The 50,832-nt window shown below is 42.7% G+C and carries 44 protein-coding genes, 1 tRNA gene, 3 pseudogenes and 1 riboswitch; of the genes and pseudogenes, 27 read left to right on the top strand and 21 right to left on the bottom strand.

The window, feature by feature from the left end; all coding sequences use genetic code 11:
* Positions 1–90 precede the first annotated feature (90 nt).
* From HWQ38_RS12610 to HWQ38_RS12595, 4 genes and pseudogenes are all read left to right on the top strand, one after another.
* Positions 91–1,245, top strand: coding sequence for a transposase family protein (locus HWQ38_RS12610; RefSeq protein ID WP_366933279.1), 1,155 nt, complete (start codon positions 91–93; stop codon positions 1,243–1,245).
* 2 nt (positions 1,246–1,247) lie between these two features.
* Positions 1,248–2,399 carry an ATP-binding protein gene (locus HWQ38_RS12605; RefSeq protein ID WP_292793824.1) on the top strand — a complete coding sequence of 384 codons (1,152 nt, stop codon included), beginning with the start codon at positions 1,248–1,250 and terminating at the stop codon, positions 2,397–2,399.
* 140 nt (positions 2,400–2,539) lie between these two features.
* Positions 2,540–3,217 (top strand): annotated as a pseudogene (locus HWQ38_RS12600) (TniQ family protein); the annotation flags it as partial.
* 5 nt (positions 3,218–3,222) lie between these two features.
* The gene (locus HWQ38_RS12595; RefSeq protein ID WP_292793822.1) at positions 3,223–3,780 is read left to right on the top strand and encodes a hypothetical protein; all 558 of its coding nucleotides are present in this window, start codon (positions 3,223–3,225) and stop codon (positions 3,778–3,780) included.
* 163 nt (positions 3,781–3,943) lie between these two features.
* Here HWQ38_RS12595 and HWQ38_RS12590 read toward each other — a convergent pair.
* Positions 3,944–4,017 (bottom strand) — tRNA-Val (locus tag HWQ38_RS12590).
* 284 nt (positions 4,018–4,301) lie between these two features.
* On the opposite strand from HWQ38_RS12590, the gene HWQ38_RS12585 reads away from it, so the two are divergent.
* The 6 genes from HWQ38_RS12585 to HWQ38_RS12560 all read left to right on the top strand — a co-directional run bounded on the left by HWQ38_RS12585 (position 4,302) and on the right by HWQ38_RS12560 (position 9,875).
* Complete coding sequence (locus HWQ38_RS12585; RefSeq protein WP_292793820.1) at positions 4,302–4,721, top strand: DUF1636 family protein; 420 nt, start codon at positions 4,302–4,304, stop codon at positions 4,719–4,721.
* The gene (locus HWQ38_RS12580) at positions 4,718–5,458 is read left to right on the top strand and encodes a cobalt-precorrin-6A reductase (RefSeq protein ID WP_292793818.1); all 741 of its coding nucleotides are present in this window, start codon (positions 4,718–4,720) and stop codon (positions 5,456–5,458) included. The genes HWQ38_RS12585 and HWQ38_RS12580 overlap by 4 nt, the downstream gene beginning before the upstream one ends.
* A gap of 198 nt (positions 5,459–5,656) precedes the next feature.
* A complete protein-coding gene (locus HWQ38_RS12575) occupies positions 5,657–6,262 on the top strand; it encodes a PEP-CTERM sorting domain-containing protein (protein ID WP_292793816.1) in 606 nt (201 codons plus the stop codon).
* A gap of 48 nt (positions 6,263–6,310) precedes the next feature.
* Positions 6,311–7,291, top strand: coding sequence for a 2-dehydropantoate 2-reductase (locus HWQ38_RS12570; protein WP_292793814.1), 981 nt, complete (start codon positions 6,311–6,313; stop codon positions 7,289–7,291).
* Positions 7,292–7,636: 345 nt separating this feature from the next.
* Complete coding sequence (locus tag HWQ38_RS12565; protein ID WP_292793812.1) at positions 7,637–9,148, top strand: ABC transporter permease subunit; 1,512 nt, start codon at positions 7,637–7,639, stop codon at positions 9,146–9,148.
* Positions 9,141–9,875, top strand: a complete 735-nt coding sequence (locus HWQ38_RS12560) for an amino acid ABC transporter ATP-binding protein (protein WP_292793809.1) — start codon at positions 9,141–9,143, stop codon at positions 9,873–9,875. Before HWQ38_RS12565 ends, HWQ38_RS12560 begins: the two co-directional genes overlap by 8 nt.
* Before the next feature lie 4 nt (positions 9,876–9,879).
* Here HWQ38_RS12560 and HWQ38_RS12555 read toward each other — a convergent pair whose 3' ends face one another.
* The 6 genes and pseudogenes from HWQ38_RS12555 to HWQ38_RS12530 all read right to left on the bottom strand — a co-directional run bounded on the left by HWQ38_RS12555 (position 9,880) and on the right by HWQ38_RS12530 (position 15,338).
* A complete protein-coding gene (locus tag HWQ38_RS12555) occupies positions 9,880–10,083 on the bottom strand; it encodes a hypothetical protein (RefSeq protein WP_292793807.1) in 204 nt (67 codons plus the stop codon).
* 130 nt (positions 10,084–10,213) lie between these two features.
* On the bottom strand, positions 10,214–10,909 hold the full coding sequence (locus tag HWQ38_RS12550; protein ID WP_292793805.1) for a pentapeptide repeat-containing protein: 696 nt from the start codon (positions 10,907–10,909) through the stop codon (positions 10,214–10,216).
* Positions 10,910–11,180: 271 nt separating this feature from the next.
* Positions 11,181–11,363 carry a hypothetical protein gene (locus HWQ38_RS12545; protein WP_292793803.1) on the bottom strand — a complete coding sequence of 61 codons (183 nt, stop codon included), beginning with the start codon at positions 11,361–11,363 and terminating at the stop codon, positions 11,181–11,183.
* 223 nt (positions 11,364–11,586) lie between these two features.
* Positions 11,587–12,008 (bottom strand): annotated as a pseudogene (locus tag HWQ38_RS12540) (TSUP family transporter).
* Between the two features lie 24 nt (positions 12,009–12,032).
* Complete coding sequence (locus tag HWQ38_RS12535) at positions 12,033–12,998, bottom strand: acetamidase/formamidase family protein (RefSeq protein WP_292793801.1); 966 nt, start codon at positions 12,996–12,998, stop codon at positions 12,033–12,035.
* A 111-nt stretch (positions 12,999–13,109) separates the two neighbouring features.
* On the bottom strand, positions 13,110–15,338 hold the full coding sequence (locus HWQ38_RS12530) for an EAL domain-containing protein (protein ID WP_292793799.1): 2,229 nt from the start codon (positions 15,336–15,338) through the stop codon (positions 13,110–13,112).
* 942 nt (positions 15,339–16,280) lie between these two features.
* Between HWQ38_RS12530 and HWQ38_RS12525 the strand changes: the two genes are divergently transcribed.
* From HWQ38_RS12525 to HWQ38_RS12510, 4 genes are all read left to right on the top strand, one after another.
* A complete protein-coding gene (locus tag HWQ38_RS12525; RefSeq protein ID WP_292793797.1) occupies positions 16,281–16,595 on the top strand; it encodes a hypothetical protein in 315 nt (104 codons plus the stop codon).
* A gap of 295 nt (positions 16,596–16,890) precedes the next feature.
* Positions 16,891–17,097 carry a hypothetical protein gene (locus HWQ38_RS12520; protein ID WP_292793795.1) on the top strand — a complete coding sequence of 69 codons (207 nt, stop codon included), beginning with the start codon at positions 16,891–16,893 and terminating at the stop codon, positions 17,095–17,097.
* A gap of 76 nt (positions 17,098–17,173) precedes the next feature.
* A complete protein-coding gene (locus tag HWQ38_RS12515; RefSeq protein WP_292793793.1) occupies positions 17,174–18,310 on the top strand; it encodes an AIR synthase related protein in 1,137 nt (378 codons plus the stop codon).
* Positions 18,311–18,893: 583 nt separating this feature from the next.
* Positions 18,894–19,580: a PHP domain-containing protein gene (locus HWQ38_RS12510; RefSeq protein WP_292793791.1), complete on the top strand. Its 687-nt coding sequence runs from the start codon at positions 18,894–18,896 to the stop codon at positions 19,578–19,580.
* Between the two features lie 48 nt (positions 19,581–19,628).
* Here the strand turns inward: HWQ38_RS12510 and arsH are convergent, their stop codons facing one another.
* The 7 genes from arsH to HWQ38_RS12475 all read right to left on the bottom strand — a co-directional run bounded on the left by arsH (position 19,629) and on the right by HWQ38_RS12475 (position 24,275).
* The gene (gene arsH / locus HWQ38_RS12505) at positions 19,629–20,264 is read right to left on the bottom strand and encodes an arsenical resistance protein ArsH (protein ID WP_292793789.1); all 636 of its coding nucleotides are present in this window, start codon (positions 20,262–20,264) and stop codon (positions 19,629–19,631) included.
* Between the two features lie 85 nt (positions 20,265–20,349).
* Positions 20,350–20,610 (bottom strand): hypothetical protein, encoded by a 261-nt coding sequence (locus HWQ38_RS12500; RefSeq protein ID WP_292793787.1) that lies wholly within the window; start codon positions 20,608–20,610, stop codon positions 20,350–20,352.
* Between the two features lie 35 nt (positions 20,611–20,645).
* Complete coding sequence (locus HWQ38_RS12495; RefSeq protein ID WP_292793785.1) at positions 20,646–21,104, bottom strand: dual specificity protein phosphatase family protein; 459 nt, start codon at positions 21,102–21,104, stop codon at positions 20,646–20,648.
* A gap of 55 nt (positions 21,105–21,159) precedes the next feature.
* Complete coding sequence (gene arsC / locus HWQ38_RS12490; protein WP_292793783.1) at positions 21,160–21,573, bottom strand: arsenate reductase, glutathione/glutaredoxin type; 414 nt, start codon at positions 21,571–21,573, stop codon at positions 21,160–21,162.
* Between the two features lie 31 nt (positions 21,574–21,604).
* Positions 21,605–22,669 carry an ACR3 family arsenite efflux transporter gene (arsB, locus tag HWQ38_RS12485; protein WP_292793781.1) on the bottom strand — a complete coding sequence of 355 codons (1,065 nt, stop codon included), beginning with the start codon at positions 22,667–22,669 and terminating at the stop codon, positions 21,605–21,607.
* A 75-nt stretch (positions 22,670–22,744) separates the two neighbouring features.
* On the bottom strand, positions 22,745–23,830 hold the full coding sequence (locus tag HWQ38_RS12480) for a PstS family phosphate ABC transporter substrate-binding protein (protein WP_292793779.1): 1,086 nt from the start codon (positions 23,828–23,830) through the stop codon (positions 22,745–22,747).
* A 118-nt stretch (positions 23,831–23,948) separates the two neighbouring features.
* Positions 23,949–24,275 carry a metalloregulator ArsR/SmtB family transcription factor gene (locus tag HWQ38_RS12475; protein WP_292793777.1) on the bottom strand — a complete coding sequence of 109 codons (327 nt, stop codon included), beginning with the start codon at positions 24,273–24,275 and terminating at the stop codon, positions 23,949–23,951.
* A 24-nt stretch (positions 24,276–24,299) separates the two neighbouring features.
* Between HWQ38_RS12475 and HWQ38_RS12470 the strand changes: the two genes are divergently transcribed.
* The 3 genes from HWQ38_RS12470 (at position 24,300) to HWQ38_RS12460 (ending at position 26,846) form a co-directional block, all read left to right on the top strand.
* Entirely contained in the window at positions 24,300–24,623 is a 324-nt protein-coding gene (locus tag HWQ38_RS12470) for a hypothetical protein (protein WP_292793775.1), read from the top strand.
* Positions 24,624–24,943: 320 nt separating this feature from the next.
* Positions 24,944–25,834: an alpha/beta hydrolase gene (locus tag HWQ38_RS12465; RefSeq protein ID WP_292793773.1), complete on the top strand. Its 891-nt coding sequence runs from the start codon at positions 24,944–24,946 to the stop codon at positions 25,832–25,834.
* 154 nt (positions 25,835–25,988) lie between these two features.
* The gene (locus tag HWQ38_RS12460) at positions 25,989–26,846 is read left to right on the top strand and encodes a glucose 1-dehydrogenase (protein WP_292793771.1); all 858 of its coding nucleotides are present in this window, start codon (positions 25,989–25,991) and stop codon (positions 26,844–26,846) included.
* 315 nt (positions 26,847–27,161) lie between these two features.
* On the opposite strand, the gene HWQ38_RS12455 is transcribed toward HWQ38_RS12460, so the two are convergent.
* From HWQ38_RS12455 to HWQ38_RS12435, 5 genes are all read right to left on the bottom strand, one after another.
* Positions 27,162–27,872 (bottom strand): precorrin-2 C(20)-methyltransferase, encoded by a 711-nt coding sequence (locus HWQ38_RS12455; protein WP_292793768.1) that lies wholly within the window; start codon positions 27,870–27,872, stop codon positions 27,162–27,164.
* Positions 27,869–28,495, bottom strand: a complete 627-nt coding sequence (locus HWQ38_RS12450; RefSeq protein WP_292793766.1) for a precorrin-8X methylmutase — start codon at positions 28,493–28,495, stop codon at positions 27,869–27,871. The genes HWQ38_RS12455 and HWQ38_RS12450 overlap by 4 nt, the downstream gene beginning before the upstream one ends.
* 258 nt (positions 28,496–28,753) lie before the next feature.
* Entirely contained in the window at positions 28,754–30,247 is a 1,494-nt protein-coding gene (gene cobG / locus HWQ38_RS12445) for a precorrin-3B synthase (protein ID WP_292793764.1), read from the bottom strand.
* A 34-nt stretch (positions 30,248–30,281) separates the two neighbouring features.
* Positions 30,282–30,411, bottom strand: a riboswitch (cobalamin riboswitch).
* A 98-nt stretch (positions 30,412–30,509) separates the two neighbouring features.
* On the bottom strand, positions 30,510–30,926 hold the full coding sequence (locus tag HWQ38_RS12440; protein WP_292793762.1) for a hypothetical protein: 417 nt from the start codon (positions 30,924–30,926) through the stop codon (positions 30,510–30,512).
* Positions 30,927–30,978: 52 nt separating this feature from the next.
* Complete coding sequence (locus HWQ38_RS12435; protein WP_292793760.1) at positions 30,979–31,863, bottom strand: FAD-binding domain-containing protein; 885 nt, start codon at positions 31,861–31,863, stop codon at positions 30,979–30,981.
* A gap of 163 nt (positions 31,864–32,026) precedes the next feature.
* Between HWQ38_RS12435 and HWQ38_RS12430 the strand changes: the two genes are divergently transcribed.
* The 5 genes and pseudogenes from HWQ38_RS12430 (at position 32,027) to HWQ38_RS12410 (ending at position 36,741) form a co-directional block, all read left to right on the top strand.
* Positions 32,027–33,877, top strand: a complete 1,851-nt coding sequence (locus HWQ38_RS12430; RefSeq protein ID WP_292793758.1) for a serine/threonine-protein kinase — start codon at positions 32,027–32,029, stop codon at positions 33,875–33,877.
* A 187-nt stretch (positions 33,878–34,064) separates the two neighbouring features.
* Entirely contained in the window at positions 34,065–34,544 is a 480-nt protein-coding gene (gene bcp, locus HWQ38_RS12425; protein WP_292793756.1) for a thioredoxin-dependent thiol peroxidase, read from the top strand.
* A 28-nt stretch (positions 34,545–34,572) separates the two neighbouring features.
* A pseudogene (locus tag HWQ38_RS12420) lies at positions 34,573–34,794 on the top strand (restriction endonuclease subunit R); the annotation flags it as partial.
* An 82-nt stretch (positions 34,795–34,876) separates the two neighbouring features.
* Positions 34,877–35,503: a type I restriction enzyme HsdR N-terminal domain-containing protein gene (locus HWQ38_RS12415; RefSeq protein WP_292793753.1), complete on the top strand. Its 627-nt coding sequence runs from the start codon at positions 34,877–34,879 to the stop codon at positions 35,501–35,503.
* Positions 35,504–35,508: 5 nt separating this feature from the next.
* The gene (locus HWQ38_RS12410) at positions 35,509–36,741 is read left to right on the top strand and encodes an aminotransferase class V-fold PLP-dependent enzyme (protein WP_292793751.1); all 1,233 of its coding nucleotides are present in this window, start codon (positions 35,509–35,511) and stop codon (positions 36,739–36,741) included.
* Here the strand turns inward: HWQ38_RS12410 and HWQ38_RS12405 are convergent.
* A complete protein-coding gene (locus tag HWQ38_RS12405) occupies positions 36,689–37,645 on the bottom strand; it encodes an aldo/keto reductase (protein ID WP_292793749.1) in 957 nt (318 codons plus the stop codon). The two genes, HWQ38_RS12410 and HWQ38_RS12405, sit on opposite strands and share 53 nt — an antisense overlap.
* A gap of 226 nt (positions 37,646–37,871) precedes the next feature.
* Here HWQ38_RS12405 and HWQ38_RS12400 point away from each other — a divergent pair, with 226 nt between their 5' ends.
* The 4 genes from HWQ38_RS12400 to HWQ38_RS12385 all read left to right on the top strand — a co-directional run bounded on the left by HWQ38_RS12400 (position 37,872) and on the right by HWQ38_RS12385 (position 43,336).
* Complete coding sequence (locus HWQ38_RS12400) at positions 37,872–38,633, top strand: SDR family oxidoreductase (protein WP_292793747.1); 762 nt, start codon at positions 37,872–37,874, stop codon at positions 38,631–38,633.
* Between the two features lie 220 nt (positions 38,634–38,853).
* A complete protein-coding gene (locus HWQ38_RS12395) occupies positions 38,854–39,054 on the top strand; it encodes a hypothetical protein (RefSeq protein WP_292793745.1) in 201 nt (66 codons plus the stop codon).
* A 79-nt stretch (positions 39,055–39,133) separates the two neighbouring features.
* Positions 39,134–39,727 (top strand): filamentous hemagglutinin N-terminal domain-containing protein, encoded by a 594-nt coding sequence (locus tag HWQ38_RS12390; RefSeq protein ID WP_292793743.1) that lies wholly within the window; start codon positions 39,134–39,136, stop codon positions 39,725–39,727.
* A 12-nt stretch (positions 39,728–39,739) separates the two neighbouring features.
* Positions 39,740–43,336, top strand: coding sequence for an S-layer family protein (locus HWQ38_RS12385; protein WP_292793741.1), 3,597 nt, complete (start codon positions 39,740–39,742; stop codon positions 43,334–43,336).
* A gap of 184 nt (positions 43,337–43,520) precedes the next feature.
* Here HWQ38_RS12385 and HWQ38_RS12380 read toward each other — a convergent pair whose 3' ends face one another.
* Positions 43,521–44,564: a Type 1 glutamine amidotransferase-like domain-containing protein gene (locus HWQ38_RS12380; RefSeq protein ID WP_292793739.1), complete on the bottom strand. Its 1,044-nt coding sequence runs from the start codon at positions 44,562–44,564 to the stop codon at positions 43,521–43,523.
* An 870-nt stretch (positions 44,565–45,434) separates the two neighbouring features.
* On the opposite strand from HWQ38_RS12380, the gene HWQ38_RS12375 reads away from it, so the two are divergent.
* Positions 45,435–50,420, top strand: a complete 4,986-nt coding sequence (locus tag HWQ38_RS12375) for an AAA family ATPase (RefSeq protein ID WP_292793736.1) — start codon at positions 45,435–45,437, stop codon at positions 50,418–50,420.
* Positions 50,421–50,832 lie beyond the last annotated feature (412 nt).

Here is a 50,832-nt window from a genome sequence, read left to right as displayed (position 1 = left end):
TTACTTTCAATCGGCTCTGCATTTATATTATGCAGCTTAAATGCCGATTAGCTTACAACTACCCCAAGACACGGCGATCGCCCCTGTGAAATTGGGCATATAGATCATACTGAGTTAGATGTAGAGCTAGTTTGCTCTGATACAGGTCGCAATCTTGGCAGACCTTGGGCAACATTTCTCGTAGATGCTTATTCACGGCGATTACTGGCAGTTTACCTAACGTTTGACTCACCCTCATATCGTTCTTGCTTAATGGTGCTAAGAATTTGTGTCAAGCGTCACGGTAGGCTTCCCCAAATTGTAGTGGTAGATAACGGTGCAGAGTTTCACAGCGTTTATTTTGAAACACTACTAGCTACTTTTGAATGTACAAAAAAGCAAAGACCCCCAGCCAAAGCTCGTTTTGGTTCGGTTTGCGAACGCCTATTTGGAACTTCCAATACTCAATTTGTCCATAACTTACTCGGTAATACACAAATAACTCGTAACGTCCGCCAAGTCACCAAGTCAGTTAACCCTAAAAATCTAGCTGTATGGACACTTGGTTTACTTTATGAATATCTTTGTGCTTGGGCTTACGAAGTTTACGATACAGACGAACATCCGGCACTTTTCCAGAGTCCGAGGGATGCGTTTGCTGCGGGTATGGCGATTGGAGGCAGTCGGGTTCACCGCATGATTCCTTACGATGAAAACTTTCAGATTCTTACCCTACCTACAACCTCAGAGGGAAAAGCAAAAGTTCAAGTTGGACGTGGTGTAAAAATTAACTCAATCTACTACTGGTCTAATAGTTTCCGCGATCCCCAAATTGAAAATACCTCTGTTCAGATAAGATATGACCCGTTTAATATTGGTATCGCTTACGCTTTTGTTCGAGGACAGTGGGTACAGTGTATCTCTCAATATTATGCAGAACTCCAAGGTCGTTCAGAAAAAGAACTGAAGTTAGCTAGTATCGAATTACGCAAACGCTCCTCAAATCATGCACAACAATCTAAAGTTTCGGCTAAGAATTTAGCAGAATTTTTAGCATCGGTAGAAGCTCAAGAAGCTCTATTAGAACAGCGTTCTTATGATGCAGAAGTTAAGGAAGTCTTTAGAGTAATTGAGGGTGGAAAAGCGACAACAAGCCGTAACGAACAACCAAAACTTATTCAAGTTACTTTTGCCAATACCGATTCTCAAGCGGATGAATATGAAGCGATTGTCCCAGAAACACTTGTAGTGTATGAGGAGTTTTAACTATGACAAAATCTACTGGATTTCCTCTTGAACTCCTCACACGGCCTGGTACAGAAAGGCTTGCTTACTTTGAAAATTACACCGTAGCGCATCCTCGACTTAAAGAAGTCTATGAAATTCTCATGCGAACGATTGCCGAACCCGCAGGAGCTTCATTTATCTTTGTTTACGGTGCTAGTGGTGTTGGTAAAACAACTTTGCGACTCCGCGTTGAGCAGAAATTAACAGAACTAGCATTACCTAAACTGGAAAGCGATCGCAGTCGTGTTCCTGTTGTTGGTGTTGAAGCTGTAGCCCCAGAATCGAGAAACTTCAACTGGAAAGATTACTACACACGCGCCTTAATTGCCTTAGAGGAACCCTTAATCGATCACAAGTTTGATTACGGCGTGCGTGGCATCTCTCGCGATAATTTCGGAAAAATTAATGTTGAGTCGAAAGTAGTTGCACCGGCTCTACGCAGAGCTTTAGAAAATGCTCTCATCCACCGTCATCCAGACGTATTTTTTGTAGATGAAGCACAACATTTTGGCAAGATGGCAAGCGGGTATAAGCTACAAGATCAATTAGACTGCCTCAAATCTGTGGCAAATATGACAGGTATCTTGCATTGTCTATTAGGAACTTACGAATTACTGACATTCCGTAATTTGAGCGGTCAACTCTCACGTCGTAGTGTCGATATTCATTTCCGTCGTTATTGTGCTGACAATCTAGAGGATGTACAAGCTTTCAAAAGTGTATTATTAACTTTCCAGCAGCAGATGCCGCTTGCAGAAGCTCCAGATTTAGTTAGTCATTGGGAATATTTTTACGAACGTACTTTAGGATGTGTTGGCATACTGAAAAATTGGTTGACACGCGCTCTTAAAGATGCTCTGGATCGACAAGCAACAACAGTCACTCTCAAAGACTTACAAAAACGTGCTTGGTCGGTTGCTCAGTGTCAGAGAATGTTCAAGGAAATTCAAGAGGGCGAACGACAATTATCTGAAACGGAAACAGATATACAAAACTTACGCTCTGCATTAGGACTTGGCGCAAAACCAATTGTGCTACCCGAAGAAACCCCAAAAACTACTCGTCCGCCAAGAAAGGTTGGCAAACGCAAAGCTAAAAGAGATCCCATCGGAGTGCAGCAAGATGTTAGCTAGTGTATTAGAAACATACGAATCTTGGGATTTAAAAAAGGTTTCCATTCCATCTCGCAGTCATTTGTATCAATTAGAGCCTGTTGGCATTAGAACACCAATGGTGGAAAGCCTTACAGGATATATAAGAAAGATTAGCGGAGGCTCATTGTATACCTCCAGATGTATTAATTTCACGAACAATCACACCACTACTAAAACAAATATTTTTGAAATCTCGAACTAGTAGAGATTTACGTTCTCTTTTCGACCGTGCCACAGCTATAAATGGTACAGGGAATATAGTAATAGATTTAGTACAAGCACTTCAGAAGCTAACGCTTATAGAAGATTTGCACTTGCTGACCCTGCTATTTTGGTCTGAAATTATTCCCACGCGCAATTTGTTTCGTACCCAAAGCGCTTGGTGTACTGTATGTTACGAAGAATGGCGTTTAGCTAAACAAGTAATTTATAAACCACTACTTTGGACTATAAATTCAGTAAAAGTATGTCCTTTACACAAAATATATCTATGTTTGCAATGTCCTCACTGTCAGCAGGAGTTGCCACTACTAAGTTGGCGATCGCGGCCTGGTTACTGTTCCAAGTGTGGTGGTTGGCTAGGTATGAATCTTCCTGTCAAGTCCTCCTCAGAACTTACGGATTGCTCAACTTTATCTAAAGAAGAATTACATTCGCAAACTTGGATAGTAGAGGTTATTGGAGAATTAATTTCTTCCACCCCATCTTTTAACTCCCCACCAGCAAAAGAAGAAATTGCCAAATCTTTGAGTCTAGTCATAAATGCAGTGACTAATGAGCTGAGTTTGCCCGTTTGATGGGAATGCCGAAGAATACTTTATGGATGTGGCAGACGGGTAAAGCTTTACCAGTGCTTGATATACTTATCAAAATTTGTTATCGCTTAGAAATATCTCTGCTAGATTTACTAAAACCAGAACAACTTGTTGCTAAATCTTTTACGAAAATCTCACACAAAACCATTCGGCGATCGCCCACACTAAGAGCATCTCCAAAACTTTTCGACGCTAATCAAGTACAAGATACCTTGCTAGCAATCCTTGCAAGCGACAACCAGCCACCACTGACAATGGAAGAAGTAGCTACAGGTTTAGGATATAATAGGCGGACAATTTTCAGCCACTTTCCAGATTTATGCCGTGCCATTTCTGCCAAATACCGTAGTTATGGTAAAGCATGTCACACAGAAAAGATACAGCAGTCTTGCAGAGAAGTTAAGCAGATTGTACTTAAGTTGCATAATCAAGGAGAATACCCCTCAGAAGCTCGTGTGTCTGAAATAATGACTCATCCTGGATATCTCCGTTACAAACAGGTTCGTGCTGCTTTAAATGAAACACGACGTGAAATTGGAGTGTAAAGCTATTAAACTTAAAAGGGCAGAGTAAGTTGGCTTCTTTCTCTACACCTGGAAAATTGGAAGCATAACTTTGCCGCCCCCTATCGGAACCATAAGCTTGCCGTTGCGGCAAAGTTATAGGTAAAGTCACAACGACGACAAATAATTAGTCAATCTACAAAAATGGACGTAACTGGATTCGAACCAGTGACCTCTACGATGTCAACGTAGCGCTCTAACCAACTGAGCTATACGTCCTTAACCACACGATTTAAAATCATAGCATAGATTTTCCTGATAAACCAACATAGAGGGCGGAAATTAGGCAAACTCTATTTCCTAGATCACCCTAGTGTATGATCGATAAGGTTATTCGGTTCTGGTGGGAGTCAGCTACCAGAGTTGACTCTTAAAGTTCGGTGCAAATCCGGCGCTTGGGAGCAAATGTCAACCAATTTGAGAGTAATCTAAAATCCAAATTTGAGTAAGTCAGGATGCCCGCCGACATAGATTTATCAGTTCCACATATCTGCGAGGTACAGATGACTACTACTGTAAATATTTCCCCAGCTAGTCCCTTGAGTGTTGCTGACCATACTTTATTTGTTTGCAAAACTTGCGCTAGCGTTTGGCAAGATGGAAAACGCTTAGGTGAAAGTGGTGGTCAAAAACTTCTACACCAACTTCAGCAGCTTGCAGAAGATTGGGACTTACGAGATGAATTCCCAATTCAGGAAGTTGAATGCATGAGTGCTTGTAATCGTTCCTGTGTAGTGGCCTTTGCTGCCAAAGGCAAATTAACATACTTATTTGGTGATTTAGCCGTTGATGGTAGTGCATCTGCGGTACTAGAATGTGCTAGTCAATACTATGCCAAAGCTGATGGTTTACTACCTTGGTCAGAGCGTCCAGAAGCTCTGAAAAAGGGCATTTTAGCAAAGATTCCACCTTTATCTCAATGATCCGCGTTTTGATTCTGGGTGGAACGGGAGATGCCGCAGAACTAGCTGCGAGAGTGGCAAATATCCAAGGGTTAGAAGCAATCACCTCTCTAGCCGGTCGCACCCAAAAACCATCAGTTCCCTTAGGCGATTTCCGGGTTGGAGGCTTCGGTGGTGTGGCTGGATTGGCTAGCTATCTGCGAGGGGAGGAAATCGACTTATTAATTGATGCAACCCATCCTTTTGCTACTCAGATTTCTTTCAATGCGGCAGATGCTGCAACCGAAGTTGGAGTACCCCGTCTGATGTTAATTCGTCCGCCTTGGGAAAAACTAAGTAGCGATCGCTGGATTGAAGTTGACAGCGTTGAAGCCGCAGCAGCCTCTGTAGGAAATCAGCCACAACGGGTATTTTTGACAGTTGGAAGGCAAGAACTCGCTGCTTTTGCTCACTTAGAGAAAATTTGGTTTCTGATGCGGATGATTGACCTTCCTAGCGATGATGCTTTAGTGCCACCGGGAATGATATTGTGCGATCGCGGTCCCTTTACCCTGAATAATGAAAGGCAAATCCTGATTCACAACAAGATTGATACCATCGTCAGTAAAAATAGCGGTGGCGATGCCACAAAGCCCAAGATTATTGCAGCGCGAGAACTGGGACTGAAGGTTATTATGGTAAATCGTCCAGCTATACCCCCAGGGGAGCAAGTTACTGATGTTGATGGTGCTTTGGCATGGCTATTTGCTCGCTGCTAAGTAAGTAGGCAAGAATTAATCAAACTATATTACTGAATGTAAAATTAATTAAATTGGCTCGTAGCAAGGGCTTTAGCCCTATTATCAAGGCTGAGACCCTGACTACAAACCTTTTATGCTTGTTGAATTATTATTGCCCAATCTCCGTATAATACACGGGAACCCTCTACAAGATCCGCGATCGCACTAAGGACTTTCATGAAAAATGTAGCTCTACTATCTGCCATAGTCCTCGCCACCACATCTGGATTAGTTTTCGGGACAATGCCAGCCGCCTCTGCTTTAAGTTGGAACTGGAATTATTCTGGTACTGGCATAGCGGCGAACGGTACTTTCACTACTAATGACACACCTAACGATTTGGGTTTTTACCTGATTTCTGGAATTACTGGTACACGAAATGGGGAAACAATTACAGGTCTGCAAGCCGCCGGGACTCCAATACCAGGAAACGAACCTTATGATGTTGATAATTTAATTAGTCTTAATACTCAGCAGTTAACGGGTGACGGTTTTGGGTATTCCACTTCGGGAGGAAGTTATTCTAGTCCATTTTTCGCTAGTTTTTTGCCGACACCAGGTTATTTAGAGGTTTTTTCTGCACCGCCAATCATACCAGATTCTGAAAATTTGGGATTGGAAGATAGTGAGTTACCTATTAGTTTTTCTGCAACCATAATCACCGTCTCTGAACCCACTTCTATCCTTAGCTTACTCGCCCTCGGCACTCTCGGCGCACCTTCAGTACTCAAACGTCACAAGCTATGCAAATTGACTCGCAACAAGGTCGAAAAAGGTTCCTAAAACCATTAATAAAAACTCACAATAACTCCTTCATTTTGTTTTGAGAAAATGAAAATCTGTATTGTTGGCGCAGGTGCGATTGGTGGATATTTAGGCGCAAAACTGGCACTGGCAGGTGAAGCAGTGACGCTGATTGCGCGTGGTTCTCATTTGGAGGCAATTCAAAAAAATGGGCTGAAGTTGCTTATGGCAGACGGTTCTAGCCAAATTGCTACTCCATCTTTGGCAACTAGCGATATCCAGAAAGCGGGGCGACAAGATGTAGTAATTTTAACTGTTAAGGCTCACAGTGTCCCGGCGATCGCACCTTTTCTCCCTGCACTCTACGATTCTCAGACGATGGTGGTGACAGCCCAAAATGGCGTTCCTTGGTGGTACTTTCGTCAGCATGGCGGTGAATATGAAGGTACACGCATTCAATCTGTTGATCCAGATGGGATTATTGAAGCTAATATTGGTGCTGAACGCGCCATTGGTTGTGTTGTTTACCCGGCAACTGAGATAATTGAACCAGGTGTAATTAAACATATTGAAGGCGATCGCTTTACTCTCGGTGAAATCGACGGCACTAAAACAGAACGCATCCAATTATTAGCACAGACTTTAAAACAGGCAGGATTCAAAGCACCAATCCGCAATCAAATTCGCACGGAAATTTGGATCAAGTTGTGGGGGAATGTGGCGTTTAATCCCATCAGTGCGCTGACTGGTGCTACTCTAGAAGGTATTTGTCGCTATCCCCTGACTCGTGAATTAGCGCGGCAAATGATGACTGAAACTCAAGCGATCGCTGAAAATTTGGGTATAAAGTTTGGCATCACTTTGGAACAACGAATTAATGGGGCAGAAAATGTTGGTGCCCATAAAACTTCCATGCTACAAGATATTGAAGCCGGACGCGCTACGGAGATAGACGCGATCGTTGGCGCGGTGGCAGAATTGGGAAAACTCACTCAAATTCCTACACCTTATATTGATGCTATTTATGCCAGTGTTAAGCTGCTGGAGGCGACTAAAGTAAGAATTTGACGAACCACAGAGGCGCAGAGAACACAGAGAGAGGAGAAATAGAGAGGATTTTTGCGTCAGCTTTGGGATATTTTTTTATTTCTCAGTCCCTTAAGCTGCAATACTCTTGGGTTAAGGCTAAAACTCTTTGTCAAAATCAATTTTTTTAACGAACCGCAAAGGAGAGGCAGCGCGTTGCGGGGGTTCCCACGCCACTTGCTTTATGCCGGGGAACCCGTCCACCGCAGTGGCTCCCCGTTGTAGCGACTGCCGTCGCAAAGGACGCAAAGGAAGAGAAGGAATAAATGCTTAACTGAAGTGTATTGCCTTAAGGTGCGGAATGTAAATTATATAATTATCAAGTTTATGAAGAAAAAAAAAGTATGGCTATTAACAATACTGTTTGTAGCAGTAGTAGGAATCAGCATCATTACAGGAGATAGCAATTCTCTAAAAGCTGCTTCATCTTTAGGTAAAGACACACTGACGATGATTACTTCACCAGATTATCCTCCTTATGAGTTTTATGATACGAAAGGAGGCGATGTCTACGACGGGCTACGCCTACGCCAAATCGTTGGGTTTGATATAGATATTGCTAAGACCCTTGCTGAAAAACTAGGGTTTAAACTTCAGATCATGGAATCTGATTTTAATGGATTAATTCCTGCACTCCAAGCAAATCGCGCTGACTTTGTAATGGCTGGGATGACTCCAACTCCAGAACGTCAGAAAAATATTGATTTTTCAATTATTTATTACGAAGCTAAAGATACGATTGTCGCCCCTAAAGGTAGCAACCTAAAGCAGTCCCAAGACTTATTAGGAAAAAAGGTTGGGGTACAACTAGGAACGATACAGGAACAAAATGCTCAGAAAATTGCTCAAAAAGTTGCGGGTATTCAGCTAAAGCAACTCAACAAAGTGCCGGAAGTAGTTCAGGAAATCAAATCTGGGCGAATTGATGCCGCAATTGTTGAGGATACCGTCGCTAAGGGATTCGCCCAAGCTAACCCAGATTTAGAGTTTAATATTATTCCCTCAGAGGAGGCAAGTGGATCAGCGATCGCTTTTCCCAAAGGTTCTTCTTTAGCAGAACCGTTTAACAAAGTTCTTCAACAAATGAAGGACAATGGCACATTAGCTAAACTTGTAGCCAAGTGGTTTTCACAGAATACTAGCGCCAATCCTGCATCCTCGACTCCTACCAAAGGCGGATTGAATCTCGACTTCACCAGAATTCTTCCAGATATTCCCTTTATTCTGCGGGGAATCCCTTTAACTTTGTTGTTTACGCTATTATCTGTATCCTTGGGGTTAATCTGGGGAACAATACTGTCTCTATTAAAAATTCTCGGCATCAAACCGCTTACCTGGGTTGCTAACGCCTACACCTCTGTTTTTCGAGGCACACCTTTGTTATTACAGTTGGCGTTGGTTTACTACGCAACACCCCAGCTTACAGGCTATGACATTTCCGCATTGGAGGCTGGGGTGCTAACTTTTACTCTGAATTCTGGCGCTTACATGTCGGAAACCATCAGGGGTGGAATTCAGGCGGTGGATAAAGGGCAAAGTGAAGCAGCGATGTCTATGGGTGTTCCCTATTGGTTGATGATGTGGGATGTAATTTTGCCCCAAGCATTAAAGAACATTCTCCCCGCATTGGTGAATGAAACTATCGGATTGCTCAAAGATTCCGCACTGGTTTCAACCATTGGGGTAGTGGAAATATTACGCAGCGCCCAAATCGTTGGTGCAAACAAGTATATTTATTTTGAACCACTGCTATTTGCAGGGTTAATCTACTATGTTTTGGTAATGGGTATGACTTTGGGTGCATCCGCTTTAGAAAGGAGGTTACGGGAAAGTGAGTAATGTAGTCATTCGCACGGAATTCTTATGTAAATCCTTTGGCAAACTCGACGTACTCAAAGATATTTCCACTAAGTTTTATCAGGGGGAAGTGGTTGCCATATTAGGCCCTTCTGGTTCAGGTAAATCTACCTTTCTGCGATGCCTAAACTTGCTAGAACAACCCACCAGAGGAAGAATCTACTTTCACGATCAAGAAATCACTAATCCCAAGGTAAACATTGCTAAGGTGCGCCAACATTTGGTGATGGTATTTCAACATTTTAATTTGTTTCCCCACATGAGTGTGCTGCAAAATGTCACCTACGCACCCATAAAGGTGAAAGGAATAAACAAGCAAAAAGCAGAAGAACAAGGCTTAGAATTGCTTGCTAAGGTAGGTTTAGAGGCAAAAGTGTCTGTGTATCCGTCCAAACTATCTGGGGGACAGAAACAGCGAGTAGCGATCGCTCGTGCATTAGCAATAGAACCAGAGATGATTTTGTTTGATGAACCCACTTCTGCCCTAGATCCAGAAATGGTTAAAGATGTGCTGGAAGTGATCAAAGCTTTAGCACTATCTGGAATCACAATGGCGATCGTTACCCATGAAATGGGCTTTGCAAGAGTTGTTGCCAATCGGATTATGTTCCTCGACCAGGGAAGTTTAGCAGAAGATACTACTCCTGGCGAATTTTTCCAAAATCCTCAGTGCGATCGCGCCAAGCAGTTCTTGGAAAAAATGCTTTAGAACATCAGAAATTCGCCGCCTCGATAATTACGCGTGCGCCAAATAACAGAAGTAGGCGCTCACCTACAACTTGTCGTAACTTGCCAAGATAAGAGTCTGACCAATTCGCCATAATCTTAGAAAAAGTTTCTAAAGAAAATACTAAAGGTAGCAAATAGCGATCGCCTGAAAACAGGATAATGCAGATGAATTGGCGAATTCTTCCCATTCAACCTCTAACTATGGCATCTACACCAAAATCCTCGCTTTTACCAGTAGCAGCCGTATAGATTCTTATAGGCGCTAACACAACTCTTACGAGCGTCACAGCCCGCCGCTATCCTCGCTTCCAGCCGAGATCATTGGAGAGCAAAAGCCAAGTCACTCTCAATAAACAAGGCACCTGTTAGGTTAGCCCCTCTCAAATTGCATTCGTGAAAATTTGCCCCTCTTAAGTCTGCTAGTGCTAAATTGGCTCCTGTTAAATCTGCATGAGTCAGGTTAACTTCACTTAAACAGGCGCTAGTTAGGTTAGCCCCCCTCAGTGAAACTTGTTGCAGGTCTGCCCCTTTTAGGTTTGTCCTCATTAGGTATGCCGAAATCAGGTCGGCTCCACTTAAATTAGCTTGGCTTAGGTCTGCTGCTGTGAAATCAGCTTTACTGAGATTGGCTTGACTTAGGTCTGCCCAACTCAGCTTTGCATAACTTAGGTTAATTCCACTCAGATTCACTGATGCAAGTACTGCACACCTCAAATTAGCATTAACAAAATTTCTTTCTCCGATTGCATAACGGCGTAAAATTTCATCAGCTGTTACTCTGTCTAAAACAGCTTTTGAAGCGCCTTGATAACACCATGTAGCTTCCAATAGTAAGGACGCAGTGTTAACAGCTATCTCATCACATTTAGCGATAATCACACCATTGCAGCCATCCCACTGACCGTTAAGCATAAGGGCAATCTCACTAGCGGCAGCAATTGAGTCAAATAGTAAAATAGATTCTTTGTGGCGTTTTAACCAGCTATTCCAACCAATCGAGATAATATTTTTCATTTCTATAAGTTTTGGCGCTTTCAGACGATTACGGCTCTAACTTCAAGGTATTAATCAACTCTGCTTACTTTCTCTCTATCTGGAGTTAAATATTCAGGGTTAGTTCTACCAGTCACTAGCACAAAAGCCTGGGCTTCGTTTTTCAAGACTGCCTCTTTTTCTTTTATACGCCACTTCGTGACAGAGCGCTGCACACAGCCTACAACACTGATGCAGCCCATTTACAGCGCCCAGTCACAAAAGAGTTACAAATGTCTGCAAGAACTAAGTTCTAAACAGCTGAATTTGAGCGTTCTATCTGCTGCCGAATGGTATCAATAGAAGCATTAATACCAGCCAGTTTGGACTCTAAATCATCTCGCATCCAAATCAAGAATTTTAATTTCCGCTCTAAGCTAGCTTTGTGCGAAATGGGTTCGCTTCCATAACAGGTATTACCCCAAAAAGGAAACATAGTCTACCTCTGTATTTAGCTTTTGTAAGAGTGCAATATATTGCACCACTACATTCTGACTAATAACAATCAGACTGGTGTGGGTAACAACCGACCATTATTGTACGTGTTTAGCGAACACTTGCTAAAAGTTGGCTCAAGAAATGGTGGAGGTATTTAACTATACTGCCATCAACTTTTTCCCCTCCTCCTTTAAGAAAAAGCTGAAGCTTAATTAAACTCTTCAATTTGACAGTAAATAACGAATACCGATCATTAACACAAAGATACCATACAGCTTTTTCATTAACTCACTGCTAATAAATGGCTGATTTGCAAACAATGCCCCGAAGAAGTTACCCACAATTAAACCAACTGCAATAATCAGGGCATATTTGATATTAAGATTACCGTTGCGCTGGTAAACTAAGGCAGCTAAAATGCCGATTGGCAAAATTTGAGCAAAAAAATTGTAGGTTGGGTGGAGGCTTTGCGTAACCCAACATCCTGATATTTGTTGGGTTGCGCTCCGCTCCACCCAACCTACCTCTAATGCACTAACACCATTGCCGGAATCATAATTGCGCCACCACCGATACCAAACATTCCACCAGCAATGCCAGAAACTAAACCGATTAACAACAGTTGGATAAAGATATTAGACATAAAAAATGGTTACTAGATTGGAAATTATAAATTAATTTTCTGGGAAAAGATGGATTTTGGGAGCATTCCATGCACACCTTTTTGGGGACTGTTCACAACTTGAGTAATGTGAAAATTCACAGCTAAACTACACAATACATAAGCATCTTCTGGCGACAAATTTATGAAGCGTTCCAGAAAATTAATCATGTTTTTTAAAGCCAGTTCCAATGCTTCATCTAAGGTTTGAGCAAAACCCATTGTGATGATATCAGTTGGAGTTTCGGCAATTGGTGTTGTCAGTTGTAAATCCTTGCGAAGTTTAAGAGTAATTTTACCATTCATCGAAGTTTCAATGGCGGTGACATTTACTTCGCCATCTCCTTGTGCCGAATGTCCATCACCAATAGAAAATAATCCACCTGGTACGAAAATCGGCAAAAATAAACGAGAACCAGCTTGTAATTCCCGATTGTCGATATTACCGCCGTAAGAACCTGGGGGGACAGAAGTTCGAGAGGTTTCTGGAGTAGCGACACCAAGAATCCCAAAAAACGGCTTGAGAGGAATTTTTATACCAGCACCTGCCGGAAATTCCGCGATATTGTTTGCTAAATCTAGCGGAATGAATTTCAAAGCAGCTTGAGTAAACTGATCTGGTAAAGCTCCCCAACCTGTACGAATGGCATTGAAGCCGACAGGTAAACGAGGTGCGATCGCATCTAATTGTACTTCTAAAACATCCCCTGGTTGGGCATCGCGCACATAAATCGGCCCTGTGAGTAAATGCGGCCCCCCAGCAATTTTGCGTTCTGGTAAAAGATTTTGGCAGATGTCGAGAAATTCTGGTGTGAGAAACTCTGGTGGTGCTTTCTCATAAACGTAGTAACCAGTATAAGTTTCTACGTCAACTGTATCACCAGAGTCGATAATGAGTGCTGGTTCTAGCAGATGGGAGAAACCGCCTAAATGCACGGTTTCTTTTGAGGCTTTTAAAATGTAGTGAGTCACACAATTTTAGATTTTAGATTTTAGATTCAAAAGAGCAATCAAGTCACCAGCTCTGTCATTAAATTTGTGATCTGTATTCACGATAATTGGCAGAGAAAATGGAGACTGGTGCTAAAGGAGATATCTAACATCAGCATCCTCACAGTCCATCTGTACCACACAATTTCTTCCTTGTGCTTTTGCCTGGTAGAGTCCCTGGTCAGCAGCAGCAATTAAGGTTGCAGGAGATAATTGGCTATGAGGAGTGATGGTTGACACACCAAAACTTAAGGTGATGAATTCATTGACATCAGAATGCAAATGAGGTATTCGTAATCTACTCACATTGGTCTGAATATCTCTTGCAACTGCGATCGCCCCTTGAATATCAGTATTCGGCAAAATGACTGCAAACTCTTCTCCACCATAACGAGCAACTAAATCAACAGGGTGTTTAACTGTCTGAGAGATTGCTTTGGTAACCTGTCTGAGTGCATCATCTCCTGCCAAATGTCCATGCGTATCGTTGTAAAGCTTAAAGTAATCGACATCACACAAAATCAAAGATAGTGAGCCTTGCTCTTGTGCCAACCGTTGCCACTCTACGGTGAACGTGTCATCAAAGCAGCGTCGATTTGCCACTTGGGTTAGACCATCCGAAGAGGCAAGGCGCTGTAATTCCTGGTTTACTTGTTGTAATTGGTGGTAAAGTTCTGATTGCTGAATAGCGATCGCAGCTTGACCTGCTAACTGCTTAAACAAATTAACCTCAGATTGCTGCCATTGTCTGGGGTGATAGCATTGGTGAGCGATCAATAGTCCCCACAAACGGTCTTGGTGCAAAATGGGTACTATCAGGTTTGACCGGATTTGCAAACTCCGAAGCATATCAATATGACATGGCGATAGTCCCGCAGTTTCAATGTCTTCAATCGCTTTAGTATTGCCTTGTTGATAGTAACTTGCATGCGTGGATTTAAAGCATGTGTCCATAACGTGAAATCCCAGGATGGACATACAGCCTTCTGCTAAGGATTCTACAGCAACTAAACCACTCCAGTCTGGCTTAAACTGATAAATCAGTACTCGGTCTATCTCAAACAGTTGTTGTACTTCGGCTGCTGTGGTTTGCAAAATCTCGTCTAACTCTAGCGATTCTCGAATGCGCTGTGTCACAGCCGCGACAATTCGCTCAGACTCGCTTTGGTGTTGAACCTGCTGCTTAACTACCTGAGAATTTGCTGATGCTACAGTTAATGTGATCGGATCAAACTGAGGGGTTATAGTCAGAGGCACTGCATTGGGTTTAGCAATCAAATAGCCTTGAGCAAGATTTGCACCTCGTTCTCGCAGCCAGTTCAGTTCCTCAATGCACTCAATTCCTTCCGCAACAGTCTGGATATTTAAGTTTTGAGTAATCTCTAGAAGCTTCTCGGTAATCGAAGCTTTGTAAACATCTTGATGCACATCTCGAATTAACTCCATGTCCAGCTTGATAAAGTCTGGACGTAACTGATGTAGCAAGTTTAGGCTGGAATAGCCAGAACCCAGATCATCAAGGGCAACTAAAAACCCAGCATCCCGGTAGTATTGCAGCACCGTCTTGAGATGGTCTAAATCTTGAGGATTGTCTGACTCCACGACTTCAAAAACAACCCGATCATGGGAAATGCCCGCAGCATCAATTGCCTCTACCGTACTACGTAGGCAAAAAGCGGGGTCATAAAGTGACGTTAGTGCAAAATTGATGAAGATGTGCCCACTTACTTGATAGCGACTGACTTGAGTAATTGCGCTCAGGCGAGCAACTTGGTCAAGTTGTGGTAGGAGTCCGGCTTCGGTTGCTAACTCCAGAATTGGTTTCGGTAGCAATATATTGCCTTGTTCATCCAGTCCCCGCAAGAGCGATTCATATCCAAAAATCTGCGATGTATCCTTAATTGAGACAATTGGTTGCAAGTAACTGGTGAATCGCTCCGTTGCCAGCATTTCAACCAGCCAGTCGGATTGGTTCAACTTAATGAAGCGTTGTAATGAGGCTATGTCACTAAAATCCTGAATTTGAGGTTGCATAGCGCCTCGAATGAAAAGGACTTGCGTCTCTTTTAATTCTCTCGGTGCAAGTAGTTTGGCTAGGTTACGCGCAATTTTTAGCGACTGTCCGGGTTTACAGTCCAAACTTAAACCTGGTCGCTCGTGCATCAGTTCATACTTAAGGGCAAACTGCTGTAGGTAGGAGGTAACTTTTTGCAGAGTATGTGGAACGGGGAACCAGAGAAAGAGCTTACCTGCCTCCTCAGTCCGGCAGCGTGCAACATTGCGACAAGCACAGGTTTTGGAGATGCGACATGTTTGACTCATAGCTAACTAATTTGCTCAATGCGATTTAGTTTATTATTCCCACTGTTTATCCGATAAAAGATAAACTATACTTCAAATAGATGAAGATTTGATGAGTTCGGCAAACTGAATATTTTAGCTGATCAGCGGATTTGCCAACATCTTACAAACTTGATATTAACTGCTCAAGCAATTGCCGATAGCTTTTATCCAATCAGGCAAATTAACAAGTAGTTATATAAAAAATTTAAAATCATAAGATAAAAGCAAAAATTAGTCAGTGTAGCAAGAACTTTCAGATGGATTAATTAAGATTAAATATATATTGCTTCAGAATGAATCTAGCCTAAATCAAGAACAAAAGCTTTCCACGAATTCAGTAAATAATCTTCTGTTTGAGAGGATATTTTAAAAGTGTTCTTTATTATCCAAAACTCTTAGAAACATCAAGCACTGGATATTATCAATTTTGACGACAGAGTGTTTTTTTGCGCCTATTACTCCTGAGATAGAGATTGTGATCTCAAGTCAGAGCATCACAACTTTCTTCATAATTTTAATTTATCGTTTTAACAAAAAAGACTATTTGATTTTATTCTCAAAGTCGCTTTATCCTGAAATCAGCAGAGGACTTACGCTGTAGGGCCAATTCATGTAGCTTTAGCTGACGGCAGGGTATTGCCCCTACCTACAAATTATTCTTTTGGGCTATTGTTTGCGTAAGTCTTGCAGTAGAGATTTGAACTTTGAACAAATACAAACTTGGCTTGCGATACAGCTAAAAGCTAAGTAATTAAATATCCAAATCTCTATAGCTATCAAACTTAGGTGAAAAAGAGGTGCTACATCAATCCGGCAAAATCATTAACCAGCAACATCAACTTTCAGAAAGCAAAAAAGGACAATAGCTAAATGTTAGAGCAGATTGATTACCCCACCAGACCCAAAACAAGTGCAATGATTATGAAACTTTTCCAAATAACTCTAGTGGTCTTAGTACTTTTGATCAACTTAGCAATTCTATTCCCCTCTTGGGCAGAAAGAGCGCCTTCTTTAACTAGCAATCCTAACTACTTTCAAGTAGGACAAAAAGTCATTTGGCTTTACAAGCCCCGCGCTGATTCTAACGATATCCAAAGAATCACCGCCGAAGTAGTCAAGTTAAGTTCCAAGCAAGTGCAAATCAAGGTACACAAACATAACAAGGAATTTGTCAATCGTTGGGTGAATCCAAACAAGCTTGAGAATTCACCAAAAGTTAAAGAGTCAGTACTCTAAAATTTAGCCAAATGGAAGTAAATCTAGTCCTAGCTAGCTACAAAGCTCTTTAGTGGATAAAGTAGTTGGATTTAGGGTGAGATCAGCTATTTCACATCTAAATATGCATATAATGGTAATTGTAGAAAGAGTGTATCTACGATTATGCCAGCTAAAGGACATCTGAGGCGATGCGGAAGCCGCCACTTCGTCAACGCAACCAGAGATTTTACTGTCTGAGTTAAAAGATAGTAATTCTCCACAGTTAACACAAAGGATATTAATCTGATTTCTAATGGATGATAAAAAATAATATATGGATAGTAAAGAATTAGCGCAATACATCGAAGCTACGAATAGCATTACCAAACCTTGGCTATTGGTGCAACTGCGCCTCAAGAAATTACAAGAGCGTCGAGCCACCCTTACAAACGATGTCTATACCAAAGAATTAGAAGATATTTACCAAGACTTGATGAATTTGGGGGAATGGTGGCATGGTATTGAAGATGAGGTATTTTAAAGTGATGAGTTATCAGCTATGAGTTTTCCTAACTCTTAACTCCTAACTCCTCACTTTTAACTTAAAACGCAACCTGATGCCTCAAGCTCTCGATCAAGTCGATTACGATACTCTCGATGCTGCAAAACGACGCTTCATCGATGCCGCCAAACGCACACTTGGCTTTGCAAGCGCTTATGGCATCGTGCCTGCATCCGGCCTCGGAGCTAGCGCTAACGCTTTTAGTTTTAACCTGGCTCCGTTTCTAGAGGCGGGGGCTAGGGAACTTTCGATGACACTTGTACCCGAAGGACTGGGCACCGCAGACGATACCCGGCCTGACGATCTCTGTGAAGAAGAGCTTCGGCGATTCTGGTGGAATATCGGTATCAAGATCATCTCATGTCTGACGAACGACGCGGCAACCTCAGGTATGCAGACTATACTTCTCGGTCTTTATCTGCCGTCGAGTACTCCTGAAACGATCTTTACTCCCGCTTTCCTTGATGGGTTTCTAGATGGAGTAGTTGAGGGATGCAAACGAGTGGGCTGCGTATATCTCTCAGGGGAAACTCCTCAACTAAAAACTAAGATGATTCCAGGCCGGCTTGACATCGCAGGCTCGGTTTTTGGGGTCATGCCGGCTGGTGTCGCTCCCATTGATAGCTCGCGTCTGGATGCCGGAAATACCATTGTTCTGGTCGAAAGTTCGGGACCCCATGAGAACGGCTTTACCCCACTGCGAAAGCTCGCCCAGTCGCTCTCTGATGGCTACAGAACAAAACTTCCGAGTGGGCAGGAGTTATGGTCAGCGATGAATGCTGCGTCGCATCTCTACACGCCGCTTGTCCAGGCGGTGCTTGGCGAGGGAATTCGTCCCACGGCAATGGAAAATATCACTGGCCATGGCTGGCAAAAGCTGATGCGGTCGGTGAAGCCACTCCGGTATGTCATCGAAACGATGCTGCCAGTGCCGGAGATATTTACGTTTGTCGAGGGTCATCTTGAGGGCGGGGTTCAGACGATGCTTTCCGTGTTCAACTACGGTGCAGGATTTGCATTTTATACAGAGTCGCAGCAGGATGCAGAAAGAATCGTGATGCTCGCAAGAGAACATCAGCTTTCGGCTGTGATTGCAGGAAGGGTTGAAGCGTCCCTTAGCCGCGAGGTGGTGGTAGAACCGCTTGGAGTCACCTTGAAGGGGGATTCTTTTGGAATTGCGCGAGGGGTATAGTGATTTAGGAGCGATCGCCAGTTTTCTGGAAGCTATTGTAGACAATTATCCATTTAAAATTACAGGATTCTCTTAGTTTTGCGATGCCCTTCTCTACGAGACGCTCCGCGTAGCTTGCTTCCACGAAGTGGTACGGCGCAGGTGTTACCCTGAGCCCTTCGACAAGCTCAGGGTAACACCTGCGGTGGGCTACGCCTACGCACAAGTCATTACTGTTAGATAAAATCAGTGTAAATATTGAGATAAATAATATTTTTTACACACAATATAAAGGTTTCATTTCCGGCTGATTAGAGATAATTACTCTACTAAAGCTTTACTATCTAAGTAATTTAACACAGATACTAGAGGCGGATTGATGAAATTTTGGATGCAATATTTATTACTACTGCAAATAAAAGTAGTCCAAAACACCCATGACTACCGAGATTAAGATTTGCTAACGTAGTCTTAACATATTGAAAAATTTGCTGATTAAGCTGAGAAAGTAGCAGCCAACACTAATTTTTAGTGCTAGGTCTTTCTCATCTCTAGATGTGGCGTTTTAGTGTGTTAAGAATTATATTTTTATTCTGAGGGGGTTATGGTTATAAATTTTGCCCAGACTACTGCTTCGGCAGAACTTTTGAAGCAAGTATTTCATAACATTGATGCACATAGTTGTCCAAGGTTATTCAACTTTCATATGCACACTGTCTACTCAGATGGGAGGTTGCAGCCGAGTGGATTGATGGAGCAAGCGATCGCTATTGGGTTAAAAGGGTTAGCGATCACCGATCATCATGGTATTATCGGCTATCAAGCATCACTTGCTTGGTTAGAAGACTGGAAGTGGAGTAATCCTAGTGCAATCATTCCTCACCTGTGGAGTGGGGTGGAAATTAATGCCAACCTTTTGGATATAGAAGTTCACATTTTGGCTTACGCTTTTGAAACAGAACACCCTAGTATGAAACCCTATCTGCAAAGAAGGGCGACTATAGGCCAAGAATATCAGGCAAGTAACGTGATTGCCGCTATTCATGAAGCTGGGGGATTGGCAGTTTTGGCTCATCCAGCTCGTTATAAGCGATCGCATTTTGACTTAATTCCAGCTGCGGCCCAAAAGGGTATCGATGGCGTGGAAACTTTCTACGCCTACAACAACCCTACCCCTTGGAAACCCAGCATCTTGGAATCAGAACAAGTGCAAAAGTTAGCTGATGAATACTTTCTTCTCAATACCTGTGGTACTGATACTCACGGCTTGAGTCTGCTACAACGCTTGTAAAGATGAATCCATTTGTTTTTAATACCCCTGGTTCAAGCAGCCAGGAGGTTATTTTTTGATCATGATTGTGTCTTTAGCAGCTTTTTCCTTACGTTCACTGTAGCGGTCTGTGAGATAATCAACTTTGTCACGCAATAGCAAGGTAAACTTATAAAGTTCTTCCATAACATCAATGACGGGATCGCGGTAGGGCGAATCCTTCATAGTGCCATCTTCGTTAAACTCCTGATATGCTTTAGCCACTGAGGATTGGTTGGGGATAGTGAACATTCGCATCCAGCGCCCAAGAATTCTTAATGTGTTGAGGGCGTTGAAAGACTGCGAGCCACCGCTCACTTGCATGAGTGCCAAAGTTCCGCCTTGAGTCGGGCGCATGGCTCCCATAGTCAGGGGAATCCAATCAATCTGGTTTTTCATTATACCAGAAATCTGACCGTGCAACTCTGGGCTAGACCAGACTTGCCCTTCTGACCACAGGCTTAATTCCCGCAACTCCTGCACCTTTGGGTGGGTGTCAGGTACGCTGCCGTAAATTGGCAGTTCACGCGAGTCGAAAAACTTTACCTCTGCCCCAAATTCTTCAATGATGCGTGCGGCTTCCTCTGCCAAGAGGCGGCTATAGGAACGCTCACGCAGGGAGCCATACAAAAACAAAATTCTGGGGGGATGGTCAAATGTCGTCATAGAAATTTCATGATACAAATTAATTGCTGGGACAAATAAGTGTAGAGCTACAGAGACTAAGAACAGGTGGATTAAGGGGTTATTTCTACCTCGCTTTGACACTTAGATTGTGTAGTTCACCAACTTGAAACCTGCTGTATTTTTCGTGAAAATTTGCTTTGGGTTTGTTGATCCACGGACGGCATATCAATAACAAAACAACCAGTAAAAAATATGAAATTAGTCCTGTCGCACCGATGATGAATAACCCTGGTAGCCTATCTTTTATCGTTTCAGACTTGAGCTTCTTCCACCAATCTTCATCCATTGCCTTATCCCAGTATCTAATAGTAATTAACAAAGCCATTTGCATAAATTCCCAAGTGCTACTCAGAGGTGAGCTTATTCTTCTGCTAACTCTCGCAAGAAGCTAGTTTGGGCTTCTCGCAGTTCAACTTCCGGGTTTGCGGTTTGGATTACCTCTATCGCATCATCGTAAGACGAACCAGCATGAATTAAGTAACAAGCAAGCATCGTTCCCGTCCGTCGTCTCCCACTGGTACAGTGAACTGCAACCCCATTGCCAAGGGGATTTTGTTGATCAATGAAGGTTTGTAATTCCTGAAGTTGCTCTAAGCTGGGTGCAGTGCCACCTTTGATTGGCAACCAGAGATGAGGAATATTTGCCTTTTGATACAAATCTAAGTTTGAGGGGTCATCCATAACAGAGACGATCGCACCAATTCCACTCGCTTGCAATGCTGGGAGTTCGTCAGCCGTGGGTTTGCCAACCCTTCCTAATTTGCCTGGAATCACCCACCACAGGTTTTCTGAAATTGGTTGAATTGTTTCTTGCTCCATTGGTTTGAGTCTTAATCTAATCTCAGTACTACAATTTGATTTAAGGTTGCAATCTTTATCGAGCAGGTGTAATTTGTTTATTCACAGACTGAATTAGTTGAGTTACCCGTTCCCTGATTTCATCGCGGACTCTCGGAAAAATTTCCGGTTGTTCTGCCGGATCATCTAACTGCCAGTCTTCAAATACTTCGCGTGTCACCCATTCCGGCGGCAAATTTACGCCACAGCCACACAAAGAAATCACTACATCAAAGTCTTGGGCTTTGAAATCACTCAGGGGTTTGGAGTGTTGATCGCTAATATCAATACCAATTTCTTTCATAGTAGCGATCGCTTCTAGCCTGACAAGACTTGCTTCTAAGCCAGAGCTAATCACTTCAATCTTTCCCTTGCCAAGAGTTTTAGCAAAACCTTCCGCCATTTGGGAACGGGCAGAATTCTTTTTGCAGACAAACATTACACGTTTCATAGTTCAATTCCTCCGAATAATCTGAGTAAATTTAAAGGGTTCTCGATTCAGGTGTTACGAAATAACGTTTTTCAACCCAGAAAGCAACATTAACAAGACCAATCAACACAGGCACTTCTACCAGAGGACCGACAACGGCGGCAAAAGCAACACCCGAATTAATGCCAAACACTGCGATCGCAGTTGCGATCGCTAGTTCAAAATTATTTCCGGCGGCTGTAAAGGCTACACTTGCGGCTCTAGAATAGTCTGTCTTAATCCGCCAAGCCATGTAAAAGCTGACCAGAAACATGATCACGAAGTAGATGAGCATCGGAATTGCAATCTTCACCACATCCAAAGGTATCTGAACGATTAAATTCCCTTTCAAGCTGAACATAACCACAATTGTAAATAGCAGAGTAATCAGTGTGAACGGGCTGATTTTAGGCACAAATTCCTCATTATACCACTGCTTACTTTTCACTTTTACTAAGAAGTAACGAGTAAAAAATCCAGCTAAAAAGGGAATACCGAGATAGATAAATACACTTTTGGCAATCTCGGCAATGCTGACATTCACAACACTGCCTTGTAACCCAAATAGTGGCGGTAGTACAGTGATGAAAAACCATGCATAAGGACTATAAAAGATGACTTGAAAGATACTGTTGAAGGCAACCAATCCAGCCGTGTACTCTGTATTGCCTCGTGCCAAGTCACTCCACACAACTACCATTGCAATACACCGGGCTAATCCAATCAGAATCAATCCGGTCATGTATTCTGGATAACCGTGTAAGAAGATAGTCGCTAGAGCAAACATCAAAATTGGCCCAATGATCCAATTCTGAATTAGTGACACACCAAGAATTTTTCCGTTGCGAAATACATCCCCTAATTCTTCATACCGCACCTTGGCTAGGGGTGGATACATCATCAGAATTAACCCAATGGCAATTGGTATATTGGTTGCTCCCACCTGAAACTGATTGATAAATGCTTCTACTCCCGGAAATAAATAGCCCAGACTAACACCGATAGCCATTGCTAAAAAAATCCACAAGGTCAGGAAGCGATCAATAAAGGAGAGGCGTTTTGAAGTCTTTTTGTTCATTACAAAGTCCATACAGCTTAAATTATTCAAACTTTCATAATGAACAAGTTGGTTGGTTTGGATGATTGTCCATATCTAAAACTTTCCTTCCTTGCGTAATAATTCCCCTATTGTTAAGTTCATCTCTGCTTTTCCTCCAAATACTGTTCCCACTTTGCCTTCATACAAGTGAACATAGTTGAGGTGTTTGCTATCATTTGGTAAAGGTATATAGCCCACAGCAGTTGCTATTGTTGCTGCTTTATCAATGTAAAATTCGACAAATTTGTTTACTAATGTTTTGTTTTGGTTATCCCGAAAATTAACGTAGATAAACAAAGGTCGAGCAAGGGGCTGATACTGAACTTTTTCTACAGTTTGACGTGATGGCAGGACTGCACCTTTGCCGTTGTCAATTGCCAGCGCTTTTAATTTATTTTGGGATTTTTCGTAATAGGCATAGCCAAAGTAACCCAAAGCATTTGGATCTTTACTGATGCCATCCACCAATACATCATCATCTTCACTTGCTGTGTAGTCATTACGGCTGGATCTAGTTTTACCTACAGTCGCTTCTGTAAAGTAGTCAAAAGTACCAGAATTTTTCCCAGCACCATATAAATTAACTGGGCGATCTGGCCAAGATGCACGTACTTGGTTCCAGCGAGTGATTTTACCTTGGGCTGACGGTTTCCAAATCTTTTTCAATTCTGCTATTGTGATGTCTTGTGCCCAATCGTTTTGCGGATTAACAGCGACGGTAAGCGCATCAAAAGCAATGGGAAACTCCATATACGCCACACCATTTTTCTTGCAAGTTTCCATCTCTGCCTTCAAAATCGGTCGGGAAGCGTTGCTAATATCGGTTTTTCCAGCACAGAATTTTTCAAACCCGCCAGTAGTACCAGAAATATTAACTGCAACCTGCACCTGATTCTTTGAGTCAGCTTGATAGTTTTTGGCGATCGCCTGCGTAATAGGATATACCGTGCTAGAACCATCAATAACAATAATTGTTGTTGCAACCTTAGGAGAATCTCTTACCTGAGTCACCTTTTCTGACTGCTGAGTTTGAGCGGATGGGTTAGATGTTGCTGTGCAACTGGTTGTCAAAGCCAATATCCCCAGCGCGTAGGCGTAGCCCAACCCAGGCATCGCCAATTCCTTTGCTGTTATCTTCATTGACCCCATCCCTGTGAGTTATATCAAGAGTATATCTCTATCAAATAAAAAAAATTGATTTGTCAATATCTACAGAGGTAAAAGTAAACAAAACATTACAAAAAAAATTGATGGATTTTCAAGTCTCGCAGCGAGAACGAATAGGTAATATTGGGCTAAAGCGGCGGAATTCTGCTAGATACTGCTCTAGGGCAACAAACTGCGGCAGATTGAGACTGTAGTAAATCCAGCGCCCTTCTTGACGAGCGCGAACTAAACCAGCTTGTTTCAGGGTTTTGAGGTGAAAAGACAGTTTAGATTGAGTGGTTCCCAGGTGGTCGCACAGGTCACACACGCATAGTTCTTGAGAGCGCAGCAGTTCTAAGACCTGAATCCGTAGGGGGTCAGATAGGGCATGAAAGCCAGCAGCGATCGGATCAGGAGTGAAGGTGCTATTAGGAACCATCAAATTTTATTGAAGTATTTCTTTATGGTAAACAATACCTTTACCAAAAAGAAAGGTAGGTCTAACTTTTATCGAAATAGCTCACACCATTGGGAGCATCTCAATGAGTGTAGAAAGCCTAAACCTCACCCCAGCCCTCTCCGTGAGTTCGGAGAGGGAGCAGGAATCTTCTTTCTCCTATGGTGTAGTGTATTTGCTTTCACTGAGATGCTCCCCATACCATTTGCACTCCCACCGCGCCGACCGTATAATGTCAAAAATAGTACATCTCTGCTGTCTGCTGCCAGTGCTGCTTCCTCTGCCAAGAGGCGGGGCGGCTATCCCTCTCCACCCACTCAAGGGAATTGAGTTTCCCGCCGCTTTCAATAAATTTAAGATGGAGTATTTTTTATCAATCAGTTAAAATACTCAAAATAATTTTAAAGATAATGATAATTTTTAAAGTCTTTAACAGCTAGGAGATGAAAAAGTATTGTAACGACAGAATAACTTTGTAAAAAGTGGTCTTCATTTTTAGGTAAATTCAATTATCAAGCGATTGCCAGTCTCCAAGCTAAATTTGCCCCCTTGGACTGCACCCTCGCTGAAAAATGTGCAAGTATCCGCCGAAAATTTGATTGCCAAACTGACTATTAGCGACGCGTAGTCGCAAGGAGAGGAGGATAACCATGACTAGCCTACCATTCCAAACCCCGCCAACCCACACGGGGACGATCGCAGAACATGAGGCACAGCAGGTTGAGCGTGCTAACGCAACGAAAAAGCAACCGATCGTCTTTGTCCACGGACTCTGGCTGCTGCCAAGCAGTTGGGATCGTTGGGCAGTAGTGTTTGAGGAGGCTGGCTACACCGTACTCACGCCCGGTTGGCCCGACGACCCGGAGACTGTTGCCGAGGCAAATGCAAACCCCGAAATTTTCGCACACAAGACCGTTGGGCAGGTTGCAGACCACTTCGATGAGATTATCCGTAGGCTGAACAAAAAACCTGCTATCATCGGTCATTCCTTCGGCGGACTGCTCGTGCAGATCCTCGCCGGACGGGGGCTGTCCTCAGCAACAGTAGCGATCGATCCGGCTCCGTTTCGAGGTGTGCTGCCTCTGCCGTTCTCGGCGCTGAAGTCCGCATGGCCAGTTCTTGGCAATCCAGCGAATCGTAACCGGGCGATCCCGCTCACCTATGAGCAGTTTCGCTTCAGTTTCGCCAATGCTGTGAGCGAGGAGGAGGCTAAAGAGCTTTACGAAACCTTCTCGGTGCCAGCATCAGGTGTGCCACTCTTTCAGGCGGCAACCGCCAACCTCAACCCGTGGACTGAGGCTAAGGTAGACACCGAGAACCCAGAGCGCGGGCCATTGCTGATCGTCTCCGGCGAGAAGGACAATACGGTTCCGTGGGAGATCGCAAACGCATCGTTCCAGCAACAACAGCACAATCGTGGCGTGACTGAGATTGTCGAGATCCCTAACCGAGGACACGCGCTGACAATCGATAGCGGCTGGCGAGAAGTCGCCGACATATCCCTTGCCTTCGTCCAGCGCTTCGTTCCATCCTCAATTTAGCCGTCTAAACTACACATTCTGATGTTCATGTCTCTAACAGCTGCTTTTACACTTGGTTTCGTGGCTCTATTGCGAGCCTTTACAGCCCCTGCTAGATTATTTCTGGCACGGGGTCGGGTGGGACATCAAGCGTCTTGGCAATATCCCCTCTGACTTGATTGAAGATGTTGTTACGATCGCATCAACATCTTTGCTCATTCGACATGATTCGCGCGGACGGCTTTTCAAGCTCAACAACCTCAAGAGACTCATAACCATGAAAAAACTAGAAGGAAAAGTCGCAGTTGTCACAGGTGCCTCCAAAGGAATTGGTGCTGCAATCGCCTTGGATCTGGCAGATGAAGGTGCAGCTGTTGTTGTCAACTACGCCTCTAGCAAAGAGGGAGCAGATCGCTTGGTTGACAAGATTCTCAGTGATGGCGGCAAGGCGATCGCAGTGCAAGCAAATGTTAGCCAAAAGACAGAAATCGAACGTCTGTTTGCAAAGACGCAGGAGACATTCGGCAGGCTTGATATCTTGGTCAATAACGCTGGCATTTACGAGTTTTCCCCGCTCGAAAGCATCACCGAAGAACACTTCCACAAGCAGTTTGATCTCAATGTCCTGGGATTAATTCTCACCTCACAACAAGCCGTCAAGCACTTCGGTTCAGAGGGTGGCAGCATTATCAACATCAGTTCGCTTGTTAGTACCCTCACGCCTGCAAATGCCTCGGTCTACAGCGCTACTAAAGCTGCTGTCGATGCTGTAACGAAGTCCCTGGCTAAGGAATTGGGTTCGCACCACATCCGCGTCAATTCCATCAATCCTGGCATGGTGGAAACGGAGGGCACGCAAACAGCAGGAATATCCGCAGCCGACAGTCAAGGCCGCCAACAGACTGAAGCGCAAACCCCACTTGGTCGCATTGGACAGCCGCAGGACATTGCACCTGCTGTCGTTTTCCTCGCGTCCTCCGATTCCGCCTGGATCACTGGCGAAACACTGTACATCGCGGGTGGACTTCGCTAGCTTTAATGGGATTGAATTCTTTGTCTATAAGAGTATGGCGCTTTATCTTAAACTCCCTAACCTATCTCTGAAAGTTTAAGATAAAGCGCCTTTTGTCAATAAATTAAAAGACTCGCCTTCTTTCCATGCACAAATAGCGATCGCTAATTCCATTCTCTACTCCCATCTGGAGATATTGCCAAAGCATTGGATACTTTGCTTTGAATACTAGTATTAAAAGCAGCTATTTCGCTATTTTTTGTCGCTTCTCTTCGAAGAAGTGGAATTAATGGAAACTCAGAAGAATTTCTCTGAAGTGCGCGAATAGTTCTCTACTTATAGTCGATTCTTAGTTGGAATCACAATCATCGAGAAATAGGGTACTTCGGCTGGATCAACTTCATCTAGGGGTACGATGCGTTGCTGTGACGTTGATGCCCGCTCAATATATCTTGCCCGTGATGCAAGCCCTAATTTATGCAGGATATCCCGTACTTTGGTAAAGTGACGACCGAGCTTCATAATTGCGGCTGCGTCGGTGATCAGCAGATGTGTAGTCAGTTCTTCTGCTGGGAGTGGGGCGGGTAGGACGGTGAGGATATCAGTATAGTAGGTGAAAGGCACACCCAAGGCTACCGGACAAGCCATCAGTGAAGAAACTCCGGGGACAACTTCTGTTTGGTATTGGTCAGATAACCGCGTGAACAGGTACATGAATGAGCCATAGAAAAATGGATCACCCTCGCACAGTACCACGACATCTCGACCGGCTGCTAAATGGTCGGCGATTGGTTGAATTTCCTGATCATAAATAGACTTGGCCTTTTCTGGTTCCAAAGCGCGGGGGAGATGAAATAGTACCTCAATTTGATTGCCAGGAAGATACTGCGCCACGATCGCTCTCGCAATACTTGCTTTATCTGTGGCTGATTGATATGCTACCACCGGAGCCGCACGCAATAGCCGTAGCGCCTTCAGAGTCAATAGTTCGGGATCGCCTGGGCCGACACCAATTCCATAAAGACGACCTTTGGTTTTTGTATTCATTCTTCCTCCGTTGCCAGGGCGTTAACTGCGGCGGCGGCGATCGCACTCCCACCGCGCCGACCATGTAAGGTCAAAAATGGTACATTTCTGCTGTCTGCTGCTAGTGCGGCTTTTGATTCGGCTGCACCCACAAATCCCACTGGAAAGCCTAAGATAATAGCAGGTTTGTGAGCTAATTCATCAAGCATTTCTAACAGCCGGAATAGTGCTGTGGGCGCATTGCCAATTGCAATCACTGCTCCTTCCAGGTGCGATCGCCATAATTCTAAAGCTGCCGCCGACCTTGTAGTACCCAGACGCTGGGCAATTTCTGGCACTTCCGGCTCATTCAGAGTGCAGATAACTTGATTGTTTGCAGACAACCGTCGCCTGGTAACGCCATCAGCAACCATCCGGCAATCGCACAGAATTGGCGCTCCGGCTGCCAGTGCTGTCCTTGCGGATTGGACTGCTGTTGGTGAATATCCCAAATCAGTAATAATATCCGTCATCCCACAGGCATGAATCAGACGCACAGCAACTTTTGCTACATCCGGTGGCAGCACATCTAGGTTCGCTTCTGACCGGATGATTGCAAAGGAATTACGGTAAATTTCGTTGGCATCTCGGATGTAGTCGGGCATTCAATTTGGGATTTTAAATTTTAGATTTTGGATTGATTTGTTAATTACAGCTATTTTCAGGCAAATAGACCACGCGGGTAGGGGCACAGCACTGCTGTGCCCCTACAACGGATGTGGTTCAAATAGATGAAAACTGCTGTAATATAGATACTCACTTTTCACTAGAAGAAGACCTAATTTAATTAACCGCAGAGGCACAGAGAACACAGAGGAAGACAAACACAGGAATTGGGTAATCTTGCACCGTGAAGAGAGTAATCAATCATCTTTATTGATTAACTTCTGTAATTGGGCGATCGCATACCGATTAGCAAATTCCCCAAAGGACTCATTGGGATTTAAACGTTGAATTTTATACACCTGTAGTATCCGCTCTATTAATGTCGGAAGTTCGGCAAAAGTCACATATTTATATATTTCACGTCCGAATTTCTGCTTGTTGTCACCTACAAAAACGTGATAGCCCTCCACAGTTCCATTCTCAGCCTTAATGCTGACACCAAGCAGAGTAATATCACTCTTATTGTGCTGGGCGCAAGATTTTTCGCAGCCGGTGAAGTGGATATTAACTGGGTAATCCAGAGTGATGCGAGTTTCAAGATACTTTGCTAATGCCAACGCATCATCCTTGGTATCCGTGGCAGAAGAGGCGCAACCCTTTTTGCCAGAACAGGCAACTAATCCACTCTTGATGTTGGTTGCAGAGGAATCCAATCCTAAGAAAGTAATCTCTCGCTGGACATCAGCAACCCATTGCTGAGGGATATCTGTGAGGAGCAAATTTTGCCAGGGGGTTAGCCTAAGAGTTCCGCTACCGTATTTTGCTGCTAAATCTGCTAAACCCCGTATCTGCTTACTTTCTAATCGCCCAAGGGGTAAGATGACACCAATGTAAAATAAGCCTTGTTGACGTTGGGGATAAATCCCAATATGCTGATACTTCCCCTCTGACTGCTTCCCCTTCCCTCTCTTCGAGACGCTGCGCGAACGCAGGGAAGAGGTTAGGTCTTTTTTTGTTTCACCGCATAAAAGAGAAAAAGGTAGACGCTGCTGAACTTCCTGGAGATAATTTTCACAACCCAAAGTATTTAATAACTCTCTTAGACGTAGCCGACGCTGACTCGTAGTATTACTATGAGCTAGATAGACATTCGCCAAAGCTGCCAAGACGGTCAAACATTTCTCTGGTAGTAACAAAATTCCTATATCGCTAGGCGGTTGACCCTTTGCGCCTACACTGAGATAGAGGCGAAAATAAACATTACCGTCAACTAAGATAGCAGCAAAGGTGATATCATTCAAGCGATCGCCCACCCGAATTATCCCACCACCATCAAAGCAAACGCTAAATTTTGCTGACAGTCCCGAAAGCCCCGGATGTGCAGCAATATAATCATCCCAACCTTGGACAAAAGGGCGAGTGTCGATTAATTCTTGGGTGTCGATACCAGCAGTTGGGCTGGTCATAATATTGCGGATGTGGTCTACAACAGGATTGCCAGAACCCAATTTCATATCCTGTAAATGCTTCAGAACCTCAGCATTTATCCCCGTGTGGATTTCACGGATTTGTAGGTTAGCTCGATTAGTCACATCCAGATAGCCGCCACCGTGCTGTTCTGCTATATCTGCGATCGCACGGCACTGCTGACTACTAATAATCCCACCGGGTATTCTAATCCGAGATAATATCCCATCGGCGGCGGGTGTAGCATAAAACAAGCCAGGACAAGTGGCAAATCCAGAAAACAAACTTGGAACTCCTTCCCGGTGCAACGCAGGGAGTAGATGGTGAGTGTGTCTTGATTGGCATTCTGACTTGGGTGATCCCATTACAGCTGCGGCACAGTCCCGGAATTTCACCGGAGTTTCCCAACTACAAGCTTTAGTAATTTAGCACGAGAAGGCAGTCAGAAAATTTAATGCTTCATATTTTGAATCAACCTATCTGGCGATCGCAAAATCCAACTTTGGGATCAGAAGCGATCGCCAGACATTCTACTTTACAATTGGGCTATTCAAAAACATAATTTTGAGCCACTTTCCAATAGCGTGAGAACCGCTTCAGGTCAATATAGCCATCATAGTCAAAAAATGGCTCTACCTCTAACACTTGGACTGTTAGCGATCGCTCCATTTGATTGCAGATATCATCAAAGCGGGGACTGGGACTGTTAGCTGTGACAACTAAATTCGCATCATGTTCTTGAGCAAAAGCTAAAATTTCTTTTACCACATCGCCACGGCGGATAACAACGGGTAACTCTAGCAAGCATTCGTAGATGAAGGCGATGCGTTTGAGACTCAGTTGCCATTCCTCTATCAAAGCCTCATCCCAAACCCAGATAGCTGCGGCATCGGCGTATTTTTGCAGCACAGGGTTGTATGGACTGAGGCAATCTCCATGTACCCAAACAATTGGTTTAGTCATTAGTTATTAGTCATTAGTCAATGATCAATAATCAAGAGTTTTATTCTCTTCCTTATCCCCCTTGTCCCCCTTGTCCTCCCCTGCTCCCCTTGCCTTTCTTCCCATGCTGCCAACTTTGGCTATTAGCTTGTTTGCTAAATTCCCCTTTAGGAAAAAGTCGCTGTTCTAATTCTTCATAGCTGCCTTCAAAATCACAATGACCGTAAAGGGGACATTTTTGGCAATAAACGCTTTTGGTATAGCGTTCTAAGTTTTCACGGTTGAAAAAATACGGTTTATGACTAAAAGTGCTGGCAACCCACTGCCATGACATATTATTACTAGCAGGATCTCCATCTAAAAGGTGTTCGAGAAACCACTTAGCTCCTGCTTGCCAACGAATACGCCGCCAATGGACAATGTAAGCAGCTAGCCACATCCGGGCATGGTTATGTAGATAGCCAGTTTCTTTTAAGTCATGGCTAAAGCTGTCAATGCAAACTCTACCTGTGGTTGCTTGTCTGATATCTTGCGGCAATTCTGGTGCATATTCACCCACAGCATAACCAGTTTTGTGCTCCTCCTGGTCTTCCCAGATTCCATCCCCTAACTTCACATACAACCGTTGCCAGTAGTCGCGCCAACCTAACTCGTTAATTAGTTTCGTAGCATCATCTTGGTGCTGTACTTGGTTAAGGACATAATCTCGAATTTCTCGCAAACTCAAAACGCCATAGCGGATATAAGGCGAAAGTCGCGTGACTGCACCTGTGAATAAATTACGTGTTTGCGCGTAGCCTACGGGGTCGATTTTTTGCAGCGCTTTTTTTGCCGCTTGGCGTCCCCCCAGAGTTTCGCTGATGTGGTCATCGCGTTGTGCTGCATCTGGGAATTGTTCGCGGAGGTAGGCTACCAACTCATCGCGGTTGGTAAATTCGCGTTGCATATCTTTAGTCATGTGAACTTTGAAGGGTGAGAATAGATAAACAAAAATATCTGTAGGTTAAGTCATTATTATGGCGGATAAATAAATATAAGCGATCGCTGTCAACCTGATGAGAGAACTTTTTTCATAGTAAGTAAAGCTAAGATATCAGATAAATTTGTCACTTTTCAAGACGATGAGCCTGTGCATCAATCCTAACTGCCAAAATACTGACAACCCTGATAATCTACTACGCTGTCAAAGCTGTGACTCTGAATTGCTATTAGAAGGACGCTATCGGGTAACTCGTTTACTGAGTGATAAAGGTGGCTACGGCGACATTTATGAAGTTAGAGAGCGCAGTGGTATACTCAAAGTTTTAAAAGTTCTTAAAGAAGAGAAGAAAAATGATGTTAAGGCTGTAGAACAATTCCAGCGAGAAGCTGAAGTTTTAAGTAAGCTTAATCATCCAGGTATTCCACAAGGAGAAGAATATTTCAAATTTTTTCCTATAAATATTAAACAGCCAGTGCATTGTTTAGTAATGGAGAAAATTGAGGGAGAAAATTTACATGAGTGGTTACAAAAAAGAGGCAATCGTCCCATTAGTGAAAAGCTGGCAGTTGATTGGTTAAACCAACTGGCAAACACATTGCATGAAGTACATCAACAGCAGCTGATTCATCGAGATATTAAACCGTCTAACATCATGCTTCAACCGAATGGGCAATTGGTGTTAATCGACTTTGGTATCGCAAGGGGAATTAGTGAAACATACGAACAAAAAAAATTGGCTGGACAGGTCACGAGAGCAGTTAGTGATGGTTACTCGCCTTTAGAACAAGCTACTGGAAGTGCTATTCCGCAGTCAGATTTCTTTGCCTTGGGTCGTACTTTTGTCCATCTTATAACAGGAATACATCCTTTTGACTTGTGCGATCAATATAACCATGATATATACACAGATGAGTTAGAGGATTGGCGACAAAAAACCCCTAAAATTTCTGCCTCGCTAGCAGATTTGATAGATAAACTGATGGCACGTCCAATTAATAAGCGCCCAGCTGATACCCAAGTAATTTTACAAAAGTTAGCAGAAATTTCTGAGACTTTATATCCTCCCAAATTATATAAGTCGAAGTCGTATAATCAGATATCTACAGTCAATAACCTAAGATTTTTTTTAGCATACACTCTTGGAAGTTGGTACTCTGGTCACTCTGCCTGGATTAGTTCAATAGCCATTAGCCCAGATGGACAGACCTTAATTAGTGCCAGTTATGACATGACAATTAAAGTGTGGAACCTTAATCATGGAGAAGAGATTTTTACTATCACTCTAGATGAAGATGTAGTTAAATGTCTAGTAATTAGCCCAGATGGACATACTTTAGTTAGTGGTAGTACCAAAGGGATAATACAGGGATGGAATATAACTACAGGTGAAGAAATTCATACTTTTGCTGACGATTCGTACCAAGTTTATGCTCTAGTTATTAGTCCGGATGGGCAAACCTTGTTCAGCGGCTGTAGTGATATTAAGGTATGGAATTTAAATAATAACGAACTAGTTCGCACTCTGAGGATACATTCAGCCCCAGTATTGACTATAGCAATTAGTCCTGATGGGAAAACCCTTGTTAGCGGTAGTGAAGACAAAAGTATCAAAATATGGCCAATTTGTACTCTCACTGGGCATTTAGCTCATGTCAATTCTGTAGCAATTAGTCCAGATGGAAATACTATGGTTAGTGGCAGCAATGACAAAACTATTAAGGTATGGAATATGAACTCAAAAGAAGAAAATTTTACGCTTACTGGGCATTTAGGCGTTGTCAATTCTGTGGCAATAAGTCCAGATGGGCAGACTTTGGCTAGTGGGAGTAGTGACGAAAAGATTAAAATTTGGAATTTAAGCACTGGTGAAGAAATTGATACTCTTACTGGGCATTCAGATGCTGTTATATCTTTAGTATTTAGCCCAGACGGACAAACCTTGGTTAGCGGTAGTCGGGACTCCACAATCAAAGTGTGGCGAATACAATAGCTTCAAACTAAGAACACAGCCTTATCCACGCCAATATGAACATTGCCAATAAATTCATCATACGAGTAAATCATATTACTCAGTCAATCTATGTACAATTCTAAAGCGATTATTACTGATGAATGAGATGCGATCACTCAATCTATGTACAATTCTAAAGCGATCGCAATCTCTCACACCCTCCATTATGAGCAACATTCCCCAAGTCGGACAAACAGCGCCAGATTTCTCCACCCCTGACCAAAATGGCAATTCAGTCACTCTCGACGACCTCAGCAGTCAGTGGATTGTCCTCTATTTCTATCCCAAAGATGACACACCGGGCTGTACCACCGAAGCGAAAGATTTCACCGAGTTGTATCAAGACTTCAGCGCACTGGGAGCGAAAATCTTAGGCGTAAGTCCAGATTCGGGTAAGTCCCATTATAAATTTATCAGCAAACATAACTTGTCAATCACTCTTTTGAGTGACCCAGAACATATTTTGACAGAAGCTTACGGCGCCTGGCAATTGAAAAAATTTATGGGCAAAGAATATATGGGTGTTGCTCGCTCAACCTTCCTAATTTCACCTGGTAAAATTATTGCTTATACTTGGCCTAATGTGAAAACCAAAGGTCATGCTCAGGCAGTTTTAACTAAATTACGCGAATTAGCAGCCACGTAACGCTACTGGATGCGGGTATAGTTACAGCCAAGCACTGACTTATATGCTGGCAAATCCTCAGCCTGAGCATCCTGTATATTCATTGGTAATGAATGGCGAAGATTTTCAATTTATGAAGCTGATAAAAAAAGATAAACCCATCTATGCTTTATCTGATAGATTCACTTTATCTAGACGCGGAAATGAGTTATATAAAGTTGTAAATATATTAAAAAACTTAGGTCAAATTTTAATTAGTTCTGACTTCTAAATTCTTCTTCAACTTTGCTATTCCTATCTAGATTAATACTGGAACAGTGTTATAATACTTATACTTATCTTTAAAATAAATTATGGTTCAATTTATCCAAGCAGAAAATATCGGGCTGGCCTATTTGGAAGAAAGATTTAGTCTACAGCTAGCTGAAGATGAGGCATTCTTTACAGAATGGTTTGAGAATTTACCGGAAATTACAGATTTAGAAAAGCCAGATTTAGATAAAATAAAACTTCATTTTCTCCGTTTAGTTAAATATCCTCCTTTGTCCGAAGAAACGGTGAAATTAGTAGTTTTATCTCCTTTACTCAACTTAGCTGGATTTTATGATGAGCCTTTTTATATGAGAGGCGAACAATCAATAGAAATTTCTGCGGAAGATGAAGGGGAAATTATTAGAGGTAGAATTGATATTTTAGTTATTCAAGAACAATTCTGGTTGTTAGTAATTGAATCTAAAAGGTCTAGCTTTTCTCTTTTAGAAGCCATACCTCAAGCACTTATTTATATGTTGGCTAATCCTAATCAAGACAAACCTACTTTTGGATTAGTAACAAATGGTAGTAATTTTATTTTCCTGAAAATTACCAAAGAAAATCAGCCAAAGTATGCTATGTCTGACGAATTTACACTTTTGAAACGAGAAAGTGAACTGTATCAGGTTCTAAGTGTATTAAAAAATTTGAGTCAAAGTTTGAGTTAAAAATTATGTCTATTCGTCCTATATACCTTGATTGCCACGCTACTACAGCCGTAGATGAACGGGTATTAGCAGCAATGCTCCCGTACTTCACAGAAGACTTTGGCAACCCATCAAGTATTAGTCATATTTACGGTTGGGAAGCAGAAGCTGCTGTTAAACAAACGCGAGAGATTTTAGCAGCAGCAATTAACGCCACACCTGAAGAAATTGTTTTTACCAGTGGTGCAACAGAAGCGAATAATTTAGCTATTAAAGGTGTTGCTGAAGCTTATTTTAAAAAAGGTCAGCATATTATTACTGTTGCCACTGAACATAGTGCAGTTATTGATCCTTGTAATTATTTAAAAAGTCTCGGTTTTGATATTACTATTCTCCCTGTCCAAAAAGATGGATTGGTTGATTTAACTGAGTTAAAAAAAGCTTTCCGTCCTGAGACGATTTTGGTATCGGTGATGGCTGCAAATAACGAAATTGGGGTGTTGCAGCCTTTGGCAGAAATTGCAGAAATGTGCCGCGATGGGTTAGGTTCCGCCGGAGGCGATCGCAATATCATTTTTCACACCGACGCCGCCCAAGCTATTGGTAAAATTCCTCTAGATGTGCAAGCGATGAAAATAGATTTGATGTCGCTAACCGCACACAAAGTATATGGCCCCAAGGGCATTGGGGCGCTGTACGTCCGCAGGCGCAACCCCAGAGTGCAACTGGCTCCTCAGCAGCACGGCGGCGGACATGAACGGGGGATGCGTTCTGGTACATTATATACACCGCAAATTGTCGGCTTGGGGAAAGCTGTAGAAATCGCTTTGGCAGAACAAGCAACAGAAACCCAACGCCTCACCCAGTTAAGCCAAAGCTTGTGGAAACAGCTTTCTCAAGTTGAAGGAATTCATCTCAATGGACACCCTCAACAGCGATTGGCGGGAAACTTGAATATCAGTGTTGAGGGGGTGGATGGAGCCGCACTTTTGCTAGGATTGCAGCCAGTAATGGCGGTTTCTTCTGGTTCTGCTTGCTCGTCGGCTACCACTGCACCCTCCCATGTTCTCACAGCACTGGGACATTCAGAACAGCTAGCTTATGCCTCAGTGCGGTTTGGTATTGGACGGTTTAATACCCAAGAGGAAATTGATATTGTGGCGAAACATGCGATCGCTACCATTGAAAGTTTACGTAAGCCCTCTTTTATGGGTTCTCGCGTAGGAAAGCGCCAATCTGATCTAGCTCCTGCTGATTGAGGCGGAATTCCCCAGCGCCGATGATTCCTTCCACCTGCTTGGGATTGCGTCCGCCAACGATCGCCGCAGTCACCGCCGGATTGTTTAAAGTCCAAGCGATCGCCACCTCACCCGGCGAGCGATCGTGTTGTTTACCAATGTGTTGCAACACCTCAACTAGCTTCAGGTTACGAGATAGACGCGGCTCCTGAAATTCACTACTGTTTTTGCGCCAATCATCATCTGGTAAATTAGCAACCCGCTCAGGTGTCATCTTTCCTGTGAGCAAGCCAGATTGCATCGGTGAATAAACAATCACACCGATGTTATTTTCCTGACAAAAAGGCAGAATCTCCTTTTCGACATCGGGCTTAACCAGAGAATAAGGCGGTTGCAATGAAGTAACTGGTGCAATCTTTTGGGCACGTTTCAACTGTTCTACATTGAAGTTTGAAACCCCGATATAGCGAACCTTGCCCTCATCCTTTAACTTCGCCAGAGTCGTCCAGCCTTCTTCGATATCTGAGTCAGGGTTAGGCCAGTGGATCTGATAGAGGTCGATAGTTTCAATGTCGAGTCGGCGCAGACTAGCTTCAACTTCCTCCCGCAGAGAATCTGCTTTGAGGCTGTTACCAGTTTTGCGCTTTTCATCCCAGATTAGTGAGCATTTAGTGAAAATGTAGGGGCGATTAGATCGATCTTTGAGCGCCTTAGCAACAACTTCCTCCGAATGCCCCAGACCATAGATAGCTGCGGTGTCAATCCAATTAACGCCGAGGTCGAGAGCGCGATTGATCGCTGCGATCGATTCCTGGTCATCCTGGGTTCCCCAACCAAAAGCCCATCCACTTCCACCGATCGCCCAGGCTCCAAAGCCGATTGGAGTAATGTGAAGCTCAGAATTACCAAGCTGTTGGGTTTGCATATCTACCTTCTCTAAGAATTTTTGAGTCAATTGCTAGTGTAGGCTGCAAATATTTTATCAACCGCTATCTGAAGTGTGAATTACTACTGGTGAAAACAGGACAACAAATCACTACTTATGTAGGATTACTAAATCCTGAATGTTGTGTTGACACATACTTCTTATACACTAGACTTACTTGAAGATACTAACAGAAGTTACGTGTTTATCAAAATACAGAAGTAATATGTCAGAAGATTTAAAAGGCAAAGTTGCGCTGATCACAGGTGCAAACAAAGGTATCGGGTATGAGATTGCACGCCAATTAGGTTCTAGAGGTGCTACTGTTCTTGTTGGTTCAAGAGATATCGGACGCGGTGAAGAAGCGGCGAATAAACTTCGTTCAAATCAGATCGATGCCCGAACAATTCAGCTTGATGTCATCGACCAAAAAACAATCGACTCTGCGAGTAAACAAATCGAGCGCGAATTCGGAAAACTTGACATCCTTGTGAACAATGCTGGGATAGCAAGTGATGGCGATCGCCTTCCACCTAGTCAAGTTGATATTGAAACACTGCGACACACTTATGAAACAAATGTATTTGGAGTGTTTGCAGTTATAAAAACGCTGTTGCCACTCTTAAAGAAGTCAAAAGCAGGGCGAATAGTAAATTTATCAAGTGGTTTAGGTTCTCTGACTCAAAACTCTGACCCAAATTATGAGTTCGCTAATGCTAAGTCTCTTGCTTATAACTCATCAAAGACAGCAGTGAATGCGATCACAGTTCTGTTGGCCGCTGAACTTAAAGATACCTCGATTAAAGTCAATGCTGCTGATCCTGGTTTCACAGCAACTGACCTTAATCAACACCGAGGATACCGCACTGTTGAGCAAGGAGCGATCCCTACGGGGGGCTACGCCTACGCAGCAGTGAGACTTGCTAGTCTACCTGATGATGGTTCTAGCGAAGGGTTTTTTGATGAAAATGGCGTGGTTCCCTGGTAAAAAGTAGGGGGAATGGGGCAGAAGGGAGAAGGAGTTAAAATTTGAAAGTTGACCTTCTGAGGGTAAATCTTTAAATTACGCCGTGTGCAACTTTCTCTCAAACCTAACCCCCAACCCCTTCCCTACTAGCGTTGGGGAGCAAGAATCAAAGCCTCTCTCCCTGTGGGCTATCCATTAGTCACATCTTTCTTAACATTGCTGTAAGGCAGCCTCTGAGGGGATGACAGAAGTAAACAACAGCAGCATAGTTGACAAAATCAACAGAAAATGTGGTGGTGTAGGCATGGCGTGGCGCGTCCACCAGAAGCGATCGCTAACTACAAAGATGGAGATGGGGAATCTGAGTGAAGAAGTTTCCAGGTGGCGGCGATATCAGTCAGTGACCACCGTAGGCATCGCCTCATTGCAGAAAACTGCATAATTAACGAATATTCACTTATTTATTGTGCAAAGGTGCAGTTTCATTAGATACTAAAATAATCTATATAAAAGCGCACCCAATGACGATAAAATACGGATTAAACAGGTGTTTACAGTTCGGATTGGCAGGGTTACTGGGTTGCTTAAGTGTAAGTCTCCTCACTAGCAAAACCCAGGCACAGCAAAGTAATATTGTGCCTGATAACACACTTAGCGCTGAGTCATCTCAAGTTATAGGCAACTTTCAGAGACAACCGATTGAAGTAATTACAGGTGGTGCAACTCGCGGAATCAATCTTTTTCACAGCTTTCAAGAATTTAATGTCAGCGAAGGACGTGGCGCTTATTTTTTCAGTCCTAACGCAGATATTCAGAATATTTTGGCACGGGTGACAGGTAATAACCCTTCAGAAATCTTGGGGAGACTAGGCACATTTGGCAGTTCTAGCCCGAATTTATTTTTGATGAATCCCAATGGGATTGTGTTTGGGAAAAATGCTAGTTTAAATGTGCAGGGTTCGTTTGTGGGGACGACTGCAAACGGGATTCAGTTTGGTAATCAAGGTGTTTTTAGTGCCACAAATCCCCAAGCAGTGCCATTGTTGACTATTAATCCTTCGGCGTTGCTGTTTAATCAAATCCAAGCAAATGGGGGAATTATCAATCAATCCTAAGCAGCCGCAGGGATGAATCCCATTGGTGATAATGTTACGGGTTTGCGAGTTGCTGATGCTAAAAGTTTACTACTTGTTGGTGGAAATATCAATATAGATGGTGGGAGTATTCGCGCTTATGGGGGGAATGTTGAGTTAGCAGGTTTGGCTAAACCGGGAAATGTGGGATTGAATATTGCGGGTGATAATCTGGGTTTAGTTATACCTGAGAATGTGGAACGCGCTGATGTTTCGTTGAGTAATGGTGCAGAAGTTAATGTTCGCGGTGCGGGTGGCGGGAATATCAAAATTCAAGCTCGAAATGTTAACTTGACAGGGCAAAGTAAACTAAGAGCAGGAATAGATATAGGTTTAGGTACTCCAAATAGTAAAGGTGGAGATATTACTATTAATGCCACAGGAGATACAACGTTAATAAATCAAAGCTTCATCCCTAACATAGTGCAAGAAGGAGCATTTGGTAATGCTGGCGATATCAATATTGCGACTGGGACATTGACGTTAAGCGATGGTGCATTAATCAATGCTAATTTATACGGACAGGGCAATGCAGGAAATGTAAATATCAATGCTCTAGGTGATATCAGTTTTCGTAACTCAAGATCAGGGGTAAGTACAGGAATTTCTTCCCAAGTAGCTGAAGGTGCAATAGGTAATGGTGGGAACGTTACTATTAATAGCAGATCCTTGGAAATAACCGATGGTTCGCAAATTCAAGGTAGCACTAGCGGAAAAGGTAATTCTGCTAATATCATCATTAATGCTCGTAATAATATTTCGTTAGATGGCAGTAACGGTAACACTGATGGTTTTAGCGGGATTATTAATTCTGTGCAATCCACTGCTGAAGGTAACGCAGGTAATATTCAAATCACGACAGGTACGCTAAGAGCTACTAATGGAGCTTTTATTGGTAGCAGTATCTTTGGCAAAGGAAATGCTGGGAATATTAGCATTAATGCTCTTGATAATATAGTCTTTGATACTAATAGTGATGCTCTGAGTAGTGTCTCCAAAGAGGGAGTAGGTAACGGAGGAAATATTTACCTGAAAACAGCTTCACTCTCGTTAACTAACGGCGGTCAAGTATCAACAAATGTAACAGGACAAGGTAATGCCGGAAATATTACTGTCGAAGCTTCTGATAATGTCAAGCTAGATGGTGTTTTCATCGACGCGGGTAAGTTTTACCTTAATAACTTGGATTATGATGCGTTCAGTGGTTTGGGAAGCAATTTAAACATTGGAGGTATCGGGAAAGCAGGAAACATTCAAGTTACAACAGGATCACTTTCTGTTACTAATGGTGCCGGAATATATAGCTTTACTGCTGGAGTTGGAAATGCAGGAAATATTACTATTAATGCCCGCGATAATGTGACATTTTCAGGTTTCGGGGGCAGGGCAAAATCTGGAAGTCTAGCATCATCTGAAGGTGCGGATGTGGAAAACGGGATAGTTAATAGTGGTGATATTCGCATCACTGCAAGTAATTTACTACTTAAAGATGGCGGCCGATTAACTGCTAGCAACGGCGGACAAGGAAATGGAGGTAATATCTTTCTTGATGTTGGCAATACTATTACTTTTGATGGAATTGGCGGTAATAGTTTCCCTAGTAGTGCCTTTACGCAAGGATACAATGGTAACGCCGGAAATATTCAAGTTAAAACAGGATCGCTATTTTTAACAAATAGCGGTACGATATTTTCTTCACATATCAGAGGAAAAGGTAATAGTGGAAATATCACCATCAATGCTCGTGATAGTGTCAAAATTGATGGTGTCGTCAAAGGTGTAACTGTTGGTACTGGTCAAATTATTGATAGACGTAGTAATATAGCTAGTTCCTTGGTGGATGGTGAAGGTAAAGGAGGTGACATCGAAATAACAACCGGGTCATTTTTTATCACCAACGGTGCAAACATTTCTGGAGACACATTGGGACAGGGAAATGGAGGCAATATCACCATCAACGCCCGCGATACAGTAACTTTGGATGGTGGGAAAAATGGTTTACTTACTTTCGTAAGCACTAATGCGTTAAACAATAGCACGGGTAATGCTGGGAATATCCGCATCAACGCCAGAGGATTATTTCTAAAAAATGATGCTGTACTCAGCGCTTTTAGTGGTGGTCAAGGTAATGCTGGTAATATCTTTATTGATACGCGCGATGCCGTTACCTTTGACGGAACCTATGCTAAAAACTCTTTGACTGGGGCATATACCTTTGCTGTTGGAAGCGGGAATGGTGGAAATATCCAAGTTAAAACAGGAACGCTGACCTTAAAAAATGGCGGTACAATTCCCACCACTGCAAAGCGGAATGCTGGAAATATAAACATTGATACCCGCGATGCTGTCATTATCGATGGTGTTAGTGACAATATCAGCAGTGGCGCTTTTAGTTTTTTGTCTGCTGGAGGTGTTGGCAAAGGTGGGGATATCCAAATAACAACTAAATCCTTAACACTAAGCAACGGCGGACAACTTGTTGCTAGTAGTTTCGGTAAAGGTAATGCAGGTGACATTATAGTTAATGCTAGCAATGCTATTGGCATTGATGGTGTCGGTAGTAATGGAAGTTCAAGCGGTGTTTTTACTACCTTAGAAGGTGAAGCTGTGGGCAATGGAGGTAATATTAACCTGACAACAGGTTCTTTATTTTTAACCAATGGTGGAATAGTCAATGCTAGTACTTTTTCGAGAGGCAATGGGGGTGATATTAGCATTGATGCACGCGATCGCATTTTAATTGACGGTGTTAGCACCACAGGTTTTTCTAGTGGTGTTTTTAGTAAAGTCAATCCAACATCTGTGGGCAATGGAGGTAATATTAATCTGACAACAGCTTCTTTATTTTTAAATCGTGGGGGAATCAGTTCAAGCAGCTTGGGAGAAGGGAAAGCTGGAGATATTAATATTAATTCTGGTTCTACAACACTTGATAACAAAGGATTTATTGAAGCAAAAACCAACTCTGGTGATGGTGGAAATATCAATTTAACTGCCGACGATCTTTTACTATTGCGTCACGGTAGCGGAATTTCGACTACCGCAGGTACAGCAGAATCAGGTGGCGATGGTGGTAACATTAAAATCAAATCAAGATTTATCATTGCTATCCCCGAAGAAAACAGCGACATTAGCGCTAACGCATACACAGGAACAGGTGGAAACGTCGAAATTAACTCGCAAGGTGTTTTCGGTATCGAGTCACGTCCAAAGCCAACCAAAAAAAGTGATATTACTGCAAGTTCGGAACAAGGCGTTTCAGGTGTAATCAACATTAACGCACCCGATACCAGTTCCATCCAAAACAGCTTCACCGAATTATCCCCAGTCATCGACACCAATTCACTCATTGCCAATAGTTGCATTTCACGCGGCACAAAGCGACAAGAAAACTCTTTTTCGATCACAGGTTCCGGTGCTTTGACTACTAATCGTCCTGGTGTTTTGGTTTCTACCTACACAACTGGTGAGGTTAGAGGTATAGAAACTACATCTCGTCCTTGGAAAAAAGGCGCTCGCATTATCGAACCGCAAGGTGTATATCGGCTGAATAATGGGCAGTTGCTATTGAGTCGAGAATGTTCTAATTAATGTTATTGATTTAGATCCCCCTAAATCCCCTTTAAAAAGCAGGGTGGATTAATTGTGCAGAGAGAAAATTTGGAATCCCCGTAACCTCGTCAGCCTGCTAACAGGGTAACTCGATTTATGAACGGAAGAATGAGGGTTTCAATTTTTCTAGGATGACAATTAATCCACCCTGCCCACTCCCCATTTAATATGGATTTGAATCAATCCGTCCCCTTTTGACACTCCTGAGATAGTACCCAGAGGTGGGTCTGTTTCTCAAGTTGAAGGTATCGCCACTGCGAACTTTCCAAATTTTGTAGTTGGAAAAGGTCAAAGGCGATCGCGGTTCGCATACTTCTGGTATATGATTGCCAAGTACAAAGTACGCCGCACCCCTACCTATAACTTTCACCAAACCGTTTTTATCCACAAGAACCGATGTACTTTCACTAACAGCTATGCCTAAAACACTGTTAGATACACCATCCTTAATTTGACGAGCAATGAAAGTCATAATTCGACCCATTCTTTGCCGCCTATCGAAGTGTGTATCTACGATAGTTCCCTTCAAACTACTCCAGTTAAAAAAGTTGTAAGTAAAAGTAATGTCTCGGTAGGGATCTTCGAGTGCATCTCTAGTTTCAATGCCTTTTTCGGAAGAAGCGCAAGCATCGTAAACATATTCACTTTGGATCATTGCACCCGCACTAGTACCACCAACACCACCTCCCTTAAGGTAAACTGACTTAACGGCAGTTTCCAGCTTGGTATCTTTCCAGTAGCGGATGTATTGACATTGGTCGCCGCCAGCAAAGAAAATCACATCAGCATTTTTGACTTTTTCAAAAATCTCGGTTTTGTTTGCTTCTTTTCTATTGCTAATCACAAGAGTTTCCACAAAGTTTACACCCTTCATGGCATAAATTAGCCGATTGTAATCGTGATTACCATTAGTGCGGATAACTACAACATTAACTTTAGTGGCGGAGTTAGTACCTCCCCTAACTTGGTTAATCATCCACTGGATAGCATCATCGACATCGGGGCCACCCCCACCTAAGCTCAGGACTGGTCCCGCTAAGGAAAAACGGACATCAAAGGAGGGGGTGGGGCGGACATCAACAGTGTCCCCCAGGAAGTAGCGTTTCCAGTTTTCGATAAAACGGTTTATTAGGAAGATTCCCATGTTCAACAACTTGATTCCTGTAGTTTTCAAGCGCCTTGCTATGCTTGGGAATGCCTTTGTCATACTCAGCTTCTGGAGCAAACTGCAATTATTGCTAGGCTGTTACGCATTTTAATTACTTATTTATTCGTGAAACTCGTCGTTGATCATTGCTAGTCACTTGTATTTACAATTGGACTTTGGACAAAGGACTAATGACGGCTTTAACGAAAAATCTGCAATTTAGACGCGCATTAGCTTAACTCTCGCACTAGAGAGGGTAGAATTTCCAGCGTACAGTGCTTGTACTGTTTTTTAACGCAATAACCCAGAGTAATTATTAATTCTTTGCCCTACTCTGTGAAAATCTCCACATTGCTTGTGTCTTTTAGATGCAATACACCACAATACACGGTAGGCTAGCACAGATGTGTATTGGTGTCAACTTAAGAGGATGTTTTAAAAGTGGTGGCTGATGTATCAAAAACTTGCCCTCATCCCCTAACCCCTTCTCCCAAGATGGGAGAAGGGAAACCGGATAATTTGCTCCCCTCTCTCCCAAAAATGGGAGAGGGGCTGGGGGCAAAACTCATACAATTAGAAGCTTTCAGCTTAAGTTGACACCAATAAGCTTTTTCTGTGCGCCTACCGCGTGGTCTATTTACCTGGAAATTTCTGTAAATAAGTTGCAACTGAGTTAAAAAAAGCTAACTGTTGGGAAAAATACTTTTATAGGACTTATGCACTGTACAAAATGACTTTCATATATGTAACGAAATTCGGTCGTTTCAGGCTATTGACCACTATCTTTAAATCACTAGCATAGCGATCGCTGGCTAATCGTGAAAAAATCAAATTTGAATGCCTGAAAATTCACAACCATATTTAGTTATTTTTGTCAATGTGTAAGTCCGATTTTAATCATAAGTTGAGCTTCAAGAAGAGTTGATGCAAATGAATACACCAGTTGAGCCGATCGCCCAAATTCCAGGCTATCAAATTAGTGAACAACTTTATACAAGCTTTAGAAGCCGGGTTTATCGTGCAATTCGAGAGATTGATCAACTTCCGGTGATTATCAAAGTGCTTCAGCAAGAGTATCTCAACTTCAGCGAACTGCTCCACTTCCGCAATCAGTACACCATCGCCAAAAATCTCGACCTACCAAGTATTGTTCGCCCCTACAGCTTGGAACCCTACTGCAACAGTTATGCTCTGGTAATGGAGGATTTCGGCGGGATTTCTCTCAAAGAATGGATGAAAAGAGGAATCGGGAGTAATCCAAATTTTTTGGCAGAGTTTTTAGATATTGCGATCGCTCTGAGCAATATTCTTGACGGACTCTATCGCCATCGGATTATCCATAAAGACATTAAGCCTGCTAACATCCTGATTAACCCGGAAACTAAGCAAGTCAAGTTGATTGACTTTAGCATTGCCTCGCTTTTACCTAGAGAAACCCCAAAAATTCACAGTCCTAATGTCTTAGAAGGGACTCTGGCTTACCTTTCCCCGGAACAAACTGGGCGGATGAATCGCGGAATTGACTATCGCAGTGATTACTACTCCCTTGGTGTTACCTTCTTTGAACTGCTTACCGGCGAGCTACCCTTTCAGTCTAATGATCCGATGGAGTTGGTTCACTGTCACATTGCCAAACTTCCACCACTTTTAGGAGAAAGGAGAAAGGGGGTAGAAGAGATTCCCCAAGTTCTGGGTGAGATTGTAATGAAATTGATGGCGAAAAATGCTGAAGACCGCTATCAGAGTGCATTAGGGCTGAAATTTGACTTAGAAAAATGTTTGAATCAATTGCAAGAAATTGGCTCAATTAAATCCTTTAAATTAGGTGAGCGGGATATTTGCGATCGCTTCATCATCCCAGAAAAACTTTACGGTCGTCAAACTGAAGTTGAAAGCTTACTAGATGCTTTTGAAGAAGTCAGTCAGGGAAGTACTGAAATTATCTTGGTAGCAGGTTTCTCTGGAATTGGCAAAACTGCTGTAGTTAACGAAGTCCACAAGCCAATTGTCCGACAACGGGGTTATTTCATTAAAGGTAAATTTGACCAGTTCCACAACATCCCTTTCTCTGCCTTTGTGCAAGCCTTTCGAGACTTAATCGGGCAACTGCTGAGTGAAACTAACGCTCAATTCGAGCAGTGGAAGTGCAAAATTCTCTCTGCTTTGGGTGAGAACGGACAAGTGATGATTGAGGTAATTCCAGAACTGGAAAGTATGATTGGTAAACAGCTTCCTGCGCCAGAACTCTCTGGGAGTGCAGCAGAAAATCGCTTCAATTTGCTGTTCTTAAAGTTAACTCAAGTCTTCGCGACAAGAGAACATCCATTGGTAATCTTTATTGATGATCTGCAATGGGCAGATTCTGCTTCTTTAAAGTTAATACACTTGTTAATGAGTGAAGCTGACATCGGCTATCTACTATTAATTGGTGCTTATCGAGATAACGAAGTCAACCCAGTACATCCGCTAATGCTGACTTTGGAAGAGATTCAGAGGTTAGGCGCTACAGTCAATACGATTACCTTAGCTCCCCTCAATCACGTTTCGATCAATCATTTGGTTGCAGATACATTGAGTTGCTCTCTAGCTTTAGCCGCACCGTTAACAGAGTTAGTATTGAGCAAAACCAAAGGCAATCCTTTCTTCAGCACCCAGTTTCTGAAAGCGCTACATCAAGATAAACTAATTACATTTAATTTTGATGGTGGTTATTGGGAATGTGATATTGCTCAGGTGCGATCGCTATCCCTTACCGATGATGTAGTAGAGTTCATGGTAATTCAACTTCAAAAGTTGCCAACAGAAACTCAAGAAGTCTTGAAGTTAGCGGCTTGTGTGGGCAACCAATTTGATTTAGCGACATTAGCGATCGTTTATGAAAAATCCCAAATGGAAACAGTCACAGACTTTTGGAAAGCTGTGCAGGATGGGTTAATTATCCCTACCAATGAGGTCTACAAGTTCTATCATCAAGAAAGTGATGAAACACCCATTGTGGATCAAACAAATACTTCTGCTCAACTGTCAAGTTACCGATTCCTCCACGATCGCGTTCAGCAAGCTGCCTATTCTCTAATCCCTGAATCTCAAAGAAAAGCTACTCATTTAAAAACGAATTTGCCACTTGATCAACAATCATTCCAAGTCAGTCAAGAAACTGGAAATTTGATATTTGGTGTCTGGGCAGTTTCGTTTCTGATTTGGTCGATGTTAATTAAGGGCGATCGCCTATCAGATGTCTACGCCCAAACTGAGAAATATCTCAGCTATGTGCAACAGGTGAATGATGCTAATATGCTGTATGTATTTACTTTACAGCGTCAGTTTTTATTGAACCTACAAGATATATCTAAAAATACTGATTTATTAGACGATCGCAATGGCGAAGATATTCCCTATATAGAAGTTTGGAGACAGAAGAAGAACTTTGAACATGGAATTAATTGGTACTGCTTTCTCAAAATACAATTATCCTACCTTTATGGTCGCTATGCAGATGCTGTGAAAGCAGCCGAAGAAGTTGAGAAAACCCTTGCTTCTAACTCTGGTGCTTTCCCAATTATTCAGTATTATTTCTATTATCCACTCAGTTTGATAGCTCTCTATCCTAATGCGACATTAGAGAAGAAAAAAGAGTATTGGGAAATGATTCGAGAGCATCAACAAATCCAGAAAACCTGGGCGAATAATTGCCCAGAAAACTTTCTACATCGATATCTATTGTTATCTGCTGAAATGGCAAAAATTTCTGACAACTACATGGATGCAATCGAATTATATGATCGCGCCATTGCTAAAGCCAAAGAAAACGAATACCTCAACGAAGAAGCTCTCGCCAACGAACTTGCAGCCAAGTTTTATTTAGAATGGGGCAAAGAACGTATTGCCCAAGAGTATTTGATTAATGCTTACTATTGCTACACTCGCTGGGGCGCTAAAGCCAAAGTCGATGATTTAGAACAGCGTTATCCGCAACTGCTAGCCCCCATTCTACAACAGACGCAATCGCCACTCATGCCCAATGAGACGATTACAAATATTGACAGCATTGTTACCTTGCACCCAAGCTTCAATAAATCAGTCAGATATAGCAGCAGTGCATCAGTAATGTTAGATTTGGCAAAAGTTCTCAAAGCTTTTCAGACTCTCTCCAGTGAAATCGAACTGGATAAATTACTTACGAAGCTGCTGCAAGTGGTGATTGAAAATGCTGGAGCAGATAAGTGTGCGTTAATACTGCTCAAAGCCGGTAGATTAGTAGTTAAGGCGACTGCTGAAGTTGGGCAACAATCAACTGTGCTACAGTCGATTTTTGTGGAAGATAGCGCAGACATTCCCCATAGCCTAATTTACACCGTCAAACGCAGATTGCAACCTTACGTCATCCTTGATACAACAGTGTATCCGGCGCTGATGTCCGATCCCTACATCATCCGTCAGCAACCCAAAAGCTTGCTGTGTACGCCGATTCTCTATCAAGGCAAACTGTTGGGGATTTTGTATTTAGAAAACAATTTTACCACTGGGGCATTTACCAGCGATCGCGTCGAAATTCTGAATCTGTTATGCACTCAAGCTGCAATTTCCCTGGAAAACGCCCGACTTTATCAGCAAGCACAAGATACTCTCAAAACCCTTGGGCAAACCGAACAGTTTTTGCGGTTAATTATCGACAATATTCCCCAGTCCGTTTTCTGGAAAGACCGCAATAGTGTTTATTTAGGCTGTAACCAGAAATTTGCTCAAACTTCAGGTCTAGAAGTGCCAGAAAATGTTATTGGTAAAACAGACTACGACCTTTCCTGGACTCGTGAGGAATCAGATTTTTATCTAGAGTGCGATCGCCACATTATGGAGTCTGGACAAGCTGAACTCAATATTATCGAAACATTGCAGCAAGCAGACGGAAAACAAATTTGGTCAAATATAAATAAAATTCCCCTAAAAGATAGAGAAGGAAATGTTTTTGGCATCCTTGGCACATGTGAAGACATCACTGAACACCACCAAGCACAACAATTGCTGCAACAGCGAAAGCAAGAATTAGAACAAGCGTTAGAAGAACTCCAAACGATGCAATTGCAACTAGTGCAGAGTGAAAAAATGTCTGCTCTTGGTAATCTGGTAGCAGGTGTTGCCCATGAAATCAACAATCCTGTCGGCTTTATTGCTGGCAACTTAGAACCAGCCAAAGATTATATCAATGACTTGTTTGGGCTAATTAAGCTTTACCAAGATAAATTTCCAGAACCCGGCTCAGACATTGAAGACGAAATTGATGCGATGGACTTGAATTATTTACGCGAAGATTTGCCTAAATTGCTGGACTCGATGAAACTGGGTGTTAACCGTATCCGCAGTATCAGTACCAGTCTGCGAACCTTCTCCAGAGCAGATAAAGATTATAAAGTGCCCTTTAATATTCATGAAGGCATTGACAGTACTATTTTGATTCTGAGACATCGTTTAAAAGCCAGCGAAAAATGTCCGGCAATTAATGTGGTAAAAGATTATGGCAAATTACCCTTAGTGGAATGCTTTGCTGGACAACTTAATCAAGTGTTTATGAACTTGTTAGCAAATGCCATAGATGCACTTGAAGAATACAACACAAAGCGGAGTTTGTCATCGATTCTAGCCAACCCTAATTGCATCACTATTCAAACCCGTCTAGCCGAATCAGGTCAGCATATTTTGATTAAGATTGCCGACAATGGCGTGGGGATGTCACCGGAGGTCAAGCAACGAGTATTTGACCATTTGTTCACCACTAAGGCTGTAGGAAAAGGCACAGGATTAGGATTAGCGATCGCGCGGCAAATTGTCGTAGAAGGACATGGCGGTTCACTTTCCTGCACTTCAGAACTTGGACAGGGCACAGAGTTTGTCATTCAAATTTCTACTCAACAAAAGTAAAAAGACAGCTTGATTTTGCCTTTGAAATTTTAACTTGGAGCAAAGCGCCAATGATGCTTAAATTACGTAAAGGCTGGTTGAAAATCAACCCCCGACAGTATGTGCCAACTGAAAAAAATTACGAAGCAGAGAGTTATAGACAAACATGCAGGAAATATTGAGGTTGATTCTACCCCAGGATGTGGAACAGAGTTCACCATCCGTATTCCTTTAACAAGTAAAAAGTAAAAATTGCTGACAATATTGGAACAGCCGAAGATGCTGTGAAGGATTTGTTTTGGCTAGTTTCTACACTCCTGGTTAGAGGCGATATACAAAAGTGTTGAATGTTAAGAGAAATCCGATAAAAACAGCCCAAAATATGTTAAATTTTGGGCGGAAGATTAAAGTATATCTATTTGATAGTGATGAT

This window comes from Nostoc sp. NMS7 (assembly GCF_017115085.1).
Lineage (GTDB): Bacteria > Cyanobacteriota > Cyanobacteriia > Cyanobacteriales > Nostocaceae > Nostoc.
The sequence above is the reverse complement of the archived record's forward strand: the minus strand, read 5'-3'. Positions and strand labels throughout refer to the sequence as shown.

Excerpts from the sequence above, each read along its gene's own strand:
- HWQ38_RS12410 (WP_292793751.1), top strand. The coding sequence starts at position 35,509 with ATGTCTATTCGTCCTATATACCTTGATTGCCACGCTACTACAGCCGTA.
- HWQ38_RS12405 (WP_292793749.1), bottom strand. The coding sequence starts at position 37,645 with ATGCAAACCCAACAGCTTGGTAATTCTGAGCTTCACATTACTCCAATC.
- HWQ38_RS12450 (WP_292793766.1), bottom strand. The coding sequence starts at position 28,495 with ATGCCCGACTACATCCGAGATGCCAACGAAATTTACCGTAATTCCTTT.
- HWQ38_RS12500 (WP_292793787.1), bottom strand. The coding sequence starts at position 20,610 with ATGGCTTTGTTAATTACTATTAGATACTGGGATAAGGCAATGGATGAA.
- HWQ38_RS12510 (WP_292793791.1), top strand. The coding sequence starts at position 18,894 with ATGGTTATAAATTTTGCCCAGACTACTGCTTCGGCAGAACTTTTGAAG.
- HWQ38_RS12605 (WP_292793824.1), top strand. The coding sequence starts at position 1,248 with ATGACAAAATCTACTGGATTTCCTCTTGAACTCCTCACACGGCCTGGT.
- HWQ38_RS12375 (WP_292793736.1), top strand. The coding sequence starts at position 45,435 with ATGAATACACCAGTTGAGCCGATCGCCCAAATTCCAGGCTATCAAATT.
- HWQ38_RS12580 (WP_292793818.1), top strand. The coding sequence starts at position 4,718 with ATGATCCGCGTTTTGATTCTGGGTGGAACGGGAGATGCCGCAGAACTA.
- bcp (WP_292793756.1), top strand. The coding sequence starts at position 34,065 with ATGAGCAACATTCCCCAAGTCGGACAAACAGCGCCAGATTTCTCCACC.
- HWQ38_RS12585 (WP_292793820.1), top strand. The coding sequence starts at position 4,302 with ATGACTACTACTGTAAATATTTCCCCAGCTAGTCCCTTGAGTGTTGCT.
- HWQ38_RS12570 (WP_292793814.1), top strand. The coding sequence starts at position 6,311 with ATGAAAATCTGTATTGTTGGCGCAGGTGCGATTGGTGGATATTTAGGC.
- HWQ38_RS12435 (WP_292793760.1), bottom strand. The coding sequence starts at position 31,863 with ATGACTAAAGATATGCAACGCGAATTTACCAACCGCGATGAGTTGGTA.
- HWQ38_RS12470 (WP_292793775.1), top strand. The coding sequence starts at position 24,300 with ATGGTAAACAATACCTTTACCAAAAAGAAAGGTAGGTCTAACTTTTAT.
- HWQ38_RS12390 (WP_292793743.1), top strand. The coding sequence starts at position 39,134 with ATGACGATAAAATACGGATTAAACAGGTGTTTACAGTTCGGATTGGCA.
- HWQ38_RS12455 (WP_292793768.1), bottom strand. The coding sequence starts at position 27,872 with ATGAATACAAAAACCAAAGGTCGTCTTTATGGAATTGGTGTCGGCCCA.
- HWQ38_RS12530 (WP_292793799.1), bottom strand. The coding sequence starts at position 15,338 with ATGAGTCAAACATGTCGCATCTCCAAAACCTGTGCTTGTCGCAATGTT.
- arsH (WP_292793789.1), bottom strand. The coding sequence starts at position 20,264 with ATGACGACATTTGACCATCCCCCCAGAATTTTGTTTTTGTATGGCTCC.
- HWQ38_RS12465 (WP_292793773.1), top strand. The coding sequence starts at position 24,944 with ATGACTAGCCTACCATTCCAAACCCCGCCAACCCACACGGGGACGATC.
- HWQ38_RS12385 (WP_292793741.1), top strand. The coding sequence starts at position 39,740 with ATGAATCCCATTGGTGATAATGTTACGGGTTTGCGAGTTGCTGATGCT.
- HWQ38_RS12395 (WP_292793745.1), top strand. The coding sequence starts at position 38,854 with ATGACAGAAGTAAACAACAGCAGCATAGTTGACAAAATCAACAGAAAA.
- HWQ38_RS12555 (WP_292793807.1), bottom strand. The coding sequence starts at position 10,083 with ATGGGAAGAATTCGCCAATTCATCTGCATTATCCTGTTTTCAGGCGAT.
- HWQ38_RS12475 (WP_292793777.1), bottom strand. The coding sequence starts at position 24,275 with ATGGTTCCTAATAGCACCTTCACTCCTGATCCGATCGCTGCTGGCTTT.
- HWQ38_RS12400 (WP_292793747.1), top strand. The coding sequence starts at position 37,872 with ATGTCAGAAGATTTAAAAGGCAAAGTTGCGCTGATCACAGGTGCAAAC.
- HWQ38_RS12550 (WP_292793805.1), bottom strand. The coding sequence starts at position 10,909 with ATGAAAAATATTATCTCGATTGGTTGGAATAGCTGGTTAAAACGCCAC.
- arsB (WP_292793781.1), bottom strand. The coding sequence starts at position 22,669 with ATGAACAAAAAGACTTCAAAACGCCTCTCCTTTATTGATCGCTTCCTG.
- HWQ38_RS12520 (WP_292793795.1), top strand. The coding sequence starts at position 16,891 with ATGGATAGTAAAGAATTAGCGCAATACATCGAAGCTACGAATAGCATT.
- HWQ38_RS12430 (WP_292793758.1), top strand. The coding sequence starts at position 32,027 with ATGAGCCTGTGCATCAATCCTAACTGCCAAAATACTGACAACCCTGAT.
- HWQ38_RS12415 (WP_292793753.1), top strand. The coding sequence starts at position 34,877 with ATGGTTCAATTTATCCAAGCAGAAAATATCGGGCTGGCCTATTTGGAA.
- HWQ38_RS12380 (WP_292793739.1), bottom strand. The coding sequence starts at position 44,564 with ATGACAAAGGCATTCCCAAGCATAGCAAGGCGCTTGAAAACTACAGGA.
- arsC (WP_292793783.1), bottom strand. The coding sequence starts at position 21,573 with ATGAAACGTGTAATGTTTGTCTGCAAAAAGAATTCTGCCCGTTCCCAA.
- HWQ38_RS12575 (WP_292793816.1), top strand. The coding sequence starts at position 5,657 with ATGAAAAATGTAGCTCTACTATCTGCCATAGTCCTCGCCACCACATCT.
- HWQ38_RS12595 (WP_292793822.1), top strand. The coding sequence starts at position 3,223 with ATGCCGAAGAATACTTTATGGATGTGGCAGACGGGTAAAGCTTTACCA.
- HWQ38_RS12515 (WP_292793793.1), top strand. The coding sequence starts at position 17,174 with ATGCCTCAAGCTCTCGATCAAGTCGATTACGATACTCTCGATGCTGCA.
- HWQ38_RS12565 (WP_292793812.1), top strand. The coding sequence starts at position 7,637 with ATGAAGAAAAAAAAAGTATGGCTATTAACAATACTGTTTGTAGCAGTA.
- HWQ38_RS12495 (WP_292793785.1), bottom strand. The coding sequence starts at position 21,104 with ATGGAGCAAGAAACAATTCAACCAATTTCAGAAAACCTGTGGTGGGTG.
- HWQ38_RS12440 (WP_292793762.1), bottom strand. The coding sequence starts at position 30,926 with ATGACTAAACCAATTGTTTGGGTACATGGAGATTGCCTCAGTCCATAC.
- HWQ38_RS12545 (WP_292793803.1), bottom strand. The coding sequence starts at position 11,363 with ATGTTTCCTTTTTGGGGTAATACCTGTTATGGAAGCGAACCCATTTCG.
- HWQ38_RS12480 (WP_292793779.1), bottom strand. The coding sequence starts at position 23,830 with ATGAAGATAACAGCAAAGGAATTGGCGATGCCTGGGTTGGGCTACGCC.
- HWQ38_RS12525 (WP_292793797.1), top strand. The coding sequence starts at position 16,281 with ATGAAACTTTTCCAAATAACTCTAGTGGTCTTAGTACTTTTGATCAAC.